The organism is Bordetella genomosp. 10 (assembly GCF_002261225.1).
GTDB lineage: Bacteria > Pseudomonadota > Gammaproteobacteria > Burkholderiales > Burkholderiaceae_B > Bordetella_C.
Genome location: NZ_NEVM01000002.1, coordinates 684,515 through 739,874, shown reverse-complemented (window position 1 = coordinate 739,874; position 55,360 = coordinate 684,515). Strand labels below are relative to the sequence as shown.

Here is a 55,360-nt window from a genome sequence, read left to right as displayed (position 1 = left end):
CTTGCGTCCCGCGCTTGCCGCGCGGGACGCCGTTCCTGCGCGTTCAGATCGCGTACAGCGCTTCCAGCGTGCGGAAACCCTTCACTTCGATCGGGTTGCCGAACGGGTCCATGAAGAACATGGTCCATTGCTCGCCGGGTTCGCCTTCGAAGCGGACCTGCGGCGCCAGCACGAAATCGACCTGGCCGCTGGCCTTCAGGCGCTCGGCCAGGGCCTGCCATTGCGGCAGCATCAGGGCCAGGCCGAAATGCGGCATGGGCACCAGCTTGTCGCCCACCTTGCCGGTGCGCGCGGTCTTCAGGGGCTCGCCCAGGTGCAGGGACAACTGGTGGCCGAAGAAATCGAAATCCACCCACGTCTCCGTGCTGCGGCCTTCCCGGCAACCCAGGGCGCCGCCATAAAAGCGGCGCGCTTCATCCAGGTCCAGCACGTTCAAGGCAAGGTGAAAGGCATTCGGCGGCGTGGCGACGGGCGTATCCATGATTTCCAAGGCTAGGTTCGGGAAGGCGTTCTGCGTGCCGGTAAAACCGGCAGCCCGTGATTCTGCGGGATAGCCGCCGCCGGAGCCAATGATTTTTTGCATACCACCCAGACGATTCAGACATACCCCCGCCTCCGGACCGCGGCTCATGGCCGTCAGCCTCCCTGGCTGGGACTTTTCCAAAAAATAAGCGAATAAATTAATTGATAGGATGCTAATAGTTAACTTATAATGCGCTTCATGAATACTCCCGCCGACACCCGCCTCATGGCCCTCACGGCCCATTTGATGGTGATCCATCGCGCCTACCGCGCCGCGGCCGACAAGGCCCTGGCCGATTACGGCCTGTCGCAGGCCACGGCGTGGCCCGTGATCACCGCCGGCCGCCTGGGCGACGGCGTGCGCCAGGGCGTGCTGGCCGAGGCCATGGGCGTGGAAGGCCCCTCCCTGGTCCGCGTGCTGGACCAGCTCGTCGCCGCCGGCCTGATCGAACGCCGCGAAGACCCGCTGGATCGCCGCGCCAAGACGGTGCACCTGACCGAAGCGGGCAACGAACTGCGCGAACGCGTCGAAACCATGCTGGTGCACCTGCGCCGCCGCCTGTTCGCCGGCTGCGACGAGAACGACCTCGAGGCCTGCATGCGCGTATTCGAAAGCCTGAAGTCCTCGCTGGCCCACCATCATTCCGAGCCGGGCACGGTCTACGAACCCCTGCCCCACGCGCCGGCGCCGGGCGGCTCATCGACGGAGCAGCAGCCATGAAGGCGCCCACCGGCGAGGAGATGCTGTTCTCGGTCAAGGCCTATATCGCGGCCATGGCGGCGCTGTACCTGTCCTTGATGATCGACCTGCCGCGCCCCTTCTGGTCGGTCACCACGGCCTACGTGGTGTCGCAGAACTGGGCCGGCGCGGTCCGCTCGAAGGCGGTGTTCCGTCTCGGGGGCACCTTCATCGGCTCCACGGCCATGGTGTTCGTGGTGCCGCGCCTGTCCATCTATCCGGTGCTGATGGTGGGCGCGCTGGCGCTCTGGGTAGGCATGTGCCTGTACATCGCCGTGCTGGACCGCACGCCGCGTTCCTACATGTTCATGCTCGCCGGCTATACCGCGGGCATGATCGCCCTGCCCAGCGTCACCAACGCCGGCACGGTGTTCGACACCGCCCTGGCGCGCGTGGAGGAAATCAGCCTCGGCATCCTCTGCGGCTCGCTGGTGCACAGCCTGATCCTGCCGCGCGGCATCGGCCCCGTCGTCATGGGCCGCCTGGAAGCCGCCGTGCGCGACGCGCGCCAGTGGATACAGGCGGTGCTGCGCGGCGACACCCAGGCCCGCACCGCGCGCGACCGCCGCGCCATCGCCAACGACATCACGCAACTGCGCCTGCTGTCCACCCACATCCCCTACGACACCGGCAACATCCGCTGGACGGCGCGCTCCATCGTCGCCATGCAGGACCGCGTGGCGGGGCTCACGCCCATCGTGTCGTCGATGGAGGATCGCCTGCGCACCCTGCGGGCCAGCGGCGCTCCCCTGCCGGCGGACCTGGAGCCGCTACTCGACGACATCGCCGCCTGGCTGGAAGCCGGGCGCTCCAGCGGCGACGACGCCAATCGCGCCACCGCCGCCGCGCTGCGCCGCCGCATCGCCGAACTGATGCCCGCCGTGGACGCCGGTTCCGACTGGAACACGATGTTGCTGGTCAGCCTGTGCACGCGCCTGCGCGAACTGGTGGACCACTTCCAGGAAGGGCTGGCGCTGCGGCGCGACATCCAGGCCGGCCTGAACGGCGCGCCGCCCCCCATGCCGCGCATGCCGATCACGTCCAATCGCGCCTTGCACCGCGACCACGGCATCGCCCTGCTGTCCTCGCTGGCGGCCGCCTTCGCGCTGATCATCTGCTGTACGTTCTGGATAGGCACCGCCTGGACCTACGGCGCCAACGCCGCGCTGTTCGCCGTCATCTTTAGCTGCTTCTTCGCGACGCAGGACAACCCGGTGCCGGGCATCATGGAGTTCCTGATCTACATCACGCTCTCCATTCCCATCTCGGCGGTCTACCTGCTGCTCATCCTGCCCGCCCTGCATTCCTTCGAGATGGTGGCGCTGACGATTTTCCCGACGGCGTTCATCCTGGGCATCTACATGGCGCGGCCGACCACCTTCGGCAAGGCCATGGCGATGCTGTTCGGCTGGACCGGCACGCTGGCCCTGCACGACACCAACACCGCCGACCTGGTGTCCTTCATCGACAGCACCCTGGCGCAGAACATCGGCGTGGCCGCGGCCGCCATCATCGCCGCGGTGTTCCGCAAGCTCAGCGCCGAGTACAGCGCGCGCCGCATCCAGCAGGCCAATTGGAAAGAACTAGCCAGCATGGCCAGCGCCGACGGCCCGCCCGCGCGCGCCAGTTTCACCGTGCGCATGCTGGACCGCATCGGCCTGCTGCACACGCGCCTGGCCGAGCGCAACAAGGACGGCGAGCCGGTGGAAGAAGACACGCTGCTGGACCTGCGCGTCGGCAACGAAATCGCGGAACTGCAACGCGCGCGCCGGGAACTACCTGTCGCCGACGCCGCGATACGCCCCGTGCTGGACGGCCTCGCGGCCTGCTTCCGCGACCGCGTCGCCGGCGTCGCCGAACAGCGCGAAGGCGTCCTGCAAAGAATCGACCTGGCCCTGGAACGCGTCAGCGGCGCCACGGCGGGCGTTCCGCGCCACCGCGCCATCGTCGCCCTGGTGGGCCTGCGCCGCTCGCTGTTTCCCCAGGCGCCGGCCTATCGGCCCGTGCTGGCCGCGGCGCCGTCCGCAACCCCTAACGTCCCGTCCGCATCATGATAGGCGAATTCAATATCTACGGCATTTACATGCCCTGGCTGCTGGTCCTGGCGTTTCTCACGCTGTTCGTGTCCTGGTTCGTGCGCCGCGTCCTGGCCCGCCTCGGCATGTATCGCGTGGTATGGCACCCGGCCCTGTTCGACCTTGCCCTGTATGTCGTGCTGCTGTACGGCGTCGTCCTGATTTCACCGCATATTTTTTCGAGATAGCACCATGAAGCTTCCTTCCGCATTGCGCCCCGCCGCCCTGGCCCGGTATGCCGTGACGACCATCGTGGTCGTCGCCGCGGCCTATGCCGGCTGGCAGTTGTGGGATCACTACGAAGTCGAACCCTGGACCCGCGACGGCCGCGTGCGCGCCTACGTCGTGCAGATCGCGCCGGACGTCTCCGGCCTGGTCACGGCCGTGCCGGTGGCGGACAACCAGAACGTCAAGAAGGGCGACGTGCTTTTCGAAATCGACCGCGCCCGCTATCAACTGGCCCTGGACCAGGCGCAGGCCTCGGTCGCCTCGCAGAGCGTGGCGCGCGACCAGGCCCAGCGCGACGCCCGCCGCAACCGCGAGCTGGGCCAACTGGTGTCCGCCGAAGCGCGCGAACAAAGCCAGACCAAGGTCGAACAGGCCGAGGCGGCCTTGGCGCAAGCCAAGGTCGCGCTGGACATCGCCAAGCTCAACCTGCAGCGCAGCCGCGTGGTGGCGCCCACCGACGGCCGCGTCACCAACCTGGACCTGCGCGTCGGCTCGTATGCCGCCGCCGGCCGCGGCGTCATGGCCCTGGTCGATTCGAACTCGTTCTACGTCGAAGGCTATTTCGAGGAAACCAAGCTGCCGCGCATCAAGGAAGGCGACCGGGTGTCGGTCCAACTGATGGGCGAGGCGCGCACTATCCAGGGCCACGTCGACAGCATCGCACTGGGCATCGCCGACCGCGACCGCAGCACCAGCGCCAACATGCTGCCCAACGTCAATCCCAACTTCAACTGGGTGCGACTGGCCCAGCGCATCCCCGTGCGCGTGCACATCGACGAAGTGCCCGCCGGCGTGCGCCTGGTGTCCGGCCAGACCGCGACGGTCGTGGTGCAGGACGACGCGGCGCGCGGCGACGCGACGCAATCCCCGGCGCCGCGTTCGTAATGCCGAGGCCCGTCATGCGCACCCTTCATCTTCCCAAGCTCGCGGCGCTCGCCGTGGCCGCGGCCCTGGCCGGTTGCGCCACGGTCGGCCCGGACTACAAGGTCCCGGCGGATGCCGCGGCGAATCGCCCCGAGGCGGCCGCGCCGTTCAACGGCGCCGCCAACGCCGCCTTCGCCCAGGCCGCCGTGCCCGGCAAATGGTGGCGGCTGTACGACGATCCGCAACTCGACGCGCTGATCGCCAAGGCGCTGGACGCCAATACGGACCTGCGGGTCGCCGCGGCCAACATGGAACGCGCGGCCGCCGCCACGCGCCAGGCGCAGGCGGCGACCCAGCCCTCCTTCAACGTCGACGCCAAGCCCTGGTTCGGCCATCCGTCCGGCTTCGACGAGTTGGCGCCCACCTACGAGCCGCCCAGCGAATGGTTCTACAGCATGGGCGCCGGCGTCTCGTACACGGTCGACCTGGTCGGCCAGATCCGCCGCGCCATCGAAGCCGCCAACGCCGACCAGGCGACGGCGCAGGCGGCCTACGACGCGATGCGCGCCAACGTCGCGGCGCAGACCGCCCTGGCCTACGCCACCGCCTGCACGGCCGGCATGCAACTGGCCTCCGCGCAGCATTCGGTGGACGTGCAGAGCGAGTCGGTCAAGGTCAACGAGAAGCTGCAGAACCTGGGCCGCGGCACGGCCCTGGACGTCACGCGCGCGCGCGGCCAACTGGAGCAGTTGCGCGCCGCCCTGCCGCCGCTGGAAGCCAGGCGGCGCGTGGCCCTGTACCGCCTCGCCACGCTGACGGGCGGCACGCCCAACGAATTCCCGCAAGCGCTGGCGCAATGCAGGACGCCGCCGGAGATCAAGCAGCCCATCCCGGTCGGCGACGGCGCGGCCCTGCTGCGCCGCCGCCCGGACATCCGCGAAGCGGAGCGCGCGCTGGCCGCCGCCACCGCCCGCATCGGCGTGGCCACGGGCGACCTGTACCCCAAGATCACGCTGGGCCTTTCGGCCAGTTCCGCCAACTTCCTCGACCGCTTCGGCAGCCAGGGCAGCTTCGGCTACAGCCTGGGCCCGCTGATCTCCTGGACCATACCCAACACCGGCGCCGTGCAGGCCCGCATCGCCGAGGCGCAAGCCGGCGCCAAGGCGGCCTATGCCCGCTTCGACGCGACCGTGCTCAACGCCTTGCGCGAAACCGAAAGCGCGCTGACGATGTACGCCCGCGAACTGGACCGCGACGACGCCCTGAAGGCCGCCCGCGACCAGAGCGCCGAAGCGGCCGGCCAGGCCCGCAAGCTGTACCAGTACGGCAAGACGGACTACCTGACCGTGCTCGACGCGGAGCGCACGCTGGCCAACAACGAAAGCGCGTTGTCCGCCTCCGAGGCCGAGATGGTGGAATACCAGATCAAGCTGTTCCTCGCGCTGGGCGGCGGCTGGGAAAAGGATGCGGTGAAGGATGCCGCGAGCCCGCCGGCGCAAGCGCAAGGCCGGCAGGCCGCGCCCGCCGAACCCGAGTCCCTGCCCGTCAGGCAGTAGGTTCCGGGGTCAATGGATGACCGAGCCGCTGGGCGGATGCGGGTTGTTCAGGCCCAGCGCGGCTTCCCAGCTACGCAGCGGCACGCAGGTCTGCAGGCGCACGATGGCGCGCTCGATCAGGGCCGGATGCAATTCGTGGCCGACGCGCGTGGCCACGTCTATGGTGGAATCCCCATGCAGTTCGTTCAGGCGCGCCTGCGCCTGTTCGGCGTGCGCGACCGGCATGACCGCATCGTCGGCGCCATGCAGCAGATGGATGGTGGTGTATTGCGGCGCCCACTGGGGCATGCGGGCATAGCGGCCGCTGAAGGCCAGCACGCGGCCGGCCAGCCCGTCGTGCGCGGCGACGGTTTCCAGCGCCATGACGGCGCCCTGCGAGAATCCCGCCAGCGCGGTGTCGCTCTGCAAGAGGTGGAAGCGCGCCTGGCTGGCGCGTATGTATTCGACCAGCGGCGGCAAGGCCTGCGCCACGCGCGCCGCCCGGTTGTCGTCGTCGATGCCGCGCAGCGCGAACCATTGGCGCCCCTCGTGGCCGCCGTCGAAGGCCTCGAAACCCGCGGGCGCCAGAATGGCCGCTTGGGGAAACGCGCGGCGCAAGGCCTCGGCCAAGGGCCGCACGTTCTCGGCGGCGCCCCCGGCGCCATGCAGCAGGATGAACAACTGCCGCGTGTCCCCTTCCAGGGGAAGCAGTTCTAGGGCGCCCGCGGGCGCGGAGGATACGGACATATACGGCTCCAGTCCAGATACGGTGGGTGGTCTCGCGTCCGGCCCCGCTCAAAACAGCGGCCGGACACCCCGATATCCCGAATCTTGCGCCTCGCGCGGTCAAAGCGCAAAAAATCGAGGGCTAACCCGCATTGAGCTTCCCTGCCCCCAGCGCCAAGAATGGCTTCAAGGTTTCCCTGCATGACAGGTCCGCCGGGGCGCGACGCCGCCCCGATACGAGGAGCGCCATTCATGTCCGAGATACCTGAACCGGGGACCGCCGCAGCCGCGTCCCCGCCCGCCGGCAATGGGCCGGTCAAGCCCGGCTACGACCCGGGCCTGGTCAACGAGGACCTGGCGCCGCTGAAGCGCCAGACCTGGACCAGCTACGACATCTTCGCCTTCTGGATGTCGGACGTGCACAGCGTGGGCGGCTACATCACCGCCGGCAGCCTGTTCGCGCTCGGCCTGAACGGATGGCAAGTGCTGACGGCGCTGCTGGCCGGCATCCTCATCGTGCAGGCCTGCTGCAATCTGGTGGCGCGACCCAGCCAGCTTACCGGCACGCCCTTCCCCGTCGTCTGCCGCCTGGCCTTCGGCGTGCATGGCGCCAACATCCCGGCCCTGGTGCGCGGGGCCATCGCCATGGCCTGGTACGGCATCCAGACCTACCTGGCCTCCGGCGCGCTGCTGATCGCGGCGCTCAAGCTCCAGCCGCAACTGGCGCCCTACGCCGACGTGGCCCGGCACGGCTTCGCCGGTCTTTCCACGCTGGGCTGGTGCGCCTATCTCGCGTTGTGGGCGGCGCAGGCGGCGGTGTTCTGGCGCGGCATGGAGTCGATCCGCCGCTTCATCGACTGGAGCGGCCCCGCCGTGTACGTGGTGATGGCGGTCCTCGCCGGCTGGCTGGTCCACAAGGCCGGCTGGTCGAACATCGGCCTTTCCCTGTCGGAAACCCGGCTGGAAGGCTGGCACGCCGTCTCCGCCACCGCGGGCGCCATCGCCCTTGTGGTCACCTATTTCTCCGGCCCCATGCTGAACTTCGGCGATTTCTCGCGTTATGCGCGCACGATGCGGGCGGTCAGGCGCGGCAACGCCTGGGGCCTGCCGGTGAATTTCCTGTTCTTTTCGCTGCTCACCGTGGTCACCATCGCCGCGACGCGGCCGGTGTTCGGCCGGTTCATCCACGACCCCGTGGAGACCATCGCGCGGATCGACAGCACCTTCGCCGTGCTGCTGGGCTCGCTCACCTTCGTGGTCGCCACCGTCGGCATCAACATCGTGGCCAACTTCGTCTCGCCGGCCTTCGACCTGTCCAACGCGGCGCCCCAGCGCATCAGTTGGCACACGGGCGGCATGATCGCGGCGATCGGCTCGGTGCTGCTGACGCCCTGGAACATCTTCGACAATCCGCTCATGATCCATTACACGCTGGACGTGCTGGGCGCTTTCGTCGGCCCGCTCTTCGGCATTCTCGTCGCCGACTATTACCTGGTGCGCAAGCGGCATATCGTGCTCGACGACCTGTTCACGCGCGACCCGGGCGGCGCCTACTGGTATCGCAAGGGCTACAACCCGGCCGCCATCAAGGCCCTGGTCCCGGCCGTGCTGGTCCCCATCGCCTGCGTGCTGGCGCCGGATCTGCGCGGCCTGGCGAACTACAGTTGGTTCATCGGCATGGGGATGGGAACGGCGCTGTACACGCTGTTCATGCGGCAGGCGGCCGCGCGGGCGGACGCGCCGGGGACCTGCCGCGCCGCGCCCGACGACGCGCCCGCGCCCGGGGCGGGCTGAGCCGGAGAAGCGGCCATGGGCGCATGGGCGCGCAGCGCCGGGACACGGCGCCAGTCAGCGTTCCAGGATCAGGTCCGCGGCCTTCTCCGCCACCATCATCACCGCGGCCTGCGTGTTGCCGGAGACCATCCTGGGCATGACCGACGCATCGACCACGCGCAGCCCTTGCACGCCGCGCACGCGCAGGCGCGGATCGGTGACCGCGGCCTCGTCCTCGCCCATGCGGCAGGTGCCGATGGGGTGATAGATGGTCTGCCCGTTGCGCCGCGCGAAGTCCAGCCATTCGTCGTAGCTGCGCACCGCCGCGCCCGGACTGGTCTCGGCGTCGATGTAGCGCGCCATCGCGGGCCGGCCGACGATGCGGCGCGCCGCTTCCATGCCGTGCACCAGGGCATCGCGGTCGGCCTGGGCGGCCAGGAAGTTGGGCCGGATGGCCGGCGCGTCGGCGGGATCGGGCGTGCGGGCGTGGATGCTGCCCACCGATTGCGGCCGCAACTGCGCCACCCCCAGCGTCATGCCCGGGTGCCGGTCGAGGATGCGTTCGGCCGCGTTGGCGTAGCTGGCGTGCACGAAGAAATACTGCACGTCGGGCTCCGCCATCTCCGGCCGCGACTTGACGAAGCCGTGCACCAGGCCGGTCCCCAGGGTGAGTATGCCGCGCCGGGCGGCATAGTAGAGCGCGACCTGGCGCGCCAGCCGCCAGCCGCGCGACATCTCGTTCAAGGTCACCGTCCCCTTGACCCGCCAGTTCATGCGCGTCGCGTAGTGATCGATGTAGTTCTCGCCCACCTGCGGCGCCGCGTGCACCAGCGAAACGCCCAGGGCCCGCAGGCGTTCCGGATCGCCGATCCCGGACAGCTCCAGCATCTGCGGCGACTGCACCGCGCCCATGCACAGCAGGACCTCGCGCGCGGCGCGCACGGTCACGTCCTGGCCGCGCTGGCGATAGACCACGCCCACGCAGCGCTTTCCCTCGAACACCAGGCGCAGCACCCGCGCCTCGGACTCCACGCGCAGGTTGGCGCGGCCGCGCGCCGGCTTCAGGTAACCGTCGGCGGCGCTCCAGCGGCGGCCGTCCTTCTGCAGCACCTGGTAATAGCCGAAGCCTTCCTGGCGTTCGCCGTTGTAGTCCTCGTTGATGCGCTGCCCGTCTTCGCGCGCCGCCGCCAAAAAGGCATCGGCCAGCGGATAGCGCTCGCGCACCTGGGTCAGGTACATGGGGCCGTCCTTGCCGCGCGACGGACCGCCCTGCGCATAGCGCTCCAGCCGGCGGAAATAGGGCTCGACCTCCGCGTAGCTCCAGCCCGCTGCGCCCGCCGCCGCCCAGCCGTCGTAGTCCTGCCGCTGGCCGCGCACGTAGATGCCGCCATTGATCAGCGTCGAACCGCCCAGGCCCTTGCCGCGCGGCACGGAAATCACGCGGCCGCGCGTGTTTTCCTCGGGCTCGGTGGCGAAGCACCAGTTGAAGCGCGGGTCCACCAGCAGCTTGCTGAAGCCGGCGGGGATGCCGACCCACATGCTGGCGGCATCCTCGCCCGCCTCGATCAGCAGCACGCGATGGCGGCCGTCGGCGGTCAGCCGGTTGGCCAGGATGCAGCCGGCGGTGCCGCCGCCGGCGATGATGAAATCGAAATCGGCCATGGCCCTTCCTCTGGCCTCAAGCCGCGGCCGCCGGCCCGGGCACGCCCAGGAACCGCGCCATCAGGGCGATCTGCGCCGCCAGCATGGGCGCGCCGTAGTGGACCGGGCAGCCCCGTTGCCGCGCCGCCCGCAACAGCGCCGTCTCGCGCGGCTGCATGATGATCTCGCACACCCGCTGGTCCGGCGTCAGCCGCGCCGCGTCCAGCGGCAGCGCATCGCCCTCGCGCAAGCCCAGCGAGGTGGCGTTGACCACCAGGTCGTGGCCCGAGGGATCGGGCGTGCCCACGACGACGTCGGCGGCGGCATCCAGCCGCGCCAGGCGCTGCTTCAAGTCCTCGGCCTTGGCGCGGGTGCGGTTGGCGATGGTCAGGCGCGACACGCCGGCCTGCACCAGCGCGAAGGCGATGGCGTTGGCGGCGCCGCCGGCGCCCGCCAGGTAGGCGCTGCGGCCGCGCGGCTCCACGCCGGCGTCGCGCAGGCCGCCGACGAATCCCTCGCCGTCGAGCATGTGGCCGACCATGCGGCCGTCGGCCTCGCGCCGCACCACGTTGGCGGCGCCGATCAGGCGCGCGCTGTCGCTGACCTCGTCGCACAGCCCGACGATGGCGGTCTTGTGCGGCACCGTCACGATGACGCCGCCCAGGTTGCGCAGGCCGCGCAGTCCCTGGATGACCTGCGCCAGCGTGTCCGCGCCCGCGTGCAGCGGCACCAGCACGCCGTCATGGCCCAGCGCGGCGAAATGCTCGTTCATCCGCTGCGGCGTCTGCACGTGATGGATGGGATCGGCCAGGATGCCGTAGATCCGGGTTTCGCCGGTAATGGTAATGGTCGCGTTCTTGGTGGTGGCCGTGTCGGTGGCCGTCGGCGTCTTCATCCTCGTTTCCCCTTGGCAAGTTGTTCGCGGGCCACCTGGGCCACGCCGTCGGCGTCCAGACGATAGTGGGCGTACAGCGTGGTCGGCGGCGCGATCAGGCTGTACTCGTCCTGGATGCCGTGACGGTACAGGCGCACGCCCAGGCCTTCGTCGGCCAGCACCTCGGCCACCGCCGACCCCAGCCCGCCCAGCACGTTGTGTTCTTCCACCGTGACCAGCAAACGGCAGCCGGCGGCCGCGCGCAGCACCGCCTCGCGGTCCAGCGGCTTGATGGTGGGCATGTCGACGACGCCCACGGAATGGCCCTCGGCGCGCAAGGCCTGGGCGGCGTCCAGCGCCGCCCGCACGCCGATGCCGCAGGCGATCAGCGTCAGGTCCGCGCCCTCGGCGTGCACGATGGCCTTGCCGAAGCTGAAGGGCTGCCCGTCCTGGTACACCTGCGGCTCGCGCCCGCGGCCGATGCGGAAATAGATGGGCTCCGGCCAGTCGACCGAGGCCTTGATCGCCGACGCCAGTTGCGGCCCGTCGGCGGGCGACACCACGGTCAAGCCCGCGATGGCGCGCATGGTGGAGATATCTTCCGTGGCGTGATGCGAGGTGCCGTAGAAACCCAGGCTGATGCCGGTATGGTGCCCGATCAGCCGCACCGGCAGCCGCGTATAGGCCACGTCCATGCGGATCTGTTCGCAGCACAGCAGTCCCAGGAAGGACGCGAAGGTGGCGACGAAAGGCATGTGCCCGGTCGTCGCCAGCCCGGCCGCCGCCGACACCATGTTCTGCTCCGAGATGCCGAATTGTACGTACCGCTCGGGATAGGCCTGGGCGTAGCGGTTCAGGCCGTTGGAATACTGCAGGTCGGCGGCGCCCGCCACGATGGGATGGCCCGCCTGCGTCAATTCAATCAAGGCATCCGACAAATAGGACAGCCCGGGATTGAGCGCGTTCAGCGCGCGGTACTGCCAGGAGTCCGGCGAGCGCGGCGCGGCCGCCTCGACGTGCGTGCCGGCGCCCACGGCGCCGCCGCGGTCCGCGTCATTCCGCGCATGCCCTTCGCCCTGCCCGTCCCTGGAATTCGCTTGCCGTGTCATCGTCAGATCTCCCGCGCCATGATTTCTTCGCGCGCGCGCCGCGCGTCTTCCGGGGCCAGATATCCCAGATGCCAGCCGGGCTCCTTCTCCATGTAGGACACGCCCTTGCCCTTGACGGTGCGCGCGATCACGCAGGCCGGTTGCGCGCGCGTCCGGTCCGCCTTGAGCCGGCGCAGCAGGGGCGCCAGCGCCGCCAGGTCGTGGCCGTCGACCTCGTGCACCTGCCAGCCGAAGCTGGACCATTTGTCCTTGAGCGATTCGACGCCCATGACGTCGTCGACCTTGCCGTCGAGCTGATAGCCGTTGCGGTCGACGATGGCCACCAGCCGGCCCAGGCGATGGTGGGCGGCGAACAGCGCGGCTTCCCACACCTGCCCTTCCTGCATCTCGCCGTCTCCCAGCATGACGAAGACATCGAAATCGCCGCCGGCCAGGCGGCCGCCCAGCGCCATGCCGGCGCCGTTGGACAAGGCATGGCCGATGGAGCCCGAACTGAAGTCGACGCCCGGCACCTTGGTCATGTCCGGATGGTCGCCCAGCGGGCTGCCCAGGCGCGTGTAGCCGTCCAGCAGCGACTTGTCGAAAAAGCCGTGGTCCGCCAGCACGGGAAACAGGCCCACCGCGGCATGGCCCTTGCCCATGAGGAAGCGGTCGCGGCCGGCCCAGCCCGGATCGCCGTCGCGCAGGCGCATGACGTCGTAATAGAGCGCGGCGAAGATCTCCGCGCAGGAAAACACCGAACTGTAGTGTCCCACCTTGGCGATCTCGATCAGCCGCAGCGTTTCCAGGCGGATGAAGCGGGCCTTCTCCCGCAAGCGCGCCAGTTGCTCGGGCGCCAGGGCCGCCGCCCCGCTTGCGGGATGCGCCTCGACGGGCGCGCCAGGCGCTTGGGCCATGGTCTGTCTCCTCGTTATCGTAAAAATATATGATATATAATATAGCGAATAAGCCGAAAAAAGCGCGGCGCAGGCTAAAATTTCCTCTCCCTTTTTTCGACGCGCAAGACATGGTCAACCTGAAGCCGGTCAAGAAAGAAAATCTCTCGGTCCGGGTCTACAACGAAATCCGCGAAGCCCTGATCAACGGCCAGTACGAGCCGGGGGAACGCCTGATCATCGGCGAGCTCGCGCAGGCCCTGGGCGTCTCCATCACGCCGGTGCGCGAAGCCATCTTCCGCCTGATCAGCGAGCAAGGCCTGGAAATGCAGGCGGCCACCGCCGTCTACGTGCCCTACGTCAATTCGGCCAAGCTCAGCGAAATCCAGCAGATCCGCTTCCACCTGGAAGGCATGGGCGCCGCGGAGGCCGCGCGCCAGATCACCCCCAAGCAGCTCGACAACCTGGTGGCCCTGCAGGCGCAGTTCATCGGCTGCACCTCCACCGACCCCAAGCGCGCCAGCTACCTGAACCGCAAGTTCCACTTCGCGATCCTCGAAGCCAGCCGCATGCCGGTGCTGCGCACCACGGTGGAATCGTTCTGGGTCATTACCGGCCCCATCCTGAAAGTCTTCCACGTCAAGACCGCCGGCCTGGATTATTCGCAGGGCCAGCACCGGCATGAAGCCGTGCTCGAGGCCTTGAAGGCGCGCGACGCCGAAGCCGCGCGCGCGGCCCTGCAAGCCGACATTTCCTGGGGCGGCAAGATCATGATCGACTGGCTGATCGAGAAGGAAAAGGAACAGGAAGCGCTGGAAGACGCCGTGCCGGCGAGGAAATGACGCCCGGCCGCGCGGCAGGCGGCCGTCGGAAGCATGGCCGCCGCATCCGCGGCGCGGCGAGCGCGGCGGCCCCGGCCGCAGGGCCCGCCGGACAAGACGACATAAGAACGAGGAGACATCGTGCTGAAAATATTCGGCGGCCCCAGCCGCTACATCCAGGGGCCGGACGCCGTCGCGCGTCTGGGCGAGGCGATGGCGCTGTTCGGCCCGCACGCCGCGCTGGTCATCGACAGCTACGTCCTCGACGTCCACGGCGCGCGGCTGCGCGGCCTGTGCGAGGCGAGCGGGGTCGCCACCCACGTCCTGCCGGTCGAAGGCGAAATGACGCCGGCCTCCATCCAGGCGCTGTGCCGGCGCGCCGCCGCCACGCCGGCCCGCGCGGTGGTGGCCGTGGGCGGCGGCAAGGCGCTGGACGCCGGCAAGGCCGTGGCCCGCGCCCTGCACGGCCACCTGGTCACCGTGCCGACGGTCGCCTCCAACGACGCGCCCACCAGCAAGAACTATGTGCTGTATGACGAGCATCACAACCTGGTGGCGGTCGAGCACATGCTGTTCAACCCGACGATGGTGATCGTCGATACGGCCCTGGTGGCGACCGCGCCCGCGCATTTCTTCCGCGCCGGCCTGGGCGATGCCATTTCCAAGAAATTCGAAGCGGCGCAGTGCCATGCGGCGGGCGGTCCCAATATGTACGGCGGCGCCTCCACGCTGACGGCGCAGTTGATCGCCGACGGTTGCTACCGCACGCTGATCGACGACGGCGCCGCGGCCTTGTCGGCGGCGGGCAGCGGCCAGCCCACCCCGGCATTCGAGCGCGCGGTCGAAGCCATGATCCTGATGAGCGGCCTGGGTTTCGAAAGCGGCGGCCTGTCCATCGCCCACGCCCTGACCCGCGGCTTGCCGCGCATCGCCGGCGTGGGCCGCGCCATGCACGGCTTGCAGGTGGCCCTGGGGCTGCTGGTTCAATTGGATCTGGAACGGCGCGACGACCGGGTGCTGGCAGGACTGGAGGACTGGTACGCCGCCACCGGCCTGCCCACCACGCTGAAGGCCCTGGGCGCGGGTGACATCGACGACGGGCAATTGCGCCTCGCCGCCGAACTCACGCTGAAGGCCCGCCATGCCGCCAACTTCGGCCATGCGCTCACCGTCGACGAACTGGCCGGCGCGCTGAAGCGGCGCGCCGGCTGAACGGCGCGGCGCCCGGGCGGGTGCCGTGGCCTAGAACGCCACGTTGTTTCCGCCCTTCAGGCCCAGCTTCTCGCGGGCCTCGTCGGGCGTGGCCACTTCCAGGTTGAGCGCTTCGATGATGGTGCGGATGCGCTCGACCTGCGACCGGTTGGACTGCGCCAGTTGCCCGGGCCCGATCCACAGCGAATCCTCCAGGCCGACGCGCACGTTCGAGCCCATCGCCGCGCCCATGGTCGCCAGCGGAATCTGCGCGCGGCCGGCGCCGAGGATGGACCACTCGTAGCCCCCCGTCCCGAACAGCCGGTCGGCCGTGCGCCGCATATGCATCAGGTCCTCGGGGTCCGGCCCGATGCCGCCCAGGATGCCGAACACCGACTGGATGAAGGGCGGCGACTTGATCAGGCCGCGATCCATGAAGTGCTTGAGGTTGTACAGGTGGCTGATGTCGTAGCACTCGAACTCGAAGCGCGTGCCGTTGGCATTGCCGATGGTCAGGATGTCCTCGATGTCCTGGTAGGTGTTGCGGAAGATCAGCGAACGGCTGTTCTCCAGGTGCTCGCGCTCCCAGTCGTGCTTGAATTCCTTGAAGCGGTTGAGCATCGGGAACAGGCCGAAATTCATCGACCCCATGTTCAGCGACGCCACTTCCGGCTTGAAGGTCGACGCCGGGCGCATGCGCTCGGCCACCGTCATGTGCGGGCTGCCGCCCGTGGTGATGTTGACGACGGCGTCGGTCTCGGCCTTGATGCGCTTGAGGAAGGGCTCGAACAGCGCCGGATCCTGCGACGGCTTGCCGGTCTCGGGATCGCGCGCGTGCAGGTGCAGGATGGCGGCGCCCGCGCGGGCCGCGCCGATGGCGGCCTCGGCGATCTCGTCGGCCGTCACCGGCAGGTACGGCGACATGCTGGGCGTATGGATGGCGCCGGTGACGGCGCAGGTGATCACGACTTTCTTCTTGGTGGCCATGTGTCTCTCTCCGTGGGGGTTCTTGCGTCTTGGGCGGACCCGATCAGGCCCCGCGCTCCTTGCATTCCTTGCGTTCCTCGCCTTCCTTGCGCTCGGCCTCCTGCTTGTGCCGCAGCAGTTGCATCAGGCGTTCGTCGCGCCAGAAGCGGCGCGCGTGCAGGTCGGCCGCCGGCAGGCGCTCGCGCCGCTGCGCCTCCAGGTCCTGCACGGCCGGCCCCTGCCACGCCGGCTCGCCGGTCTGGCTGGCGCCGATGGACCGGTACATGCCGTTATAGCGCGCGCAATAGTCGGCGATGCCGCCCGGCGCGTTCAGGTCTATGGTTTCGAACGGTCCCATGAAGGCCCAGCGCAGTCCCAGGCCATCCTTGACCGTGGCGTCGATGTCCTCGACGCTGGCATAGCCGGCTTCGGCCAGGCGCAGGGCTTCCTGCAGCAGCGCGCCCTGCAGGCGATTGAGGATGAAACCCTCGATCTCGCGCCGCACCACCACCGGCTTCTGCCCCACTTCGCGCATGATGGCGACGCAATGCGCGATCGTCTCCGGCGCGGTCCAGGGCGCGCCGCAGACCTCCACCACGGGCACCAGATACGGCGGGTTCACGGGATGGGCGACCAGGCAGCGCGCCTGGCCCGGCACCTCGCGCGAAAACAGGCTGGCGCGGATGCTGGACGTGGAACTGGCGAGGATGGCGGTGGCCGGCGCCAGCGCGTCCAGTTGCGCGAACAGGGCCTGCTTGACGGCCAGGTCCTCGGGCGAATTCTCCTGCACGTAGTCGACGCCCGCCAGGGCGGTCTCCAGCGTGTCGGCCAGCGCGACCCGCGCGAGGATGGCGTCGGGATCGCCGGACAGGCCATGGTCGCGCAAGGTGCGCAACTGCCGCGCCACCAGCATGCGCCCTTCCCCGGCCTTGGCCGGGTCGCTGTCGTACATGCGCACCGACCAGCCGGCGCGCGCGAAAACGATGGCCCAGCCCTGCCCGATCAGGCCGCAGCCGATGATGGCGGCTATCCCCATGTCGATGCCCTCCGCATCCAATCAATAGAGTTTCTGCGTCAGGCCGTCGATGACGATGGCCTGGCCCGTCACGCTGCGCGCCGCGTCGCTGGCGTTGAACAGCACCATATTGGCGATGTCGCGCGCGGTGACCATGCGTCCCAGCACGGCCTGGTTCTCGTACTGCGTGGCGATCTCCTCGACCGGCCGGCCCAGCGTCCTGGCCTTGGCGTCGATCACCGCGCGGATGCGCGGCCCCTCCACCGCGCCGGGCAGGATGGCGTTGACCCGCACGCCGTGCGGCCCCAGCTCGATCGCCAGCGACTTGGTGAAGCCCACCACCGCCCACTTGGAAGCCGAATAGGCCGACCGGCCCGCGAAGCCCAGATGGCCGGCGGCGGACGACAGGTTGATCATCACCCCCGCCGTCGACGTCTTCAGCAGCGGCACGGCCAGGCGCGCGCACAGGAACTGCCCGGTGATGTTCACCGCCAGCGTGCGGTCCCAATCGGCCTTGGACAGGTCCTCCACGAAACCCGTGGGCCCGGCCACGCCGGCGTTGTTGATCAGGATATCGAGGCCGCCGAGGCTCGCGCCGACCTGTTCGAACAAGCGGGCCACGCTCGCCTCGTCCGAGACGTCGGCCACGGTGGTGGCCACGCCGGGCAGGTCGCGCCGCAGGTCGTCCAGCCGCGCCGCGTTGATGTCGCACACCAGCAGGGATGCGCCGGCGGCATGGAACAGGCGCGTCATCTCCAATCCCAGGCCATCGGCGCCGGCGGTGATCAACACCTTGCGGCCACGCAAACTGCAATCCTCGAACATGCTTCGTCTCCTGTGTCGCCGGGCTCGCGGCGGGAGTCCGGATGACTCCGCGCCGTGGCCCGCGATCCGTTGCGCGGCGCCCGGCGTGTTGGGGAAATCCCCCATGCACGCGCCTGGGTCGCCCTCTAGAATAAATCACCTGCCGGTGGGTGTTTTTTAAAAATATATCATATATTATGTACCATCCAACGCCGCACCGAGGGCCCTTTCGAAGGCCCCGGGCAGGCCTGGGGCAGAGCCTGGAGCATTGCGTTCGACCGGACGCCCGACGCGTCCCCGCAGGGGCGGCGCGAGGGGCCGCGCAAGCGGCAAGGCACCGCGATCAGACCATCAACAAGGAGCGAGACATATGTTCAAGATCAGGAAAATCGCCTTGGCGCTGGGCGCCTGCGGCGTGCTGGCCAGCGCGGCCGCGCATGCCGACATCAAGGTCGGCGCGCTTTTCCCCTTCAGCGGCGCGCTGGCCCTGCTGGGCCAGGAAAGCTTCCGCGGCCTGGAGCTGGCGGTCAATGAAGTCAACGCCGCCGGCGGCATCAACGGCGAGAAGGTCGAGATCCTCAAGGCCGACGCCGTCGATCCCAACCAGGCCGTGTCGGAAACCAAGCGCCTGATCTCCTCCAACGTCGTCGGCGTGTTCGGCAGCTATGCCTCCGGCATCTCCTACGCCGCCTCGCCGGTCACCGAGCTGGCGGGCGTGCCCTACTTCGAACTGGGCGCCACGGCGCACAAGATCACCACGCGCGGCTACAAATACCTGTTCCGCACCAATCCCAACACCGCGCTGTACGGCGTCTCGGTGGTCAACGCCCTGCACGACATCGTCGCGCCGGGCATGGGCCTGAATCCCAAGGACATCAAGATCGGCATCATCCACGAGGACGGCCCCTACGGCACCGACGTGGCCGCCACCGAGAAGCAGCGCGCCGCGGAACTGGGCTATACCGTCGCCGAGGTGCTGCCCTACTCGGCCAAGACGGTGGACCTGTCCTCGCTCATCCTGCGCCTGAAGGGCGCCGGCGTGAACGTGGTGCTGCAGACCGCCTACCAGAACGACGCCATCCTTTACTTCAACCAGGCCAAGGCGGCGGGTTTCAAGCCCAAGGTCGTCATCGGCGCGGGCGGCGGCTATTCGCTGGCCGACACCGCCAAGGCCGTGGGCGCCGGCATGAACGGCGTGTTCGACCTCGACTTCCCGCAATCCTCCATCAATCCCGCCGGCGCGCCCGGCCTGGACAAGTTCCTGCAGGCCTACAAGGCCGCGTACAAGAGCGACCCGCAGTCCGGCCACAGCCTGACCAACTACGTCGGCGCCAAGGTCTTCCTGGAAGCCATCGCCAACGCCAAGTCGACCGACAAGGACAAGATCCGCGCGGCAGTGCTGGCCTACAAGAAGCCCGCCGGCCAGTCGGCCAACGGCTGGGGCTTCGATTTCGGCGAGGACGGCCAGAACAAGGCCTCGGACTTCTACATCATGCAGTGGCAGAACGGCCAACTGGTCACCATCGCCCCCAGCAATCTCGCCCTCGGCAAGCCCGTCTTCAATAAATAAACCCGGGCTGTGGGACCGCGGCGCGCCATGAAACGCGCCGGGCAACCCCGATACAAGTTGTCGGCAGGACGCGGCGCGGCAGCGCCGGCGCGCGCTTCGCGGGAGGCGCGCGCCACGTCCTCCATATGCGAGGCTGCTCAATGGATATCCTGATTCAACTCATCATCAACGGCCTGTTGCTGGGCGGCGCCTACGCCATCATCAGCCTGGGCCTGACGCTGATTTTCGGCGTCGTGCGCGTGGTGAACTTCGCGCACGGCGAATTCCTGATGATAGGCATGTACCTCGTGTACCTGGCCGCCAGCCATTTCGGCATCCACCCCTACGTGGGGCTGGTGCCGGTGGCCCTCATCCTGTTCGCGCTGGGCGCGGCGACCCAGCGGCTGGTGATACAGCCCCTGCTCAACGCCGACGAGCATATCCAGATCTTCGCCACGGTGGGCATCTCCACCATCCTGCTGAACCTGGCCCTGGTGGTGTTCGGCGCCAACGTGCTGCGCGCCCCCGTCGAACTGGGCACCGACTCGATCTCGGTCGGCAACTACGCCATGGTGACCGGCCAGTTGATCACCTTCCTGGCCGCGCTGGTCCTGGCCGTCCTGCTGCACCTGTTCATGCACCGCACCTACCTGGGCCGCGCGCTGCGCGCCGTGGCCCAGCACCGCTACGCCGCCATGCTCATGGGCGTGAACGTCAAGGCGGTGTACGTGCTGGCCTTCGGCCTGGGCACGGCCTTCGTCGGCATCGCGGCGGGCCTGCTGGCGCCGCAATACCCGGTCTTTCCGACCGTGGGCACCTATTTCGTGCTGACCGCCTTCGTCATCGTCGTGCTGGGCGGCATGGGCAGCCTCTACGGCGCCGTCGCCGGGTCGATGATCATCGGCGTGGTCGATACGCTGGCCGGCTACTACATCGCGCCCGACCTCAAGGAGGTGGTGTACTTCGGCATCTTCCTGCTGATCCTCGTCTTGCGCCCGACCGGCCTGTTCGGCGTCGGCACGGAATAAAAGGAGCGCGACATGTTTCCGGATTTTCGCAGCCCCAAGGCTTACGTCAGCCTGATCCTGTTGATCGCCATGTTCGTCGTGCCCGCGCTGCTGGACACGCCCTTCTGGATCAATCTCTTCGTGCTCCTGTTCGTGTTCTCGGCCATGTCCGTGGCCTGGAACATCGTCGGCGGCTATGCCGGCCAGTTGTCGCTGGGCCACGCCGTGTTCTACGGCATAGGGGGCTATACGGCGACCCTGCTGACGCAGAACTTCGGCATCACGCCGTGGATAGGCATGCTGGCCGGCGCGGTCATCTCCGCGCTGGTGGCGGTGGTGATCAGCTACCCCACCCTGCGCCTGAAAGGCCCCTTCTTCGCGCTGGCCACCATCGCCATCCTGGAAGTGGTGCGGCTGCTGGTCATCCACGAGGAAAGCTGGACCGGCGGCTCCAGCGGCATCAGCCTGCCGCTGAACATCGGCTGGACCTGGATGGTGTTCCGCGAGAAGCTGAACTACCTGATCATCGCCTACGGCCTGTTCCTCGTGGTGCTGTGGGTCTCGTGGAAGATCCGCAAATCGCGCATGGGCCATTACCTGATCGCCATCCGCGAACGCGAGGACGCGGCGCGCGCGGTCGGCATCAATACCGTCAACATGAAGATCCTGGCGGCGGTGATCTCGGCCGCGTTGACCAGCATCGTCGGCACCTTCCACATCACCTATCTCACCTTCGTCGATCCGGGCTCGGCGTTCTCGCTGGACCTGTCGGTCCAGGTCGCCATGTTCGCCCTCATCGGCGGCCTGGGCACGGTCGCCGGGCCCATCGCCGGCACCTTCCTGGTGCTGCCCATCGCCGAACTGGCGCGCGGCTGGCTGAGCGGCGCGGGCAACGGCATGCACGGGCTGGTCTACGGCCTGATCCTGGTCGGCGTGGTGCTGACCATCCCGCGCGGGCTGGCCGGCGCCCTGGGCCCCATGGTGGAGCGCATGCTGGATCGCCTGCCCTATCTGGGCGCCCGGCGCGCCGCGGCGGTCCGGGCGGCGGCGGCGCCCGCCGCCGCCAACGACGGACAGGCCACGCCGGTGCTCAAGGCCGAGAACCTGTTCAAGAACTTCGGCGGGCTGCGCGCCACCAACGACGTCTCGCTGGAACTCGGCCGCAACGAAATCCTCGGCGTCATCGGCCCCAACGGCGCGGGCAAGACGACGGTGTTCAATCTGCTGTCGGGCTTCCTGTCGCCGGACCAGGGCCGGGTCTCGCTGCGCGACGCCGGCGGCGCCTGGGTGCAATGCGCCACGCCCAGCCAGTTCGCGCGCAAGGGCCTGGGCCGCACCTTCCAGATCGCCAAGCCTTTCACCGGCCTGTCGGTCCTGGAAAACATCATGCTGGGCGCCTTCATCAATACCGCCGACCGCGACGAGGCCGAGCGGATCGCCCGCGAAGTGGCCGAGCGCACGCACCTGACCAGATTCCTGCACACCGAGGCGCGCAATCTCACCGTGGGCGGCATGAAGCGGCTGGAGATCGCCCGCGCCCTGGCGACGCGGCCGCGCATCCTGCTGCTCGACGAAGTCATGGCGGGGCTCAATCCGACCGACATCGAGGAAGCCATCCGCATGATCCGCGGCATCCGCGACAGCGGCGTGTCCGTGCTGCTCATCGAGCACATGATGCAGGCCACCATGGCCCTGTCCGACCGCATCATCGTCATCAACGAAGGCAGCGTGCTGGTCAGCGGCAAGCCGCGCGACGTGGTGGAACATCCCGCCGTGATCGAGGCCTACCTGGGCAAGGACTACCAAGATGCTTAAAGTCTCCAAACTCCGCTCCGGCTACGGCAAGACGCAGGTGCTCGACGGCCTGGACTTCGAGGTGCACGCCGGGGAGATCGTCACGCTGATCGGCGCCAACGGCGCCGGCAAGACCACCACGCTGAAGACCCTGTGCGGCGCCATGGCCAGCACCGGCGGCAAGGTGGAATTCATGGGCCGGGACCTGACCAACCGCGCGCCCTACGACATCGTCGACGCGGGCATCACCATGATCCCCGAGGGGCGCCAGTTGTTTCCGCACTTCACCGTGCGCGACAACCTGCTGATGGGCTCGTTCAAGCGCGCCGCGCGGGCCGGCGCCCAGCGCAAGATGGCCGAGGTGCTGGACATTTTCCCGCGGGTGCGCGAACGGCTGGGCCAGTTGGCGGGGTCGCTCTCGGGCGGCGAGCAGCAGATGGTGGCCATCGCGCGGGGCATGATGGCGGATCCCAAATTGTTGATGTTCGACGAGCCTTCCCTGGGACTTTCCCCCCTGCTGGTCCAGCAGATGTTCGACGTCATCCGCCAGGTCACGGCCGTCGGCGTCACCGTGCTGCTGGTGGAACAGAACGTGTTCCGGACGCTGCGGCTGGCGGATCGCGGCTATGTGCTGGAAAATGGCGCCATCGTGCGCAGCGGCACCGGTCCGGAGCTGCTCAATGATCCGCACGTGAAGAAAGCCTATCTCGGACACTGAAACCGGAACTCATCATGTCTAAATTCAAGTACATCGATCACGGCCAGGGCGGCGCGCCCGACTGCATGGTGCTCGCCGAGCGCGAATGGGAACAGCCCGGCGGACGCCAGGTGCTGATCGAAGTGGCGTATGCGGGCGTCAACCGCCCGGACTGCCTGCAGCGCGCCGGCGCCTATCCCCCGCCGCCGGGGGCGTCCCCCTACCTAGGCCTGGAAGTCTCCGGGCGCGTCGTCGCCGTCGGACCGGACGTGCGGGAACGCAAGGTGGGCGACACCGTGTGCGCGCTGACGCCCGGCGGCGGCTACGCGGAATACGCCCTGGCCGACGAACGGCATTGCCTGCCCGTGCCCAAGGGCATGGATCTGCTGGCCGCGGCCTGCGTGCCGGAAAACTACTTCACCGTCTGGACCAATGTGTTCGAGCGGGCGCACCTGGCCAAGGGCGAGAAATTCCTGGTCCACGGCGGGTCGAGCGGCATCGGCCTGACGGCCATCCAGCTCGCGCACGCGTTCGGCGCCGAGGTCTGGACCACCGTCGGCAACGAGGAAAAGGCGGAAGCCTGCCGCAAGGCCGGGGCCGACCACGTCATCCTGTACAAGGAACAGGACTTCGAAAGCGCCATCAAGGACGGCACCGGCAAGCGCGGCGTCGACGTGATCCTGGATATGGTGGGTGGGGAATACATCAACAAGAACCTCCGCTGCCTGGCGGTGGAGGGGCGCGTGGTGCAGATCGCCTTCCTGGAAGGCGCCAAGGCGCAGATCGACGCCACGCCCATCATGGTCAAGCGCCTGACCTTCACCGGCTCGACCCTGCGGCCCCGCAGCGACGACGACAAGGCGCTCATCGCCCGGGCCCTGGCGGAGAGGGTGGTGCCGCTGATGGAACAGGGGAAATGCCTGCCGGTGATCCACAAGGTGTTTCCCCTGGCCGAGGCCGCGCAGGCGCATGCGCTGATGGAAAGCAGCCGGCACATCGGCAAGATCGCGTTCAAGGTGCAGGCGTGAACATGGCCGGCGGAGGTGTCGTGAGTGGCGGCGCAAACGGGAATGGTGAAAACGGGGGCGGCGCCATAGGGGGCGGCGCGCCGGGCGCGCGTTTCGCCGGCCAGACGGCCTACGTCACGGGCGCGGTCGGCGGCATCGGTTCGGCCATCGCGCGCGCGCTGGCCGCCGAGGGCGCCGCCGTCGGCCTCATCGACCGCGATCCGGAAGGCGGGGCGCGGCTGCAGGCCGAACTCGAGGCCGCCGGCCATCGCGCGCGCTACGCCAACGCGGACGTGCAGGACTTCGCCGCCTGCCAGGCGGCCTGCGACCAACTGGGCGCGGCGCTGGGCGGCGCCGACATCCTGGTCAACAACGTCGGCATCTCGCCCAAGACCGATGGCCGTGCCCTCAAGGTCTGGGAAATGCCCCCCAAGGAATGGGAGACCGTCATGGCGGTCAACCTGAACAGCGTGTACTACATGGCGCACCTGACCACGCCGCATATGGTGCGGCGGCGCCAGGGGCGGATCATCAACATGTCCTCCGTCGCCGGCAAGGCCTATTGCGACATCGTCGCCGGGCATTACGCGGCGACCAAGGCGGCCTTGATCGGCCTGACGCGGCATTGGGCGGGGGAATTGGGCGAGTACGGCATCACCGTCAACGGCGTGGCGCCGGGACGCATCGCCACGCCCCTGCTCAAGAGCGTGCCGCGGGAGATCAACGACGCGGTGGCGGAGATCACCGCCTTGCGGCGGCTGGGGACGCCCGAGGAAGTGGCCGACGCCTGCCTGTTCCTGGCGTCGGACCAGGCGCGCTTCATCACCGGCCAGGTGGTGGACGTGGCGGGCGGGTGGTTGATGACCTGAGGTGATCGATGACCTGATGCCGTGCCGAGGGGCGCGACATCAGGCCGCCGCAGCGCGGGCCAGGCTTGCTCCTGCCGGCGGTGGGACTAGGCGCCGCCGTCCTGCCGGTACAAGGCCAGCCGCGCGGCCGCGTTGTTCAGGTGGGCGGCGGCGGCTTCGCTGGCCGCATCGGCGTCGCCCGCCTCTATCGCGCGCAGGATGGCCTCGTGCTCCTGCTGCACCTGCCAGACCCATTGCGCCGAGCGCGTGCGCGTATTCTTGCGCGCCAGCCGGATCATGCGCCGGACGCGCGCGTCCAGGAAATCCGAGAAAGCCATGAAATACCGGTTGCCGCTGGCGTGGACGATGGCGCGGTGGAATTCGCCGTCCTCGTCGGCGCCGTCCCCCGCTTCGCGCGTCACGTCGTAGAGCCGGGCGTAGGCCTGCCGGATGGCCTGCAATGCCCGCGCGTCGCGGCGTTCGGCCGCCAGCCGCGTGGCGGGCACCTCCACCGACAGCAGGAATTCGAACAACTCGCGCAGGTCTTCGCCGCTTTCGACGTTGGGCTCCAGGCGGAAGACATTGCTGCCGGCCGGATTGACGAACTGGCCGCGGCCCTGGTGCGCGATCACCAGGCCGTCCGCCTTGAGCAGGGACATGGCCTCGCGGATGACCGGACGGCTGACGCCATAGGCCTGGGCGAGCTCCGCCTCGGTCGGCAGCTTGTTGTCGGGATCGACGATATCGCGCCGCGCGATGGCGCCGCGCAGGCGTTCGGCCACCTCCGCGGGCAGCGTGGCGGCGCGCGCGATGGGCGGCTCGCCGCGCAGCGCGGCGAAGGCGGGGGATTTCTTCGCGGCGTCGATCATGGTCGTCGTTGATTCCTCGTCCGGGCCTGTAGATGGCGGGGCGGACATGCGTTCATGGCCCGGCGCTAGCCCGGCACATACAGGCCGCCGTTCACGTGCAGCACCTGCGCGGTAATGAAACTGGCGTCGTCGCTGCACAGGAAGGCGATGGCCGTGGCGACCTCGTGGGCCTGCCCCAGCCGCTTGAGCATGGACTGGGACACCGATTCGTCCGCCCGCGTCTTGAGCAGTTCCGCCACCATGGGGGTCTCGATGATACCCGGAGAAACCGCGTTGACCCGGGTGGCGGGGCCGAGTTCGCGGGCGATGCTGCGGGTAAAGCTGAGCAAGGCCCCCTTGGAAGCGCTGTAGTGCGCATTGCGGAATGCGCCCCGGTGGGCCGCCAGCGAACTGATGTTGACGATGGCGCTGCCGGGACGCAGCAGGGGCACGAGGCGCTGCGTCAGGTAGAACACGCCGTCGAGGTTGATGGCCAGCGTCTTGCGCCACTGCTCGTCGCTCATGTCGGCGAGCGGGTCGGCGGGATAGATGCCCGCGGCCGGCACGAGGAAATCGACGCCGCCCCACGCCGCGCGGAGGCGGGCCGCGGCGGCGTCGGCGTCGCGCGGCGAGGAAACGTCCATCGCGTGGGTGAGTAGGCGCGCGGCGGCGGCATCGTGGGCCTGGGCGGAATTCCTGGCCGAGGCGCCCTCCTTCTCCGGGACGTTCCCGGCCGTCGCGGCGGCCGCCCGTTCCGGGTCCGCGCCCAGCTCGCGCGCCAGCGCCGCGAGGGCGGCCGCGTCGCGGTCGATCAGGTACAGGCGCGCGCCGCTGTCGTGGAACAGCCGCGCCACCGCCCGGCCGATGCCGCCCGTGGCGCCCGTCAGCACCAGGATGCGGTCTTTGAAGTCATGCTTGGCCATGGTGAATCTTCCGTTGTCGCTGTCTTCGTTGCCGATGTCTTCGTTATTGCCGTCTTCGCTATCCGGGGGCATCACACCAGCATCGTCGCCGGATGCTCCATATAGCGCTGGAAACGCGCCAGCCATCGGGCCGCCAGGGCGCCGTCGATCGCGCGGTGGTCCACCGACAAGGTGTATTCCATCACCACGCCGGCGCCCAGTTGGCCGTCCGCCTCGACCACCGGGACGCGGTTGCTAGCGCCCACGGCCAGGATGGCCGATTGCGGCGGGTTGATGATGGCGGCGAATTCCGTCACGCCGTACATGCCCAGGTTGCTGATGGCGAAGGTCCCGCCCTGGTATTCATGGGGCAGCAGGCGCGATTCGCGGGCCCGGGCGGCCAGTTCGGCCATCGTCGCGTTGAGACGGGACAGCGGCATCGCTTCCACCGCATGCAGGACCGGCGTGATCAGGCCGCCCGGCGTCGCCACCGCCACGGCGATATCGACCTGCCGGTAACGCTGCATGGCGCTGTCGGTCCAGATCACGTTCATCTCGGGCAGGTCCCGCAACGCGCACGCGGCGGCCTTGATCACGAAGTCGTTGACGGAGAACCTGCGCTTGGCGGGCGCCTCGCCGGCCGCATGCCGGCCGGGGTCCGCGTGGGACGAGCCGTACGCGTGCGCGCCTTCCCGTCCGCTCCGTTCCGCGTGGTTGAGTTGCTCGCGCAAGGCTTGCAGCGCCTCCATGCGGCACTTTCCACGCAGGTAGAAATGGGGGATGTGCTGCTTGCTCTCGGTCAGCCGCCGCGCGATGGTGGCGCGCATGGGCGTATGCGGGATGCGCTCGAACGCGGCTTCGGCCGCGGTCTCCCCGGCCGCCGGCGCCGTGGCCTGCGCAACGGCCGCCCGGGCAGCCTGCGCCCGTTCTATATCCCGCTTGACCACCCTGCCCGCCGGGCCGCTGCCCTGCAGCTCCTCCAACGGGATGCCCGCTTGCCGCGCCAGCTTGCGAGCCAATGGACTGGCGAAATAGCGTTCGGAGGCGGGACGAGCAGCCGGCGCAGCGGCCTGCGGCATTGCGGATGTGGAAGCAGGACCGGTTGTGGAAGCCGAGGCAGAGGCGGCAGCGGCAGCGCTGGCGGCGACCGCCTTGCCATTCCCCGCCTGCTGCGACAACAAGGCTTCGATCGCCTCAGCCGATTCCCCTTGCGCCAGCACCACCGCGAGAGGGGCGCCTACCGCCACCTGGTCCCCGGCCCGCGCCAGCCGGCGCGCCAGGGTCCCCGCCGTCCCGGCATTCAGGTCCACCACGGCCTTGTCCGTCTCGATGCTGGCGACGACGTCGTCGGCCGCCACCGTGGCGCCTTCCTCCACCAGCCATTCGACCAACTGGGCCGCCGCGGCGTTGGCCGAGATCTCCGGCATGCGTATCAACGTAGGCATCACGCCGCTCCCTGGTTGGCCATGACTTCGCGCAGCGCCGCTTCCACTTCATCGGTGCGCGCGGCCGCAGCCCGTTCCAACACCTTGGAAATGCTCGGCGCCGCCAGCCCGCCCGTCACCCGCTGCACCGGCTGGTCCAGCCAATCGAAGAAACGGCGCTGGATCTCGTCCGCCAGCCAGCCGCCATAGGACGTTCCGCGCGCGCCCTGCTCCACGATCAGCACGTTGTTGGTCTTGCGAATGCTGGCGCCCAGCGTCTCCCAGTCCAGGCTGGCGCGATCCAGCCAGCGCAGGTCCACCAGGTCGCCGCGCACGCCGCAGCGGTCCATCGCCTCGGCCGCGTGCCCCACCATCGACAGGTAGGCGATCACCGTCACGTCGGGGCCGCTGCGCCGTAACGCCGCCTTGCCCACCGGCAGGTGGTAGTCGTAGTCGTCGACCGGTCCCGGCCCCTTGCTGTTGTAGAGGTCGACGTGCTCGATGACCAGGACGGGATCGCGGCACTGCAGCGCCGAGTTCATCAATCCCACATAATCGTAGGGATTGGACGGCGCCACGATGCGCCATCCGGGACATGTCGCAAAAATCCCCGCCGGGTCCATCGAATGCTGGGACCCGTATCCCGTGCCCATCGCCACCTTGGTGCGCAACACCAGCGGCACTTCGTCGCGCCCGCCGAACATGTGGCGGACCTTGCCGATCTGGTTGAACACCTGGTCCGCCGCCACCCACACGAAGTCCGGGTACATGAATTCCACGACCGGCCGGTAGCGGCCGTCCAGCGCCATGCCGCCGGCCAGGCCCACGAAGGCGTTCTCGCTGATGGGCGTTCCCAGGCAACGGTCCGGGTAGCGTTGGCTGAGTCCGCGCGTGGCGCCGTTGGTGCCGCCCTTCAGGCGATGCACGTCCTCGCCCATCACCACGACGCCGGGATCGCGCGCCATGCGCCGGTCCATCACGTCGGCCACGACGTCGATGAATGCCCGTTCGGCCTGCGCCACCTCGCCGCTGTCGTGCTCCGCGTAGCGCAAGCCCTGCATCTCCGACAGGTCGCCCAGGATGCCGACGTCGCGGAAATCGGGCGACGGCCACAAGGCGGGCCGAATGCGGCGCTTGCCTTCCCCCGCCGCGGCGTCGGCTTCGGTCAAGGCCGCCACCGCCTGGCGCATCGCCTCCCGCACGCGCTCGCGCAAGGCCTGCACGCCGGCCTCGTCGATCAGGCCGCGCGCCTGCATGCGCGCCGCCATCAAGGCCAGCGGGTCGCGCGCGCGCCAGGCCTGTTCCTCTTCCTTGCTGCGATAGCCGAAGGCGCTGCCCGCATAGGGACCGTTCTGGTGGAAGAACCGGTAGACGTCGGCCTCGATCACCGTCGGCCCGTTGCCGGCGCGCATATGGGCCAGCGCCGCCTGCATCGCCAGGTGGACCGCCAGCGGATCCATTCCGTCGACCTGCCAACTGGGAATGTTGAAGCCCAGGCCGCGCGCCGACAGGCGCGGCTCGGCGGTGCTTTCCTCGACGTGGGTCGACACCGCATAGCGGTTGTTCTCGATGAAGAAGCACAGGGGCAGCTTCCACGCGGCCGCCAGGTTCATCGTCTCCAGCACCGAGCCGATATTCACCGCGCCGTCGCCGAAATAGCTGACCATCACCGCATCGGTGCCCGCATGGCGATGCGCCCAGGCCTGCCCCGCCGCCATGGGCACGCCGCCGCCGACGATGGCATTGGTGCCCAGCGCGCCCGCTTCGGTCCAGCGCAAATGCATGGAGCCGCCGCGGCCGTTGCAGAAGCCTTGCGCCAGGCCCAGGATTTCGGCCAGGGTGCGTTGCAGCAGGTCCCGCACCGCGGGCGCCAGTTCGGCGCGCGGATCGATGCCGTCCGGGCACAGATACGCCAGCGACTTGGACAGGAACTGATGATGGCCCCGATGCGAACCGTTGACGCCGTCCCGCGCGCGCAGCGTCACGATGGAGCCGGCCGCGCCGCCCTCCTGCCCGATGCTCGAATGCGCCGGCCCATGCACCAGGCCTTGCGCGGCCAGGTCCAGGACGGCCTCCTCGAAACCGCGGATCAAATGGCAATGGGCCAGCAAGGTGCCCAGCAAGGCGGGATCCGCGTTCTCCCAATCCTCATCGGTGGCGGTCAGCGCGGTCCACGAGGAGCGCGGCGTCAATGGCGTAAGTCTGGGCATGGCGATTCCTACAGGTATCCATTGGCGGTCCACCCGCCGTCGGCCAGCATGGCGTGGCCCGTCACGAAGGCGGCCTCGTCGGAGGCCAGGAAGCAGGCCACGGCGGCCACGTCCTCGGGCGTGCCGAGGCGCCCCAGCGGCGTGCGCGCGGCGATGCGCTCCGCGTCCAGGGCGCCGCGCCCGATCAGCGCGTCCACCAGGGCGGTGCGGATATAGCCCGGGCACAGCGCGTTGACGCGGATGCCCAGCCCGGCCCACTCCACGGCCAGCGACTTGCTCAGCGCCACCACGCCGGCCTTGGCCGCGCAATAGGCGGCCCGCTCGGGCGCGGCCACCACGCCATACATCGAGGCCGTATTCAGGATGACGCCGCCGCCGGACGGCTGCATCAGCCGCGCGGCTTGCTGGCAGCAATAGAACACCCCGGAAAGATCGATATCGATCGCGCGCCGCCAATCGGCCGGCGCCAGTTCCAGCGACGGCCGGTTCATCGAAATGCCGGCGTTGTTCAGCAGCACGTCCAACCGTCCGTAATGGGCGCGCACCGTTTCGAAAGCCTGCGCCACCTGGACGTCGTCGGCCACCGAGGCGGCGACGCACAAGGTTTGGATGCCGGGATAGTCTTCCTGAAGTTGCGCCTGCGCGGCGAACAGCCCCTCGCCGTCGATGTCCAGCAACGCCAGCCGCGCCCCTCGGGCGGCAAAAGCGTCGAGCATGGCGCGTCCTATTCCTTGTGCCGCGCCGGTACACAGTACGACCCGGCCCGCATGCGCGCCGGCCGCCTCCCTGGAAATCGCCATGACCTTGTCTCGTTATCTGGGAATTATTTATTGGAGATGAAGTCCGTGCGCAGCGCGTGCGTCACAGCTCATCATGGCGCACAGCTTATCCGTATATCAGGTCATCTTACAATTAAGGGTTTACCCTTTAAATAGAAGCCATGCCGCTGTTTTAGAACGGGGTATCCAGAACTTGGAACCGGCGCGATTCGGGCCCGGAAAGACGCGCATGGGCGCGGAACCGCCCGGCGATGCCGCTAGCGCCGCGGCCAGAGGCGGCAATACGTCTGGCTGCTTTCCAGGTTCGGGCCCATGCTGCCATCGGCCTGGATCACCTTGATCCAGCCGTCGGGATCCGACTTGGTCGGCGTATCGCCGCAATTGTTGTGGACCCAATGGATGCCGCCGTCGAAGGGAATGCCGCAGACCTCCAGCCGGTCGCCCACCGCGATCGTGTCCAGCGGCGCCGGCACGGCTTTCGAATGGGGCCGATACCCCGACGCGAAGACATTGTCGATGGCGACGTCATACGTCGCGCCGTCCCGGTCCTTCAAGGTCAGATGGGTATGCGACAGCTCGACGCCCTTCTTGTACATGCCGTGCCGGAACTTGGGCGGGGAGACCACCTGCCCCACCAGCAGCTTGCCGCCGGCCGCCCTGCATTCGCCGACGTCGCTGGCGTAGGCGTTCGCGGACTGTAGAGCCAGGGCCAGCAAGGCCCCGATAAAGACATGCGTTCGCGCTCGAACGAGGCGGCTTTGACGCGCGCACAAAGACGACATGGACATCCTCCAGCGATTCCCGGCCAGCAAGGCGGCAGGGCCAATCGAAAATTCCGGACGCCACGATACCGAAATCTCGCGCTCCCTGCTGTATCGCCCCGCTGTACTGCCTATCCCGCGGCTACCCGCCGCGGCGGCCGCGGGACAATGCGCGTCCCGCAGTCACGCCCGCGGGACGGCGCCGTCGATCAGGTCCAGTCGTCGTCGGACCCGCCGCCGCTATCCCAGGAATCCCCGCCGTCGCCGGAAGCATCGCTATTGCTCCAGGGATAGTCGATATTCCAGGTCTGGCCATTGCCGTCGTCGTTGTTCTTCAACTTGCGGGTCGGGTCGTCATCGTCCCAGGAACCGGCGTCGCGCAGGCCGAAATCCTTGCCCCCCATGTCGTAGCCGGCTTCCGTGGAATCCGCCGAGGCATCGCGCGTCGCGCCGGTATCGACGGCATTGCCCGTCGCCGGCGCGCCGCCGTGCAGCACCCGGTTCACCAGCGCCTCGCCGGCGGCCACGCCCGCGCCCACCGCGGCGCCGGTCGCCAGGCCGCCCAGGATGCCGGAGCCCAGGCCGCCGCCGGCCTGGCCCGGCGCGGGTCCGCCCGGATAGCCGCCTGGATAGCCGTATCCGCCTTGCGGACCGGCGGGAGGCGGCCCGCCATAAGGCGTGGTGCGCGTGACGCCGCCATAGCCATAAGGACCAGGCCCGGAAGCGGCCGACGCATAAGCGGCGCGCCGGCGGGCCTGCATGACCAGCGCGATGACGATCACCAGCGCCGCGATGCCCAGCATCATCCCCCAGGGAATGCCGCCGGCGGCGCCGCGCGCGTGCGCGGCGCTGCCCGAGGCGATCAGCGTGCGCAATTCGTCCACCGAACCGGGTCTGGCGAAACGCTGGTCGGGATCCAGGCGCAGCGCGGTATTCAGCTCCGCCTGTGCCTGTTGCAGCTTGCCCTGCTTGCCCAGCAGTTCGGCCTCGACGAAATGCGCCTTGGCGCTGTTCGGATGATCGCGCAGGATCTGGTCCATCATTTCCTGGGCCTGGCGGTAGTTGCCGGCCTGCGCGGCCTGGTACACCTGGTCCGGCGTGGCCTCGGCGGCCAGCACGCTGCCGCTGGCGAACAGGCAGGCGGCCAGCAATAGCGATCCGGCGAAGGATTTGGAGCGTGCGGCGTGCATAGTGAGTCCTCCCATGATCCCCGTAAGATAAGGGCGGACGCGGGAAGTTCAATGCGCGGCGGGCTTACGCCTGCCTTTCCTTCATCGCATCGGTGAACTTTCGCAACAAGAGCGGAAACGCCTCCTGCTCTGCCGTGGGCCAGGCGGCAATCAACTCGCCTAGCAATTGACGGCGCGCCTTGACGATGGCGTCGACCGCGCGCGCCCCGGCCTTCGTAATCGCGGCCGCCCTCACCCGCATGTCTTCGCCGGCGGCGGGCCGCTTGACCAGTCCAAGCCGTTCCAGCTTGGCGATCTGGCGGCTGACCGTGGAGGGATCGCGGCCCGCCCTCTCCGCGAGCTGCGCAACGCTCAGCGCCGGCGCCGCGCTCAGGCGCACCAGCAAGGGGAACAGCGCCCGGTCCAGCGACACGCCCGCCGCGCGCAGCAGCACTTCGTCCTGACGGGGGCTGTTCAGCATCCCGGTCAGTTCGATGAGCGCCGCCGCGATGGCATCCACATTACGTGTATCGTACATGCTTTACACCTGCCCATGGGATCGTCATAATACATGTATCGTACATGCTTTTGAAGGCGCCGCCATGGACGCAAGGAAAACCGTGCTGCTGATCATGGGCAGCACGCGAGCGGGCAGGAAGTGCCCTCAGATCGCCGCATGGGTGCAATCTCTCGCCCAGCGGGCCGGCCCGGACTTCCTGTATGAAGTCGTCGACCTCGCGCAATGGCGGCTGCCGATGGACGACGAGCCAGGACATACCCGCCCTGGGGCGCTACACGCAGGCCCACACCCTCGCGTGGAGCGAGAAAATCCAGGGCGCCGCCGCCGTCGCCTTCATTACGCCGCAATTCAACTGGGGCTATCCCGCCGTACTCAAGAACGCCATCGATCACCTGTACCGGGAATGGCGGGAAAAACCCACGATGATCGTGACCTATGGCGGGCACGGCGGCACCCGCTGCGACCGGCAGCTTCGACGCGTGGCGGCCGCGGTCGGAATGAGCGTGGTTCCCACCACGCCCACGCTTCGACTACCCGACCCGGTGATCCGCGAGGGCGCCATGCTGGACCCCGACCGGCATTTTCAGGACGCCATTCCCAAAGTCACGCGCGCATTCATGGAATTGAAAGACCGGATCGACGATCATGAAAACGCGCTTACGAAGAGCAGACGGAAATGGAAGGCTTTTATCGCCAGGATTTCATAAGCGTTTGAATAAAAAGAACGTGGAGACACCCGCTCTTGTTTCATTTTTTATCACTCTTTCACCCGTATTCCGCCAAAATGCGCAGCACGCAAAGGCGACTCGACGATGTCGAGCGCGCCAGGGAAGCCATATAGTCGAAACATCGACCATTCGCCGCACGGAAAGAAGATGCGAGAAGCAACAGCGCTGAAGAATTACCAGATAAACCGGGCGTCGATGCCCGCCGGCAAGCCGGCAAGCAGCCCCGCTCCAGCCTCCGGCAAACGGGTCACGTTGTATGTCCTCGCGGCCGCGGTCATGAGCTTGAGCTGTTCAGCCTGCAGCTCGCTGTATTCGGAAGGCGCGCAAGCGGGCGCCGGTATCGGCGGCGCCGCCCTGGCCTCGAAGGTGACGAACAACGCCGCGGTGGCGACCGGCATCGGCCTGGGCGCCGTCGCGCTGGCCAAGGCCGGGGTCCAGTACACCGAACGGGTGGTCCACAACAATACCCAGAACAGCATCGCGAAGGCGGCCGGCCCGCTGGCCGTGGGCGGCGTGGCGCCCTGGTCGATCGATCACTCCTTCCCCATCGAGGACGACGCGCACGGCCGCGTGACCGTCAGCCGCACCATAAGCACCGGCGGACTCGACTGCAAGGAGATCGTTTTCTCGGTCGACCAGCCCGCGACCAAGGACACCGCGGCCTCCAGCGCGTTCTACGTCGCGTCCGTGTGCCGCGATGGAAAGACGTGGAAATGGGCCTCGGCGGAGCCGGCGACGGACCGGTGGGGCTCGCTTCAATGAGCACGAGCCTCGTTCCAGGGAAGGTCCCTCGCTCGCGCAACCAGCCGTCCTCCCCGCCGCATGAGCGCCGCGCGCGCCGATGGGGCGTGCCGGCGGCGCTGGCCGTGCTCGGCGGCTGCATTGCGCTCATGACCAGCGGCTGCTCGTCCATCGGCGCGGCAAGCGGCGCCGCGGCGGCGATGGCTTCCGGCGTGGTCACCGCGAATCCGGCCGTTGGCATCGGCATAGGCATCACCGTGCAGGCCGTCACCGACGAGGCCGTCAACCGCTACATGAAGAACATGCACGCGGACCAGCAGATACTCATTGCGCAGACGGCCGGCCAGTTGCCCGTGGACGGCACCGGCACTTGGCGCGTCAAGCACTTCCTGCCGGTCGAGAACGGCCACGGCAAGGTGCGCGTGACCCGCGAGTTTTCGTCGGCGCTGGCGGATTGCAAGGAATTCGCCTTTTCCGTGCAGGACGGCGATACCGCCGATGCGCCGGAACAATGGTTCACCGCCACGGCTTGCCGGGACCAGGCCAATTGGAAGTGGGCGACCGCCGAAGCGGCGGTGGAGCGCTGGGGCACGCTGCAGTAGGACTGCGCGGCGCGTCAGGCGCTGCGTCCGTCCACCGCCGTCGGGTTCAGGGCGCGGGCGTCCACCCCTTCCAGGCAATTGAGATTGACGGCGGCGATCCTGTCGCCGTTTTTCGTCTCGCCATAGGCGAAGCCCTGGACGCCGCAGGTGCGGCAGAACAAATGCTGGATCTGGTGGGTATTGAAACGATACTCCGTCAGGTTCTCGGCGCCGGAGATGAGCTTGAACTTGTCGCGCGGCGCGAACGCGAGCACGAAACCCATCGGTTTGCAGCGCGAGCAATTGCAGACCACCGCGCCGCCGATATCCACCTCGACCTCGTACTTGACCGCGCCGCATTGGCAGCCGCCCCGATAACGATTCTCTGGCATGATCTTCTCCTTGCATGGCAGGAAGGGAAGAATCTATAGGACGCCGGGAGGCCCGTCTTGGAAAAACACGACAGTTCGCCTTCGCCTGAACAAACGCGCCTGCCCAAGGCCGTGCTCGACCCGACGCGGGCGCAGGCGCGCTTTCGCCTGGACCGGTACCCGCCCTCCGCGCCGCTCGTCCCTTTCGTCGACTACCACTGGGTGGTGCAATGGGACCTCGCGGACCGCTCGCCGGAAATCCAGCGCGTGCTGCCCTACCCCAATGCCCACCTGGTCTTCGACCCCGGCAAGACGGCGCTGTTCGGCGTCATGCGAGGCGTGTTCGACCGCGAGATAAAGGGCTGCGGCCGCGCCATCGGCGTCAGGTTCCGCTGCGGCGGCCTCCGGCCCTTCCTGCGCGAGCCCGTCGCCGCGATAACGGATCGCGTGGTCTCCACGCGCATGATCCTGGACCAGGCGCCACTGGAAGCCGAGGAAATCGTGTTGCGCGGCGCCACGGATCGGGAAATGGTCCAGGCCGCGGAAGCCCTGCTTCTTCCCAGGCTTCCGGAACCCGATCCCATGGTCGACCGGATAGCAGGCATGATGGCGATCGCGGCGCGGGAAGGCGGCCCGACCAGCGTCGAGCAATTCGTGCGCGAGGTGGATTGCAGCCTGCGCGGCCTGCAACGTCTCTTTCACGACTACGTCGGCGTGCCTCCCAAATGGGTGGTCCAACGATTCAGGATCCAGGAGGCGGCATGGCGGCTGTCGGAGGGATACCCGGGCGCGCTTTCCGATCTGGCGACCGAGCTCGGCTATTTCGACCAGGCGCATCTCGCCCTGGATTTCGCCAGGTTCGTGGGATGCTCCCCGTCCGAGTATCGCCAGCGGCAACGAAAGCCCTAGCCGAAGGGTTCAATAAAAACGGCTCAATGATCGAAATGCAGCAGCAAATACCTTTCCTCGCCCCGCGCGCCGTTCGCCACGCGATCCGCCCAATGCCGCACCAGCGTATTCGACACCCGCGCCACGGCCGCCTCGATGGCGGCGTCGAAGCCCTTGTCGTCGAGGTCGTCGACCGGCGGGCACGGCAGCGTGGCCCCCTGCTTGCCGGGTAGCGTCAGCGCCGGCCCGTCGTACAGCAGCTCGATGTCGAAATTGAACTCATCGAACATGCCGCGCACGCCGCGCAGGTGACGCCGGCCATCCTGCTGCAGCACGTCCACGGCTTCCAGCGCCGCCATGGCGGCGCGCTGCACGACGTCGCGCCGCGCGCCCCAGGCCCCGCCCTGGCGTTCGACGAAGGCGATCGTCTGCTCGCCGATCGGCGCGCCGTCCGGCTCGAAAGCCCGTTGCACCTGGCGCGCGGTGCCCAGGCGGAAAAACAGGTTCAGCGCGATGGCCGCGACGCCGGCCACGATAAAGCCGCTGCCCACCAGCAATTGCATGGAGGCCGGCGCCTGCCTGGGCATGGCGGGAATGAACATGACCGCCAGCCCCGCGCACAGGGACAGGCCCACCGTGAAAATGCCGCGGCTGTCCACCGCCCGCGAAGCGATCAGCTCGATGCCCGATACGATGAGGAAGGCCGCCGCGTACAACTCCACCGCGCCGAGCACGGCGGTGGGGATCAGGGTCAAGGCCAGCGTCACCTGCGGCAGGAAGGCGATGGCCGCCATGAACGCCGCGGCCAGCAGGCCGATGCGGCGCGCGGTCGAGCGCGTGGCGTGGCATAGCGCGATGTTGGCCGAGGAAATGGCCGTGGGATAGCCGCCCAGCAGGCTTCCCAGCAGATCGCCCAGCCCGTTGGCCTGCACGCCGCGTCCGATGCCGCGCATGTCCGCGCGCCGCCATTCGGCATCCTCGATTTTCTCCATCATGATGACGCTGCCCACGGTGTCCAGTTGCGACAGCACGGCGATCAGCCCCACCGCGATCAGGAGATCCGAGGTCACCGAAAAATCAGGCGGATGGATGAGCGGCAGCGCCATCCACGGCGCCCGCGACAAGGCCTCGCCCCCATGGATCTGCCCCAGCATCGCCGCCATGGCCGCGCCCGCGCCTATCCCGATCAACAAGGCCAGCAGGCGGACGCCGCGCGTTCCCCATACCGAGCACAGGACGATGGCGCCCAGGGTGACGCCGGCGATGGCCAGGCTGGTGCCGTCTATCGCCCCTTGCGCGTCCAGCCCCAGGGCATGGCGCACCGACACGCCGATCAGCGAGATGCCCACGAAGCACACCACCACGCCGGCCACGGTGGGCGGAAAGACGGCCCGCAGCCGCCGCATCAGCGGACTGATCGCCAGCGCCACCACGCCGCCGACGAAGGTCAGCGTGGCCATGCCGCCCATGCCGTGGCGCTGCATGGCGATGGCGGCGAAGGTGATCATGAAGGGATTGGGCATGTGCACCAGCAGGCGGCCCGCGCCCATCCGGCCGCCCCATGCCTGCATGGCCGTGGCCAGCGCCATGCCGATGAGCGTGACCGACAGCAGCGACTGGGTGTCCGCGGTGTCGAGTTGCGCGCTGCGCGCGGCGGCCAGCAGATAGGCGACCAGGGCCAGCGCGGTGGCCAGATGCTGCACGGCGAGCAGGCCCAGGGTGGCGGGCGGGAGACGATCGTCCGCGCCATAGATCAGGTCGGCGGGACGCCGGCGCGGCGGCGGAACGACGGGCGGCAGTATGGTCGTGGGCATATCGCTCCCTGGCTGGGCCGTCAAAAAAGGCGATTCTATTACCGGCCTCGTCCACGAACCGCAATCGGCATGATTCAGGTTTTGCCTCGTTTTTTACGCTATCCGGGACATGTAGGATCATCGCCTGTGCATCGCCGCGTGTTCGCCGAGCGCTGATATGCCTGCTTCTTTTAAACGCGGGTTTTTTGCATGACAGAAGCCCGCGGATACGCCGTGCCCCGCGGCAATACGCGATGCAGACGGCGCGACTGATTCATTAAGGATGGCAGGTGTATGAACAGATGGATCGTCGGGCAGATCAACATTCAGGATTCAGGAAAAACGCTGCGGGCATCCTACAATGCCCCATCCCAACCTTTGTCCCGTTCCCGACATGGCCACCTACGCGTTCCGCCTTCTCAATGTCTTCGCCGAATCGACGTTCGGCGGCAATCCGTTGTGCGTGTTCGAGGACGCGCGCGGACTGGACGACGCGACCATGCAGGCGCTGACCCTGCAATTCAATCTGTCGGAAACCACTTTCATCCTGCCCTCGGACCAGGCCGACGCGCGCGTGCGCATTTTCACGCCCGGCTACGAGATGCGCTTCGCCGGGCATCCGACGCTGGGCACCTCGCAGGTCGTGCGCGAGCTGCGCGGGACCGGGCCCGTGCTGAAGCTGGAATTCCTGGCCGGCGTCGTGCCGGTGTGGTCGCGGGACGACGTATGGACCTTCACCGCGCCGCAATCCGGCCCTCTCAAGCATCGCGCCGAACCCATGCCGCCCGCGCGATTGGCCGCCATGCTGGGCCTGCGCGAAGACGACCTGCTGGACGCCCCGCGCTGGATCGACACCGGCGCCGACCAGTTGCTGGTGCCCGTGCGCAGCGCCGACGCCGTGCGCCGCGCCGCCCTGGACAGCGGCGGCTTCGAGGCGTGGCCGGCCAGCAGCCTGGGCCGCAAGACGGCCTATGTCTTCGCCTTCGAGAAGGCGCCCGGCGGCGGCCAGCCCGGCCGGGTGCTGGCGCGCTATTTCTTCAGCAAGGGCGGCGCGGTGGTGGAAGATCCCGGCACCGGCTCGGCCTGCGCCAACCTGGGAGGCTGGCTGCTGCAACAGGGACGCGACCTGCCGGCGAGCTATCTCGTCAGCCAGGGCGAGGCGGTCGGCCGGCCCTGCACCTTGCGCCTGCACGTGACCGAGGACGGGCAGGTGCAGGTGGGCGGGCGCGTCATCGAGATCGGCCGCGGGACGGTGACGATCTAGCGCCGTGCCGCGGGGGTTCAGGCCCGAAATGGAAAATCGATGGATGCATGCGCAGGGCAAGGCGCGAACTGCCGGGACGCGGCATTACTGTCCCTTCGCGCCGTCCCCACGCAACGTCATCACCGCGCTGGCGATCGTCGCCACCGGCTTGCCGTCCTCCCGCAGGATGTCGCAGACATAGTGGCTGACGGTGCGGCCGCCGTGCGCCGCGCGGGCGTGGGCGCGCAGGCGCTCCTTCCACACGGGCCGCAGGAAGGTCGCCTTCAGGTCGATGCTGGCGAAGGACTCGCCTTCCTGCATCAGCGTCGAATGCGCCGTCCCGATGGCGGCGTCCGCCAGCTCGCACAACATCCCCCCATGCACGGTGCCCTGCTGATTGCCATGGCGCGCGGCATCCGCGTCCAGTTCGACGACCGCCATGGCCTGTCCCACGTCGATCAGGCGGAAGTCCAGCAATTGGGAAATGGCGGTGGGGTAGCGCATGAACGTGCGCGCGCCGGCCGGCAGGCCGCCGTCGATCTGGCGGCGCAGGAATTCGAGAATGGGCAGACGCGCGGACGTATCCATGGGCTTAGGATCTCCATGTCGATGTGAAAGGATGTCCGCAGCGTACCGGCGTAGACTATGACAATCAAAAAATTGTCCCAGGTACGCATCATGGCCCATCGAACGAAGGCGCCCGCCGCGCTGTCCGGCAACGGCAAGAACGCCGGCGCGGCCGCCCTCGCCGCGCGCCTGGCGGACGACATCCGCGCCGGCCGGCTGGCGCCGGGCGCGCGCCTGCCCACCCATCGCGCCCTGGCCGCGCGGCACGGCATCGCCGTGGCCACCGCCACGGGCGTCTACGCTCGGCTCAAGGCCATGGGCCTGGCCGTCGGCGAAACCGGCCGCGGCACCTTCGTGCGCGACCGCCCGTCCGGGGACGAATGGGATCCCGCCGACGAAGCGCGCGCCAGCACTGCCACCGCGGACCTGTCCTTCAACCATCCCGTCTGGCCGGGCCAGGGCGAGATGCTGCGCGACGCCCTGCGCCAGCTTGCCGCGGGCGGCGACCTGGCGGCGCTGCTGCATCAGCAGCCTCCCGGCGGCCGGCGCCATGACCGCGCCGCCCTGCGCGGCTTCCTGGCGCACGCGCGCGGCATCGACGCCGACGTCGAAAACCTCTTCCTGGTCAACGGCGCGCAACACGGCCTGGATTGCGTGATGGGCGCCCTGCTCGCGCCCGGCGACGCCGTCGCCGCCGACGCCCTGACCTACCCCGGCTTCAAAATGGCGGCGCAGGCGCACGGCCTGGCGCTGCACCCCATTCCCGCGCTGGCTGAAGGGCCCGACCTGGACGCGCTCGACGCCCTCTGCCGCCGGCATCGCATCCGCGCCCTCTACGCCATGCCCACCTTGCACAACCCCTTGGGCTGGATCCTGAACGAGGCGCAGCGCCGGCGGCTCGTCGCGCTGGCGCGCCGCCACGACCTGCTGATCATCGAGGACGGCGTCTACGCGCACCTCGCGGCGAACGCGCCCGCGCCCCTGGCGGCGCAGGCGCCGGAGCGCACGGCCTATGTCTCCAGCCTCTCCAAGAGCCTGGCCAGCGGGCTGCGCTATGGCTATGTCTGCGTGCCGCCGGCCGTGGCCGGACGCGTGAGGGCCCATATCCGCGCCAGCCATTGGAGCCTGCCCACGCTGGTCACGGCCTTGGGCACGCGCTGGATCGCCGACGGCACGCTGGCGCGCCTGGAACAACGCCAGCGCCGCGAGGCGCGGCAACGCCAGCACTGCGCGCGGCGCGTATTCCAGGGCATGGACCCGACCCCGATCGCGCATCCGGCGTCCCTGTTCCTGTGGCTGCCGCTGCCGCCGGAGCTACGCATGGACCGCATCGCCCGGGCGCTCGCCCAGCGCGACATCGCGGTGTCGAAAGGAGAGGCCTACGCCACCACCCGGCATGCGCCGCACGCGCTGCGATTAGGGCTGAGTTCCGTCCCGCTGGAGGACTTGCCGGACGTGCTGCGGACCGTGCGGGAAACGATAGCGGGATTTCCGCCTTGACGGCCGGGCCGCGCGGCGGCGCGCCTCAACCGTAGGTCACCGCCCGGTCGTCATGCGGCGGCGGGCGCCGGGCCCGGCCGAAGGCGATGGACAGTCCCTCGTCCAGGCTGGCCACCGCATAGTGGGCGATGCCGAAGGCCTTGCTCACGCCCCGCCCTCGCTGCACGGCCGCTTCCCGGCGCCGCGCATCGGGCTCGACGCTTATCAGCGCGGCGCACAGCCGCGCCAAGGCCTCGCGATGGCGCTTCAGCCAGATGCCGCGGCGCTTGTAGTCCTCGTGGGATTCCTCGGCGGGCATTTCCGGATAGAGCACTGCGAACGGCTCGCCGTGCCGCAGCAGCGCCTCCATTTCCACCTCCCACTGCGCCGCGTAACCCGGCAGGACGGCGGCGGGGCGCACCATGACCGCCGGAAAGCGGGTCGTATCGTGCACGGTAAAAAAGGCGTGATCCAACGGTTTCATCAGGAATCTCCATGAAGGTTAGCGGCGGCGACGGGCAGGTCGGCCTCCCAGCCGCCACCCAGCGCCTTGAACAGGCGCACCAAGGCCAGGTCGATGCCGGCATCGTTGCGCGCCAGGTCTTGCTGCGTGGCCAGCAGGTCTTTCTGCAAGGCCAGCACGTCGAGAAAATCCACGGCGCCGGCAAGGTACTGACGGCGCGCCTGCGCCAGCGTGGTCTCGTTCCGGGCCACGGCCTCGGCGAGTTTTTCGCGCTGCCGCCGCAAGGCGCCGTAATCGCCCAATGCGTCGTCGACCTCGTGCCAGGCGCGCAGGACGGTGCGTTGATAGTCGATCATGGCCTCCTGCTGGCGCGCCTGGCTCAAGGCCAGTTGGCCGCGCAGCCGGCCGCCGTCGAACAAGGGCACGCGCAGCACGGGGCCGATGCCGAATATCCGCGCGCCCCAGTCGCCGAGTTCGTTCAATTGCAGGGCCTGCAAGCCGAAATCGCCGGACAGGGTGATGCGCGGATAGAAATCCGCCACGGCGACGCCGATGCCCGCGGTCGCCTCGTGCAAGCGCGCCTCGGCGGCTCGGATGTCCGGCCGGCGCCGCGCCAGCTCGGCGGGCAGGCCCACGCGCGCGAGCGCCGGCGGCGCCGGGATGGGCGCGGCGGCGCGCAACTCGCCGGCCAGCGCGGCGGGCGGCAAGGCGAGCAGCCGGCTCAGCGCGTTGATCTGGCGGTCCGCGCGATTGTCCAGCGCCGGCAGGCGCGCCTCGATGGTGCTGACTTGCGCCGCGGCTTCGGCCACGTCGACGCCGGTCGCCACGCCGTCGTCATAACGGCGTTGGGTCAAGGCCTGGCTGTGGCGCGCGATGGCCAGGTTCCGCGCCACGATCTCCCGCTCGGCCTGCACGCCGCGCAGGGACACATAGTCCTGGGCGGTGGCCGCCAGGGCGGCCAGCAGGACGTCGCGTTGCAGTTCGGCGCTGGCCTCGACGGCGGCGCCGGCCATTTCGGACTGGCGCCGGACGCGGCCCCACAGGTCGATTTCCCAGGCCGCGTCCGCGCCGCCCTGCCACAAGTCGTAGTCCGCCTCGCCGGCGCGATTGGACACGTCGGCCAGGCCATGAGCGCTGGACCGCGCATGGCGATAGGACGCGTCCGCGTTCACGCCGGGCAGGCGACCAGCATCGGCCACGCCCAGCGCCGCGCGCGCCTGCATCAGGCGCGCGGCGGCGGCCTGGACGTCGAGGTTGGCGCGCGCGACGCGGGCCAACAGCCCATTCAACACAGGGTCGTTGAAGGCCTTCCACCAGGCGACGTCGGGCGTCTCGTCCGCATCGGCTATCGCGACCGTGTCCGCATGCCCCCACCGCGCGGGCAAGGCCGCTCGCGGCGCCTGGAAATCCGGGCCCACCGCGCAACCCGTCAGGCCCGCCAGCAACAGGCCTACCAGCAGCGCCAATTCCGACCGGCGTCTCATCGCGCCCCTCCTGTGTCGTCCGTGCGCAAGGTCGCCTCCACCGACATGCCGACGCGCAGTTGCTCCAACCCCGGCTGTCCCGGGTCCAGCCGTATCTTCACCGGCAGCCGCTGGACCACCTTGGTGAAGTTGCCCGTCGCGTTGTCCGGCGCCAATGCCGCGAAGGTGACGCCGGTGGCCGGCGCCACGCTGTCCACCGCGCCGCGCAGCACCGTGTCGGGGAAGGTGTCCACGCGGACATCCGCCCGCTGCCCGGCCCGCACGCCGGCCAACTGGGTTTCCTGGAAATTGGCGACGACATAGGCCTGCTTCAGCGGGACCACCGCCAGCAGCGGCGTCCCCGGCGTGACGTAGGCGCCGACACGCACCGAGCGCTGGCCCACCGTGCCGTCGACGGGGGCCACGATGCGCGTCCACGACAGGCTCAAGACGGCGCTTTCCAGGGCGGCATGCGCGCGCGCCAGCGCCGCCGCCGCATGCTCGCGTTGCGCCTGCAGCAGGTTCACCTGCTGGCGCGCGGCCTGCAATGCGGCCGCCTGGCGCTCGACCTCGGCCGACGCGGTGTCGATGCGCGCGCGGGCCTGCTGCGCGTTCTGGGTGCTGCCCGCGCCATGCCTGGCCAGGTCCGCATAGCGCTCGTAGTCCGCGCGGGCGAAGACGCGGGCGGCGCGCGCCGCGGACAAGGCCGCCTGGGCCTGGGCGATGACGGATTGCTGCTGCGCCAGCGCGGCGTCGGCGCCGGCCACGGCCGCCTGCGCCACCGCCACGTCCGCGCGCGCCGCGTCGGCCGCCGCGGCATAGTCGCGGTCGTCGATGCGCGCCAGCAGTTGCCCCGCGTGCACTTCCTCGTTGTCGTCGACCAGCAGCGCGCTGACCTGCCCGGCGACGCGCGGCGCCAGCACGGTGTAGTCGGCGGCGACGTAGGCGTCGTCGGTGCGCTGCACGCCGGCCGCCTCCATGCGATAGGCGCCCAGCAAGCCGCAAAGCGCCAGCGGCGCGCCCAGCGCCAGGACTATCTTCAATTTCCTCTTCGTAAGGGACATAGCCATAAGACCTTCGATAAAACTTTCGAACAAGGCTTTCGAATAAAGCCTTTGAATAAAACCTTCGAACAAAGCTTGAGATCGACCATGCGGCCCCGGACGCGCCGCCGGCCGCGCGATCGCGCCGACAGGCAGGCCCGCGCATCCATGGCCGCGCGCGCCGCTCACGCTTTCGGCGGCTCGATCCGCGTCGGCACGAACGGAATCGACAGCATCAGCAGGACGGCCAGCGCCGCCATGATCCGCAGCACGTCGGCCGAGGCCAGGATCGACGCCTGCGCGCGGATGCGTTCATCCACCAGCGCCAGCGCCGCCTGCGCATCGATGCCCAGGCGCGCGGTCATGTCGTGCAACATCAGGGTCCAGGCCTGCGGACGATTGCCCATCTGGTCCACCAGCGCATGCGAGTGCAGGTGTTCGCGCCAGACACCGAGCCCCTCGGTCACGCCCGCGCCCAGCACGCCGGCGTATCCCTTGACCGTGTTGAACCAGGCCGAGGCGAAGGGTCCCTCCTGCGGCGCCATGCCGTGGGTCGACAACATCAGCAGGGGAATCACCGCCATGGGCTGGCCCAGCACCTGGAGCGCTTGCAGCAGGTAGAAGTTGTCGCGGATCCAGTCGCGCGTCATGAAGCTTGCGCCGAGGCAGCTCGAGGCTATCAAGGCCAGTCCCGCCGCCAGCACCCAGCGGCAGTCGACGCGCCGGATATTGCACAGCGCGGCCACGGCGGGCAGCGCGATCAACTGGGGCAAGGCCACGGCCAGGCCCAGGGGCGCGGTCTGCAACGGGCGATAGCCGTGCGTCTCGGCGAGGTAGGCGGCCGGCACGGTCGCCCAGGCCACCAGCACCACCAGCACGCCGCCCAGGATCGCCAGGGAGTACGTCAGGTTGCGCCGCGCCAAGAACTGGATCTTGAAGAACGGCAGCGGATGCGACCATTCGTTGATGGCGAACAGGATCAGCAGGACCGCCGCGCCGCCGAACATCAGCGCGATGAACGGCGAGTCCAGCCAGCCGAGCCGCGTGCCCTGTTCCAGCGCCACCACCAGCATGGCCATGCCCGGCGCGCCCAGGAGCACGCCGCGCCAGTCGAACTGCTTCAGGCGTTCATGGCGCGGCGCATCCTGCGGCAAGCCCCAGGCCACCAGCGCGCCGGCCAGCACGGCCATGGGCACGATCTGCCAGAACAGCCAGCGCCAGCCGGCGTACTCGCCCCACAGGGCCGCCAGGGGCATGCCCAGGTTCGGCGCGAAGGTGGCGGTCAGGGCATAGGCGCCGAGGCCGTAGAGCTTGATGCCCGCCGGCAGGAAACGCAGCGCCACGGTCATCAGCATGGGCGGCAGGCAGCCGCCCGCCAGGCCTTGCAGCCCGCGCAGCAGGTAAAGCCAGCCCAGGCCGGACGCGAACGGCATGCACAGGCCCAGCGCGGCGAAGGCCGCCAGCGCCGCCAGGGTGAAGCGGCGCAGCGTGAAGGTGGCGGCGCACCAGGGCGCATACATGGCCGCGATGACCTGCGTGGCTTGATAGACGGTGGTCAGCCAGGCGCCGTCGTCATGGCTGACGCCGAAGATGCCGCGCAAATCGGGCAGCGCGATCTCGGTGACGTGGTCGTTGACCTGGGCGCAGGCGACGGCCAGCAACACGCCGGCGAAACCCGCGGCGATGCGCCTGCCGCCATGGGCGGGCCCCGCCGCCGCCATGGTCCTGCCCGGGGCCGTGGCGGTGGCATGCGCTGGCGCCGAAGCGGCAGGCGCCGGGCGCGCGCGGTCGAGGCGGGAGGCCGGGATGCGCGCGCCGGCGCTCGTCGAGGTGTCCACTGCAAACCTTCCTGGATGCGAGAAGGTCCCAGCTTAAGCAGCGGCCAGCGGTTTGAAAATTGACGAGTTTGCAGTCCAGGCGTGCGCCGGACGCAACGATGGGGCGCGCCGCATCGCGATGCGGGGCACGCCGTCCGGCGCCTGGCGTTCAGGTCCCCTGCCGGCAGATGTCGCGCACGATCCTCCGCAGCCAACGATGCGCGGCGTCGTTCTGGTAGCGCGGATGCCAGCCCTGCATGACGACCAGCGTTTCCAGCGGCAGCGGCAGGTCGAAGGCCCGCACCCTCAAGCCCTGGCGCCGCGCGGCCGCGGCCATGTGGTCGGGCGTGGCGACGATCAGGTCCGTGCCGCCCAGCATGAAGATGCCGGCGAGGAAATTCGGCACGACCACCGAGACCCGGCGCGACAGGGCCAGCGCGGCCAGGGCGGCATCGATGGGGCCGCTGGCCTTGCCCAGACGCGACACGCTGATGTGGTCGAAGCCGGCCACGCGCGCGGGCGTGATCTCTCCCGAAAAAATGGGATGATCCTCGCGCGCCACGCCGACGATGCGCGTGGTGAACATGGTCTGCAGGTGCATGTCCGGGCCCAGCGGGCGCAGGGAGCTGATGAAGAGGTCCACCGTTCCATCGCGCAGCACGGGCTCCGTGCTGTCGTTCTCCGGCGAGAAACGCAGGCGCACGCGGGGCGCCTCGGCCTGCACCCGCTCGATCAGGGCCTGTCCGAAAGCGCCGGTATAGATATCGTTGGCGCGCACGTTGAAACCGCGCTCCAGCGTGGACAGGTCGAGGGGCGTTTCGGGACGCAGCAGCCGGCGCGACTGCTCCACGGCGGCGCGCACCTCCTCGCGCAGGGCCAGCGCGCGGGGCGTCGGCGTCAGACCCCGCCCCGCCTTCACCAGTATGGGATCCCCCACCGTTTCGCGGATGCGCGCGAGCGTGCGGCTCATGGCCGGCGCGCTCAGGTTCATGCGGCGCGCGGCGGCGGCCACCGAGCCCTCCTCCAGGAGGACGTCGAGCGCGTAGAGGAGATTCAGGTCCGGGAATTGCATGAAGCGCAGTTTAGCGACTTCATCCTCGGTCCGGCGTCATGTGCCGGAAGTTGGCATTCGGGACACGGCGCGAAAGGTCGTGTCCCGCGCGCGGCGCTACGCCCAGCCGCTGAACCGCGGCCAGTTGGCTTGCACTTCCGTGCCGCCGGCCACCACCGTGTACGCGCCGAACTGCGCCGCCGTCGCGCAGGCATGATTGGGCACGATGCGCAGCAGCGTGCCGACGGGAAGCATGGGCGTCAGGGCGGGATCGCCGCGGTGACGCACGATGCCGTGCTCCTGGTTGGCGTCGGCCATGATCAGGTCCGGGATGAGGCGGCCCGCTTCGTCGCAGACCAGGCCATAGCCCTGGTCCACCGGCTGCCTGGCCGTGCCGCGGTCGCGCGACATCGCCATCCAGCCGGCGTCGGTGATCAGCCAGCCTTTTTCGCGCTGGTGGCCGATCACCGTGCACAGCACCGACAGCGCGATGTCCTCGACCGCGCATACGCCCACGCCATGCATCACCAGGTCGAAGAACACGTAGACGCCCGCGCGCACCTCGGTCACGCCCTCCAGCGAGCGGGCGAAATGCGCGGTCGGCGTGCTGCCGACGCTGACCACCGGCGCGGCGTGGCCGTCCGCGCGCAGGCGTTCGGCGGCGCGCACGGCGCCCGCGCGCTCCTGTTCCGCGCATGCCTCGATGGCCTCGTGCGAGCGGCAGTTGTAGGACTCGCCCGAATGCGTCAGCACGCCCGCCAGCCACGCCCCCTGCCCCGGCGCGCCGCGCAGGCGCGCGCCGATGCGCAGCAGCGCCTCGTCCTCCGGCCGCACGCCGGAGCGATGGCCGTCGGTGTCGATCTCGATCAGCACCGGCAGGTCCAGCCCGCGCGCGCCGGCGAACGCCGCCACGGCCTCGGCCGTTTCCTCGTTGTCGAGGATGATGGTCAGCCGCGCGCCGCGCCGGATCAAGCGCTCGGCATGCGGCAGTTTCGAGGGCGCCATGCCGACGGCGTACAGGATGTCGCGCCAGCCATGGTCGAGGAAGTATTCGGCCTCCTTCAGCGTCGACACGGTGAGCGGCGTATCCGTGCCGCCTAGCCGCCGCGTCACGTCCGCCGACTTGTTGGTCTTGACGTGCGGCCGCAGGCTCACGCCGAACGGCGCCAGCCGCGTGCGCAGGCGCTCGATATTGCGGTCGAGGCGTTCACGGTCGAGGATCAGTTGCGGGGTTTCCAGGTCGGCGAGTTGCATGGCGGATAGGCGGGGAATGTTGTCGAAAGAAAAGACGGCCGCGATGGGCGATGCGAGGAAGGCCCGGCGGCGCCTCCCCGAACCGCGGCGGCGCCCGGCGGGAATGGATTCGAGTGTAGGCGCGTGGGCGCGCTCCGGGGTTAATCGAATCTCATGTTTGAATTAACCTATAGGTTAATAGTCTGCCCGGAAGGCCTTGAATGGAAGGCCTCGGATGGAAGACCTCACATGGAAGGCCCGCCCCAGAAAGCCTCGCAGGCATCCGCATACCGCAACGCGCCCCTTTCCCATGAAACTCGACATCGACGACCTTCGTTTCATCCTCTCCCTGGAGCGGCTCGGCAGCCTGGCCGCGCTGGCGCGCGCGGAGAACGTCACGCCGCCGGCCATCACCAAGCGCCTGAACCAGTTGGAAGCGCGGCTCGGCGCGCGCCTGGCCCTGCGCACCACGCGCCAACTGCAACTGACCCACGAAGGCCATCTGATCGCGCGGCGCGCCACCGAGGTCCTGGACCGCATGCAGGCGATCGAGGACGCCCTGCAGGAACGCAGCCAGGTGATCGCGGGCAAGCTCAAGGTCCATGCGCCGTTCGGCTTCGGCCGGCGCTACGTGGCGCCGCTGCTCGCGCGCTTCCACGACGAACACCCCAACGTCGAGGTCCAGTTGTCGCTCTCCGACAGCCTGCTGCCGCCGTCGCCGGCGCATGGCCGGGACGCCTTCGACGTGGTCGTCAGCATCGGCGAACTGCCCGACATCCGCTGGGTGTCGCATCCGGTCGCGCCCAACCGGCGCCTGCTTTGCGCGGCGCCCGCCTACCTGGCGCGCGCGCCGGCGCTGGAAACGCCGGAGGACCTGGCGCATCACGCCTGCCTGGTGCTGCGCGAGAACGACGAGGACGTCACCCTGTGGCGCTTCGCCGACCGGAAAGCGTCCCGGGCCGCGGGCGGCGCCAGGACGGCATCCACGCGCCGCGGAAGAAACCAGGACCCCGCCGCGCTCGCCGAACCGGCCATCCCGCCGGCCACGCAGGGCCAAACGCAGCCGTCGCGCACCGTCCGCGTCCACCCCGCCCTGGAGAGCAACGACGGCGACGTCATCCACCAGTGGTGCCTGGCCGGCCAGGGCGTCATGATCCGTTCCGAATGGGACGTCGCGGCCGGTCTCACGGACGGCAAGCTGGTCGCGCTGCTGCCCGGCTACCGCCTGCCCGATGCCGACGTCGTCGCCCTGGTGCCGGCCGCCCACGTCGAGTCGGCGCGCACGCGGCGCTTCATCGACCTGCTGCGCAAGGCCTTCCAGCCGCGGCCGCCGTGGCGGACGGCGGACGCCTCGCAGGGGCAGGCGCGCAACACCGCCGCGGCGAAAAAGCGCCCGTCCTGAGCCTCCAATCAAATCAATAATGCAAATAATTCTTATTAAATATAGAATCCGCTCACGACATCCGCATTGAATCGATAGAAAGAGGGACGCTCCATGTCCGCCGAACTTGCCCTGCAACGGGAAGTGCAGGACCTGTATCGCGAGCATCATGGCTGGCTGTATGGCTGGCTGCGCCGCCGCCTGGATCACGCCGGCGATGCCGCCGACCTGGCGCATGACACCTACGTGCGCGTGCTGACCGTCGGCCGCGCGCCCCGGCCCGACGAATCGCGCCGCTATCTCACGCAGATCGCCAAGGGCCTGGCCATCGACCTGTACCGCCGCCGCCACATCGAGCAGGCCTATCTCGATACCGTCGCGGTGCTGGCGCCGTCGCAGGCGCCCTCCGAGGAAACGCGCGCCATCGTCATCCAGACCCTCATGGAGCTGGACGAATTGCTGAACCGCCTGCCCGCCAAGGCCAGGCAAGCCTTCCTGCTATGCAAGCTCGACGGCCTGAGCTATCGGGAGATCGCCGCCCTGCTCAAGGTATCCGTCTCCTCCGTCGAGAAATACATCGCCGCCGCCCTGGCCGCCTGTTACGCCGTCCGCTATCCGGACGAGACGCAAGGCTGACGCGGCGGCCCCGGCATGATGAACACTTCCGCGCGCGACGACGCCCCCATCGACCCCGGCATCGTGCAACGCGCCAGCCTCTGGATGGCGCGCCTCTGGTCCGGCGAGGCCAGCGCCGAGGACCGCGCCGCCTGTGCCGCCTGGCGCGCCGCCCATGCCGACCACGAGCGCGCATGGCAGCGCCTGCGCGCCCTGGAGGAACAGCTCGTCGGCCTGCCCCGGCGCGCCGCCCGCCGCGTCCTGCTGGAAGCGCCGCCCTCGCGCGCGCCGCGCCGGGCCGTCCTGCGCGCCGGCGTGCTGGCGCTGCTGGCCGGCGGCACGGCCTACACCGTGCGGCGCAGCGACGCCTGGCAATTGGCCACGGCCGACTACGCCACCGGCACCGGCGAAATCCGCGACGTCGTGCTGCCCGACCGGACCCGCCTGGTCCTGGACACGCGCAGCGCCGTCGACGTCCGCTACAGCCAGGCCGAGCGCGCCGTGCTGCTGCGCGCCGGCCGCGTGCATGCCGCCACCGCCGCGGACCCGACGCCCTGGCGCCGCCCTTTCCTCATCGAATGCGCGGCCGGCGCCGTGCGCACGGAGGACGCCCACTACAGCGTGCGGGGCGACGGCGGCGGCGGGCTGGCCGAGGTCGCCGTCTATCGCGGCGAGGTCGAGATCGTCCCCCGGCACGCGCCGGCACAGCGCCTGGGCGCGGGCTTGCGCGCGTGCTTCTCGGACACCGCCATCGAGGCCGCCCAGCCCTTGCCCGACGCCACGGAGTCCTGGACCCGCGGCACGCTGGTGGCCGAGCACATGCGCGTGATCGATTTCATCGCCGAGCTGTCGCGCTATCGCAGCGGCCTGCTGCGCGCCGACCCCGCGCTCGGCGATCTGCGGGTGACCGGCGTATTTCCGCTGGGCGACACCGATCGCGCCCTGGCCAACCTGGCCCAGGGGGTGAACGTGGACGTGCGCTACCGCACCCGCTACTGGGTCACCGTCGCGCCCCGCGCGGGGCGTGCATGACGCCCAGGGCGCGGGGCCGGCGCGAACGCGGCGCCGGAGAAAAATGCCGCATGGATGCGGATGGACGCCGTCCGGGCGAATGCGGGACTGCCCGCCGGCAACCAGGCTGAAAAATTTTCGCTCGTCGATTGAGGGTTTGCGGTTTTCGTTCGGAAGACAAGGTGACAGACCTCCAATGCTTCCGATCCCAGGACACCCGCATGCCCTTCCGCCCGCAACCCGCCGCCACCGAAATCGCACCGCCGCAACGGCCCCGCCGCGCTCATGAATCCCACGCCGCCGGGACGCCCACCGCCGCCCGACGCACCGCCTTCGCCCTGCGGCCGGCCGCGCTTGCCTTGCGCGCCGCCTTGCTGGCCGGCGGAACGCTGCTTGCCGCCGGCCTGGCCGCCCAGCCCGCCGCCGCGCAATCGCCAGCCGCCGCGGCGGCCGCGCGCAGCTACCGCATCGCGCCCGGCACGCTGGACCAGGTGCTCAACCGCTACGCCGCCGCCGCGGGCGTCGAGCTCTCCGTCGACGCCGCCCTGACGAAGGGCAAGACCAGTCCCGGCCTGAACGGCCGCTACACCGTGGACGAAGGCTTCGACCGGCTGACGCAGGGCCAGGGCCTGCGGGTCCTGCGCGGCGAACGCGGCGTCTACACCCTGCGCGCGGCCCCGCCCCAAGGCGCTGCGACCACCCTGCCCGCCGTCGAGGTGCGCGGAACCGCGGTGGAAAATCCCTGGGGACCGGTCGACGGCTACGTCGCCACCCGCAGCGCCACGGCCAGCAAGACCGACGCCTCGCTGCTGGAAACGCCCCAGTCGGTGTCCGTCATCACCAAGGAACAGGTGCGCGACCAGGGCGCCAAGACCATAGGCGCGGCCCTGCGCTACACGCCGGGCGTCGTCGCCGAGGAATACGGCGGCGGCGAAATACGCGTCGACCAGTACATGCTGCGCGGCTTCTCCGGCAGCATGCCCTACCTCGACGGCCTGAGCACCGCCGGCCTCTACACCCTGCTGTCGAACAGCGTCGAACCCTACGGCCTGGAACGCATCGAAGTCCTGCGCGGGCCGTCCTCGGTGATGTACGGCCAGAACATCCCGGGCGGCCTGCTCTCGCTGGTCAGCAAGCGCCCCACCGAAACCCCGCTGCACGAACTGGAAGTCCAGGGCGGCAACTGGGACCGCCGCCAGGTCGCGGGCGACTTCAGCGGCCCGCTCAACGACAGCGGCACCCTGCTCTATCGCGTGACGGGGCTGTTCCGCGACGGCGGCACCCAGGTCCACGACGTTGACAGCCAGCGCACCTACATCGCGCCCTCGCTGACCTGGAAGCCGGACGCCGACACCAGCTTCACGCTGCTGACCCACTACCAGCACGACAAGGAAGGCTTCGGCGGCCAATACCTGCCGGCCGAGGGCACGCTCTACGGCAGCCCCATCTATGGCCGCCTGTCCTCGCGCCTGTTCATCGGCGAGCCGGACCTGAACCGCTTCGAGCGCGAGGAATACAGCGTCGGCTATGCCTTCGAGCACCGCTTCAACTCGACCTGGACCGTGCGCCAGAACCTGCGCTACAGCCACGCCAACGTCAACCAGGCGCAGACGGTGGGCGCCGGCGTGGAAGAAGGCACCGCGCTGCTGGACCGCATGGCCTCGCAGTCCCACGCCTGGATCGACAACGTCACCGTGGACTCGCAGATCCAGGCGGATTTCGCCACGGGCGCGCTGCGCCATACGGCGCTGGCCGGCCTGGAGTATTCGAATTCCCACGACCGCTGGTACGAAAAGGACGGCGAAGCCTCCCCGCTCGACCTGCTGAACCCGGTCTACGGCCAGCCCTACACCATGCCGCCGGTCGACTTCGCCACCGACGACAAGGTGCGCCAACTGGGCCTGTACGCGCAGGACCAGCTCCGCTGGGGCCGCTGGACGTTGACGGGCGGCGTGCGCCACGACTGGGCCGACACCTCCTCGAAGGACCTGCTGTCGGGCACGGCCACGCCGCAGCACGACGAGAAGACCACCGCCAAGGGCGGCCTGGTCTATCGCTTCGACAACGGCGTGGCGCCCTACCTCAGCTACTCCGAGTCCTTCCTGCCCAACGTGGGCGCGAATTTCAGCAACACGCCCTACAAGCCCTCCACCGGCAAGCAGTACGAAGTCGGCGTGAAGTACCAGCCGGCCGGCTACAACAGCTTCATGATGGTGTCCGCCTACGACCTGACCCAGCGCAACATGCTGACCACCGATCCGGACCATCCCAATTTCTCGGTGCAGACCGGCGAAGTCCGCGTCAAGGGCATCGAGCTGTCGGGCACGGCCGACCTCACGCAGGGCTGGAAGGTGGTGGGCGCCTACACCTATATGTCGCCCAAGATCACGCGCAACAACGACGGGACGGTGGGCAACCAGCCGCAGGATGTGCCGCGCCACATGGCCAGCCTGTGGCTGGACAAGACGCTGCAGGAAGGCCCGCTGCAAGGCGTGGGGCTCGGCGTCGGCGTGCGCTACATCGGCTCGCGCTACGGCGACAACCAGAACTCGCTGGCGATTCCGGCCGTCACGCTGACCGACGCCGCCTTGCACTACGAGCGCCGCAACTGGCGCTTCGCCATCAACGCCACCAACCTGTTCGACAAGGAATACGTCGGCTCGTGCGAGGGATCGGCCGACGCCTGCCTGTACGGGTTCCGGCGTTCCGTGATGGCGACGGTCGCCTACAAGTGGTGACGGTCCGGCAATAGCGCCGCGCTCAGCGCATAACGCACCAGGTCCCCCGCCGAGGGGGACCGCACGAAGGTCATGGCCGGGGCGTGCGTCAATTCGAACACGACGGCGCCCAGCATTTCCGCGTCGGCGCCGCGGCCCGGCGCGTAGGCGGCCAGGCGCTCGCCCAGGCGCCGCCAATGGAAGCGGAAGACCGCCTCCTGGGTCTTTTCGAAACGCTTGCCCGGCTTGGCGTAGCGTTGGTGCTCCAGCACCAGCAGCGACCAGTTCCCCGTCCGCGCCGTGGCGTCGGCCCATGCGGCCACGGCCTCGATCGCCGCCTTCGCATCGCCGGCGCCGTCCAGGGCGCTCAACAGCGCGCCCAGGCTGGCATCGCCGTGGGCTTCCAGTATCTCCAGGAAGATCTGTTCCTTGCTCTCGAAGTTCGAGTAGAACGCGCCCTTGCTGAAGCCCGCCGCGGCCGCGATGCGGTCCACCGAGGCCGCGGCATAGCCGTCGCGCGCGAACAGCTTGCTGGCCGCGGCCAGCAGCTTACATCGGGTCGCCGCCTGGCTCTCCTCCCGTGACATGCGTTTCGTCATGACGTGGCTTTCTCCATTGCGGCAAGCGGCGCGGCCGAAGCGCCCCGCGATGCCCGGCCACGCATTTTAGATGCCTTTTATTCGGATACCTGCTATTCAGGCATATTTCAAATACCGAATGGTATTCGAATACTGTATAGTATCCCAAATGCTCCATTCCGGAGCTGCCCCGCCATCAAGGAGATGCTACGTGGATCATCCCACCCAACGCGTCCGTTTCGAATTGAAGAGCCGCCGGGTCGTCGTGCAGCGCACCGAGCGGCTCACTCCCCATATGCAGCGCATCGTCCTTGCCGGCCCGGA

The 55,360-nt window shown here is 69.1% G+C and carries 52 protein-coding genes (1 of these 52 only partly in view); 25 read left to right on the top strand and 27 right to left on the bottom strand.

Annotation, left to right across the window (positions count from 1 at the left end):
- Positions 1 to 43: 43 nt before the first annotated feature.
- A complete protein-coding gene (locus CAL29_RS12705) occupies positions 44 to 481 on the bottom strand; it encodes a VOC family protein (protein ID WP_094854055.1) in 438 nt (145 codons plus the stop codon).
- Positions 482 to 721: 240 nt separating this feature from the next.
- Between CAL29_RS12705 and CAL29_RS12700 the strand changes: the two genes are divergently transcribed.
- The 5 genes from CAL29_RS12700 to CAL29_RS12680 are packed head-to-tail and all read left to right on the top strand — an operon-like array spanning position 722 to position 5,984.
- On the top strand, positions 722 to 1,243 hold the full coding sequence (locus CAL29_RS12700) for a MarR family winged helix-turn-helix transcriptional regulator (protein WP_094854054.1): 522 nt from the start codon (positions 722 to 724) through the stop codon (positions 1,241 to 1,243).
- A complete protein-coding gene (locus CAL29_RS12695; protein WP_094853374.1) occupies positions 1,240 to 3,315 on the top strand; it encodes an FUSC family protein in 2,076 nt (691 codons plus the stop codon). The genes CAL29_RS12700 and CAL29_RS12695 overlap by 4 nt, the downstream gene beginning before the upstream one ends.
- Positions 3,312 to 3,524 carry a DUF1656 domain-containing protein gene (locus tag CAL29_RS12690; RefSeq protein ID WP_094853373.1) on the top strand — a complete coding sequence of 71 codons (213 nt, stop codon included), beginning with the start codon at positions 3,312 to 3,314 and terminating at the stop codon, positions 3,522 to 3,524. Before CAL29_RS12695 ends, CAL29_RS12690 begins: the two co-directional genes overlap by 4 nt.
- A 4-nt stretch (positions 3,525 to 3,528) precedes the next feature.
- Positions 3,529 to 4,449: an efflux RND transporter periplasmic adaptor subunit gene (locus CAL29_RS12685; RefSeq protein WP_094853372.1), complete on the top strand. Its 921-nt coding sequence runs from the start codon at positions 3,529 to 3,531 to the stop codon at positions 4,447 to 4,449.
- Positions 4,450 to 4,463: 14 nt separating this feature from the next.
- The gene (locus tag CAL29_RS12680; RefSeq protein ID WP_094853371.1) at positions 4,464 to 5,984 is read left to right on the top strand and encodes a TolC family protein; all 1,521 of its coding nucleotides are present in this window, start codon (positions 4,464 to 4,466) and stop codon (positions 5,982 to 5,984) included.
- A gap of 9 nt (positions 5,985 to 5,993) precedes the next feature.
- On the opposite strand, the gene ypfH is transcribed toward CAL29_RS12680, so the two are convergent.
- A complete protein-coding gene (gene ypfH / locus CAL29_RS12675; protein ID WP_094853370.1) occupies positions 5,994 to 6,710 on the bottom strand; it encodes an esterase in 717 nt (238 codons plus the stop codon).
- Positions 6,711 to 6,941: 231 nt separating this feature from the next.
- On the opposite strand from ypfH, the gene CAL29_RS12670 reads away from it, so the two are divergent.
- Positions 6,942 to 8,483 (top strand): NCS1 family nucleobase:cation symporter-1, encoded by a 1,542-nt coding sequence (locus CAL29_RS12670; protein ID WP_094853369.1) that lies wholly within the window; start codon positions 6,942 to 6,944, stop codon positions 8,481 to 8,483.
- Positions 8,484 to 8,537: 54 nt separating this feature from the next.
- On the opposite strand, the gene CAL29_RS12665 is transcribed toward CAL29_RS12670, so the two are convergent.
- Genes CAL29_RS12665 through CAL29_RS12650 form a run of 4 tightly spaced genes read right to left on the bottom strand, consistent with a single transcriptional unit; the run spans position 8,538 to position 12,982 of the window.
- Positions 8,538 to 10,124, bottom strand: coding sequence for a GMC family oxidoreductase (locus CAL29_RS12665; protein WP_094853368.1), 1,587 nt, complete (start codon positions 10,122 to 10,124; stop codon positions 8,538 to 8,540).
- A 16-nt stretch (positions 10,125 to 10,140) separates the two neighbouring features.
- Positions 10,141 to 10,998 carry a shikimate dehydrogenase family protein gene (locus CAL29_RS12660; RefSeq protein ID WP_094853367.1) on the bottom strand — a complete coding sequence of 286 codons (858 nt, stop codon included), beginning with the start codon at positions 10,996 to 10,998 and terminating at the stop codon, positions 10,141 to 10,143.
- Positions 10,995 to 12,086 carry a transketolase family protein gene (locus CAL29_RS12655; RefSeq protein WP_094853366.1) on the bottom strand — a complete coding sequence of 364 codons (1,092 nt, stop codon included), beginning with the start codon at positions 12,084 to 12,086 and terminating at the stop codon, positions 10,995 to 10,997. The genes CAL29_RS12660 and CAL29_RS12655 overlap by 4 nt, the downstream gene beginning before the upstream one ends.
- Before the next feature lie 2 nt (positions 12,087 to 12,088).
- Positions 12,089 to 12,982 carry a transketolase gene (locus tag CAL29_RS12650; RefSeq protein ID WP_094853365.1) on the bottom strand — a complete coding sequence of 298 codons (894 nt, stop codon included), beginning with the start codon at positions 12,980 to 12,982 and terminating at the stop codon, positions 12,089 to 12,091.
- Between the two features lie 110 nt (positions 12,983 to 13,092).
- On the opposite strand from CAL29_RS12650, the gene CAL29_RS12645 reads away from it, so the two are divergent.
- Together CAL29_RS12645 and CAL29_RS12640 are read left to right on the top strand one after the other, a co-directional pair.
- A complete protein-coding gene (locus tag CAL29_RS12645) occupies positions 13,093 to 13,803 on the top strand; it encodes a GntR family transcriptional regulator (protein WP_094853364.1) in 711 nt (236 codons plus the stop codon).
- Between the two features lie 120 nt (positions 13,804 to 13,923).
- Positions 13,924 to 14,994 carry a glycerol dehydrogenase gene (locus tag CAL29_RS12640; protein ID WP_094853363.1) on the top strand — a complete coding sequence of 357 codons (1,071 nt, stop codon included), beginning with the start codon at positions 13,924 to 13,926 and terminating at the stop codon, positions 14,992 to 14,994.
- 30 nt (positions 14,995 to 15,024) lie between these two features.
- Here the strand turns inward: CAL29_RS12640 and CAL29_RS12635 are convergent, their stop codons facing one another.
- Genes CAL29_RS12635 through CAL29_RS12625 form a run of 3 tightly spaced genes read right to left on the bottom strand, consistent with a single transcriptional unit; the run spans position 15,025 to position 17,779 of the window.
- Positions 15,025 to 15,960, bottom strand: a complete 936-nt coding sequence (locus CAL29_RS12635; RefSeq protein ID WP_094853362.1) for a 3-keto-5-aminohexanoate cleavage protein — start codon at positions 15,958 to 15,960, stop codon at positions 15,025 to 15,027.
- A 43-nt stretch (positions 15,961 to 16,003) separates the two neighbouring features.
- Positions 16,004 to 16,975, bottom strand: coding sequence for a 3-hydroxyacyl-CoA dehydrogenase (locus tag CAL29_RS12630; RefSeq protein ID WP_094854053.1), 972 nt, complete (start codon positions 16,973 to 16,975; stop codon positions 16,004 to 16,006).
- Positions 16,976 to 16,996: 21 nt separating this feature from the next.
- Positions 16,997 to 17,779, bottom strand: a complete 783-nt coding sequence (locus tag CAL29_RS12625) for an SDR family oxidoreductase (protein ID WP_094853361.1) — start codon at positions 17,777 to 17,779, stop codon at positions 16,997 to 16,999.
- A gap of 349 nt (positions 17,780 to 18,128) precedes the next feature.
- Here CAL29_RS12625 and CAL29_RS12620 point away from each other — a divergent pair, with 349 nt between their 5' ends.
- From CAL29_RS12620 to CAL29_RS12595, 6 genes are all read left to right on the top strand, one after another.
- Complete coding sequence (locus CAL29_RS12620) at positions 18,129 to 19,328, top strand: ABC transporter substrate-binding protein (protein WP_094853360.1); 1,200 nt, start codon at positions 18,129 to 18,131, stop codon at positions 19,326 to 19,328.
- A gap of 140 nt (positions 19,329 to 19,468) precedes the next feature.
- Entirely contained in the window at positions 19,469 to 20,335 is an 867-nt protein-coding gene (locus CAL29_RS12615; RefSeq protein ID WP_094853359.1) for a branched-chain amino acid ABC transporter permease, read from the top strand.
- Between the two features lie 12 nt (positions 20,336 to 20,347).
- Positions 20,348 to 22,129, top strand: a complete 1,782-nt coding sequence (locus CAL29_RS12610) for a branched-chain amino acid ABC transporter ATP-binding protein/permease (protein ID WP_094853358.1) — start codon at positions 20,348 to 20,350, stop codon at positions 22,127 to 22,129.
- Positions 22,122 to 22,826, top strand: a complete 705-nt coding sequence (locus CAL29_RS12605) for an ABC transporter ATP-binding protein (RefSeq protein WP_094853357.1) — start codon at positions 22,122 to 22,124, stop codon at positions 22,824 to 22,826. The genes CAL29_RS12610 and CAL29_RS12605 overlap by 8 nt, the downstream gene beginning before the upstream one ends.
- A gap of 14 nt (positions 22,827 to 22,840) precedes the next feature.
- Positions 22,841 to 23,833 carry an NAD(P)H-quinone oxidoreductase gene (locus CAL29_RS12600; protein WP_094853356.1) on the top strand — a complete coding sequence of 331 codons (993 nt, stop codon included), beginning with the start codon at positions 22,841 to 22,843 and terminating at the stop codon, positions 23,831 to 23,833.
- A gap of 65 nt (positions 23,834 to 23,898) precedes the next feature.
- Positions 23,899 to 24,681, top strand: coding sequence for an SDR family oxidoreductase (locus CAL29_RS12595; protein ID WP_256977501.1), 783 nt, complete (start codon positions 23,899 to 23,901; stop codon positions 24,679 to 24,681).
- Positions 24,682 to 24,767: 86 nt separating this feature from the next.
- On the opposite strand, the gene CAL29_RS12590 is transcribed toward CAL29_RS12595, so the two are convergent.
- The 8 genes from CAL29_RS12590 to CAL29_RS12555 form a co-directional block, all read right to left on the bottom strand.
- On the bottom strand, positions 24,768 to 25,529 hold the full coding sequence (locus CAL29_RS12590; RefSeq protein ID WP_179284000.1) for a FadR/GntR family transcriptional regulator: 762 nt from the start codon (positions 25,527 to 25,529) through the stop codon (positions 24,768 to 24,770).
- 65 nt (positions 25,530 to 25,594) lie between these two features.
- Positions 25,595 to 26,503, bottom strand: coding sequence for an SDR family NAD(P)-dependent oxidoreductase (locus tag CAL29_RS12585; RefSeq protein WP_256977422.1), 909 nt, complete (start codon positions 26,501 to 26,503; stop codon positions 25,595 to 25,597).
- Positions 26,503 to 27,855, bottom strand: coding sequence for a dihydrolipoamide acetyltransferase family protein (locus CAL29_RS12580; RefSeq protein ID WP_094853353.1), 1,353 nt, complete (start codon positions 27,853 to 27,855; stop codon positions 26,503 to 26,505). The genes CAL29_RS12585 and CAL29_RS12580 overlap by 1 nt, the downstream gene beginning before the upstream one ends.
- Entirely contained in the window at positions 27,855 to 30,044 is a 2,190-nt protein-coding gene (locus tag CAL29_RS12575; protein WP_094853352.1) for an alpha-ketoacid dehydrogenase subunit alpha/beta, read from the bottom strand. Before CAL29_RS12575 ends, CAL29_RS12580 begins: the two co-directional genes overlap by 1 nt.
- Before the next feature lie 8 nt (positions 30,045 to 30,052).
- Positions 30,053 to 30,844: an SDR family NAD(P)-dependent oxidoreductase gene (locus CAL29_RS12570; RefSeq protein WP_094853351.1), complete on the bottom strand. Its 792-nt coding sequence runs from the start codon at positions 30,842 to 30,844 to the stop codon at positions 30,053 to 30,055.
- A 236-nt stretch (positions 30,845 to 31,080) separates the two neighbouring features.
- Positions 31,081 to 31,605 (bottom strand): hypothetical protein, encoded by a 525-nt coding sequence (locus CAL29_RS12565; RefSeq protein ID WP_256977420.1) that lies wholly within the window; start codon positions 31,603 to 31,605, stop codon positions 31,081 to 31,083.
- A 188-nt stretch (positions 31,606 to 31,793) separates the two neighbouring features.
- Entirely contained in the window at positions 31,794 to 32,774 is a 981-nt protein-coding gene (locus tag CAL29_RS12560; protein ID WP_094853350.1) for a tetratricopeptide repeat protein, read from the bottom strand.
- A gap of 64 nt (positions 32,775 to 32,838) precedes the next feature.
- On the bottom strand, positions 32,839 to 33,291 hold the full coding sequence (locus CAL29_RS12555) for a MarR family winged helix-turn-helix transcriptional regulator (RefSeq protein ID WP_094853349.1): 453 nt from the start codon (positions 33,289 to 33,291) through the stop codon (positions 32,839 to 32,841).
- 182 nt (positions 33,292 to 33,473) lie between these two features.
- Between CAL29_RS12555 and CAL29_RS12550 the strand changes: the two genes are divergently transcribed.
- From CAL29_RS12550 to CAL29_RS12540, 3 genes are all read left to right on the top strand, one after another.
- A complete protein-coding gene (locus CAL29_RS12550) occupies positions 33,474 to 33,980 on the top strand; it encodes an NADPH-dependent FMN reductase (protein WP_218831846.1) in 507 nt (168 codons plus the stop codon).
- Positions 33,981 to 34,277: 297 nt separating this feature from the next.
- Positions 34,278 to 34,763: a hypothetical protein gene (locus CAL29_RS12545; protein WP_256977500.1), complete on the top strand. Its 486-nt coding sequence runs from the start codon at positions 34,278 to 34,280 to the stop codon at positions 34,761 to 34,763.
- A gap of 128 nt (positions 34,764 to 34,891) precedes the next feature.
- Positions 34,892 to 35,344 carry a hypothetical protein gene (locus tag CAL29_RS12540; RefSeq protein WP_094854050.1) on the top strand — a complete coding sequence of 151 codons (453 nt, stop codon included), beginning with the start codon at positions 34,892 to 34,894 and terminating at the stop codon, positions 35,342 to 35,344.
- 14 nt (positions 35,345 to 35,358) lie between these two features.
- On the opposite strand, the gene CAL29_RS12535 is transcribed toward CAL29_RS12540, so the two are convergent.
- On the bottom strand, positions 35,359 to 35,715 hold the full coding sequence (locus CAL29_RS12535; RefSeq protein ID WP_094853347.1) for a GFA family protein: 357 nt from the start codon (positions 35,713 to 35,715) through the stop codon (positions 35,359 to 35,361).
- Between the two features lie 57 nt (positions 35,716 to 35,772).
- Between CAL29_RS12535 and CAL29_RS12530 the strand changes: the two genes are divergently transcribed.
- Positions 35,773 to 36,603: a helix-turn-helix domain-containing protein gene (locus CAL29_RS12530; RefSeq protein ID WP_094853346.1), complete on the top strand. Its 831-nt coding sequence runs from the start codon at positions 35,773 to 35,775 to the stop codon at positions 36,601 to 36,603.
- 23 nt (positions 36,604 to 36,626) lie between these two features.
- Here CAL29_RS12530 and CAL29_RS12525 read toward each other — a convergent pair whose 3' ends face one another.
- Complete coding sequence (locus tag CAL29_RS12525; RefSeq protein WP_094853345.1) at positions 36,627 to 38,396, bottom strand: solute carrier family 23 protein; 1,770 nt, start codon at positions 38,394 to 38,396, stop codon at positions 36,627 to 36,629.
- A gap of 373 nt (positions 38,397 to 38,769) precedes the next feature.
- Between CAL29_RS12525 and CAL29_RS12520 the strand changes: the two genes are divergently transcribed.
- Entirely contained in the window at positions 38,770 to 39,639 is an 870-nt protein-coding gene (locus tag CAL29_RS12520) for a PhzF family phenazine biosynthesis protein (RefSeq protein WP_094854049.1), read from the top strand.
- A gap of 84 nt (positions 39,640 to 39,723) precedes the next feature.
- Here the strand turns inward: CAL29_RS12520 and CAL29_RS12515 are convergent, their stop codons facing one another.
- Positions 39,724 to 40,206: a PaaI family thioesterase gene (locus CAL29_RS12515; RefSeq protein WP_094853344.1), complete on the bottom strand. Its 483-nt coding sequence runs from the start codon at positions 40,204 to 40,206 to the stop codon at positions 39,724 to 39,726.
- Positions 40,207 to 40,296: 90 nt separating this feature from the next.
- Between CAL29_RS12515 and CAL29_RS12510 the strand changes: the two genes are divergently transcribed.
- Positions 40,297 to 41,685: an aminotransferase-like domain-containing protein gene (locus tag CAL29_RS12510; RefSeq protein WP_094854048.1), complete on the top strand. Its 1,389-nt coding sequence runs from the start codon at positions 40,297 to 40,299 to the stop codon at positions 41,683 to 41,685.
- A gap of 25 nt (positions 41,686 to 41,710) precedes the next feature.
- On the opposite strand, the gene CAL29_RS12505 is transcribed toward CAL29_RS12510, so the two are convergent.
- The 6 genes from CAL29_RS12505 to CAL29_RS12480 all read right to left on the bottom strand — a co-directional run bounded on the left by CAL29_RS12505 (position 41,711) and on the right by CAL29_RS12480 (position 48,755).
- Positions 41,711 to 42,148, bottom strand: coding sequence for a hypothetical protein (locus CAL29_RS12505; protein WP_094853343.1), 438 nt, complete (start codon positions 42,146 to 42,148; stop codon positions 41,711 to 41,713).
- A complete protein-coding gene (locus CAL29_RS12500) occupies positions 42,148 to 43,611 on the bottom strand; it encodes an efflux transporter outer membrane subunit (protein WP_094853342.1) in 1,464 nt (487 codons plus the stop codon). The genes CAL29_RS12505 and CAL29_RS12500 overlap by 1 nt, the downstream gene beginning before the upstream one ends.
- On the bottom strand, positions 43,608 to 44,633 hold the full coding sequence (locus CAL29_RS12495; protein WP_256977419.1) for an HlyD family secretion protein: 1,026 nt from the start codon (positions 44,631 to 44,633) through the stop codon (positions 43,608 to 43,610). The genes CAL29_RS12500 and CAL29_RS12495 overlap by 4 nt, the downstream gene beginning before the upstream one ends.
- 185 nt (positions 44,634 to 44,818) lie before the next feature.
- Positions 44,819 to 46,471 carry an MFS transporter gene (locus CAL29_RS12490; RefSeq protein ID WP_256977418.1) on the bottom strand — a complete coding sequence of 551 codons (1,653 nt, stop codon included), beginning with the start codon at positions 46,469 to 46,471 and terminating at the stop codon, positions 44,819 to 44,821.
- Between the two features lie 148 nt (positions 46,472 to 46,619).
- On the bottom strand, positions 46,620 to 47,522 hold the full coding sequence (locus tag CAL29_RS12485; RefSeq protein WP_094853340.1) for a LysR family transcriptional regulator: 903 nt from the start codon (positions 47,520 to 47,522) through the stop codon (positions 46,620 to 46,622).
- 96 nt (positions 47,523 to 47,618) lie between these two features.
- Positions 47,619 to 48,755 carry an alanine racemase gene (locus CAL29_RS12480; protein ID WP_094853339.1) on the bottom strand — a complete coding sequence of 379 codons (1,137 nt, stop codon included), beginning with the start codon at positions 48,753 to 48,755 and terminating at the stop codon, positions 47,619 to 47,621.
- A gap of 289 nt (positions 48,756 to 49,044) precedes the next feature.
- Between CAL29_RS12480 and CAL29_RS12475 the strand changes: the two genes are divergently transcribed.
- From CAL29_RS12475 to CAL29_RS12460, 4 genes are all read left to right on the top strand, one after another.
- Positions 49,045 to 50,136, top strand: coding sequence for a LysR substrate-binding domain-containing protein (locus CAL29_RS12475; RefSeq protein WP_094853338.1), 1,092 nt, complete (start codon positions 49,045 to 49,047; stop codon positions 50,134 to 50,136).
- A 93-nt stretch (positions 50,137 to 50,229) separates the two neighbouring features.
- The gene (locus CAL29_RS12470; RefSeq protein WP_094853337.1) at positions 50,230 to 50,751 is read left to right on the top strand and encodes a sigma-70 family RNA polymerase sigma factor; all 522 of its coding nucleotides are present in this window, start codon (positions 50,230 to 50,232) and stop codon (positions 50,749 to 50,751) included.
- 15 nt (positions 50,752 to 50,766) lie between these two features.
- The gene (locus tag CAL29_RS12465; RefSeq protein WP_256977415.1) at positions 50,767 to 51,762 is read left to right on the top strand and encodes a FecR domain-containing protein; all 996 of its coding nucleotides are present in this window, start codon (positions 50,767 to 50,769) and stop codon (positions 51,760 to 51,762) included.
- Positions 51,763 to 51,962: 200 nt separating this feature from the next.
- Positions 51,963 to 54,479 carry a TonB-dependent siderophore receptor gene (locus CAL29_RS12460; protein WP_094853336.1) on the top strand — a complete coding sequence of 839 codons (2,517 nt, stop codon included), beginning with the start codon at positions 51,963 to 51,965 and terminating at the stop codon, positions 54,477 to 54,479.
- Here the strand turns inward: CAL29_RS12460 and CAL29_RS12455 are convergent.
- A complete protein-coding gene (locus CAL29_RS12455; protein ID WP_094853335.1) occupies positions 54,467 to 55,057 on the bottom strand; it encodes a TetR/AcrR family transcriptional regulator in 591 nt (196 codons plus the stop codon). The genes CAL29_RS12460 and CAL29_RS12455 overlap by 13 nt on opposite strands.
- A gap of 190 nt (positions 55,058 to 55,247) precedes the next feature.
- Here CAL29_RS12455 and CAL29_RS12450 point away from each other — a divergent pair, with 190 nt between their 5' ends.
- A protein-coding gene (locus CAL29_RS12450) for a siderophore-interacting protein (protein ID WP_256977413.1) crosses the window boundary here: on the top strand, positions 55,248 to 55,360 show its 5' end (the start). The gene runs 631 nt beyond the window's last position; 113 of the gene's 744 nt are visible here — the first part of the coding sequence; its start codon is at positions 55,248 to 55,250; the stop codon falls past the right edge of the window.

Excerpts from the sequence above, each read along its gene's own strand:
- CAL29_RS12690 (WP_094853373.1), top strand. The coding sequence starts at position 3,312 with ATGATAGGCGAATTCAATATCTACGGCATTTACATGCCCTGGCTGCTG.
- CAL29_RS12485 (WP_094853340.1), bottom strand. The coding sequence starts at position 47,522 with ATGCAATTCCCGGACCTGAATCTCCTCTACGCGCTCGACGTCCTCCTG.
- CAL29_RS12505 (WP_094853343.1), bottom strand. The coding sequence starts at position 42,148 with ATGAAACCGTTGGATCACGCCTTTTTTACCGTGCACGATACGACCCGC.
- CAL29_RS12600 (WP_094853356.1), top strand. The coding sequence starts at position 22,841 with ATGTCTAAATTCAAGTACATCGATCACGGCCAGGGCGGCGCGCCCGAC.
- CAL29_RS12620 (WP_094853360.1), top strand. The coding sequence starts at position 18,129 with ATGTTCAAGATCAGGAAAATCGCCTTGGCGCTGGGCGCCTGCGGCGTG.
- CAL29_RS12590 (WP_179284000.1), bottom strand. The coding sequence starts at position 25,529 with ATGATCGACGCCGCGAAGAAATCCCCCGCCTTCGCCGCGCTGCGCGGC.
- CAL29_RS12645 (WP_094853364.1), top strand. The coding sequence starts at position 13,093 with ATGGTCAACCTGAAGCCGGTCAAGAAAGAAAATCTCTCGGTCCGGGTC.
- CAL29_RS12635 (WP_094853362.1), bottom strand. The coding sequence starts at position 15,960 with ATGGCCACCAAGAAGAAAGTCGTGATCACCTGCGCCGTCACCGGCGCC.
- CAL29_RS12560 (WP_094853350.1), bottom strand. The coding sequence starts at position 32,774 with ATGCACGCCGCACGCTCCAAATCCTTCGCCGGATCGCTATTGCTGGCC.
- CAL29_RS12565 (WP_256977420.1), bottom strand. The coding sequence starts at position 31,605 with ATGTCGTCTTTGTGCGCGCGTCAAAGCCGCCTCGTTCGAGCGCGAACG.
- CAL29_RS12470 (WP_094853337.1), top strand. The coding sequence starts at position 50,230 with ATGTCCGCCGAACTTGCCCTGCAACGGGAAGTGCAGGACCTGTATCGC.
- CAL29_RS12625 (WP_094853361.1), bottom strand. The coding sequence starts at position 17,779 with ATGTTCGAGGATTGCAGTTTGCGTGGCCGCAAGGTGTTGATCACCGCC.
- CAL29_RS12665 (WP_094853368.1), bottom strand. The coding sequence starts at position 10,124 with ATGGCCGATTTCGATTTCATCATCGCCGGCGGCGGCACCGCCGGCTGC.
- CAL29_RS12550 (WP_218831846.1), top strand. The coding sequence starts at position 33,474 with ATGAAGTCGTCGACCTCGCGCAATGGCGGCTGCCGATGGACGACGAGC.
- ypfH (WP_094853370.1), bottom strand. The coding sequence starts at position 6,710 with ATGTCCGTATCCTCCGCGCCCGCGGGCGCCCTAGAACTGCTTCCCCTG.
- CAL29_RS12460 (WP_094853336.1), top strand. The coding sequence starts at position 51,963 with ATGCCCTTCCGCCCGCAACCCGCCGCCACCGAAATCGCACCGCCGCAA.
- CAL29_RS12685 (WP_094853372.1), top strand. The coding sequence starts at position 3,529 with ATGAAGCTTCCTTCCGCATTGCGCCCCGCCGCCCTGGCCCGGTATGCC.
- CAL29_RS12580 (WP_094853353.1), bottom strand. The coding sequence starts at position 27,855 with ATGCCTACGTTGATACGCATGCCGGAGATCTCGGCCAACGCCGCGGCG.
- CAL29_RS12555 (WP_094853349.1), bottom strand. The coding sequence starts at position 33,291 with ATGTACGATACACGTAATGTGGATGCCATCGCGGCGGCGCTCATCGAA.
- CAL29_RS12610 (WP_094853358.1), top strand. The coding sequence starts at position 20,348 with ATGTTTCCGGATTTTCGCAGCCCCAAGGCTTACGTCAGCCTGATCCTG.
- CAL29_RS12535 (WP_094853347.1), bottom strand. The coding sequence starts at position 35,715 with ATGCCAGAGAATCGTTATCGGGGCGGCTGCCAATGCGGCGCGGTCAAG.
- CAL29_RS12480 (WP_094853339.1), bottom strand. The coding sequence starts at position 48,755 with ATGCAACTCGCCGACCTGGAAACCCCGCAACTGATCCTCGACCGTGAA.
- CAL29_RS12650 (WP_094853365.1), bottom strand. The coding sequence starts at position 12,982 with ATGGCCCAAGCGCCTGGCGCGCCCGTCGAGGCGCATCCCGCAAGCGGG.
- CAL29_RS12575 (WP_094853352.1), bottom strand. The coding sequence starts at position 30,044 with ATGCCCAGACTTACGCCATTGACGCCGCGCTCCTCGTGGACCGCGCTG.
- CAL29_RS12605 (WP_094853357.1), top strand. The coding sequence starts at position 22,122 with ATGCTTAAAGTCTCCAAACTCCGCTCCGGCTACGGCAAGACGCAGGTG.
- CAL29_RS12570 (WP_094853351.1), bottom strand. The coding sequence starts at position 30,844 with ATGGCGATTTCCAGGGAGGCGGCCGGCGCGCATGCGGGCCGGGTCGTA.
- CAL29_RS12695 (WP_094853374.1), top strand. The coding sequence starts at position 1,240 with ATGAAGGCGCCCACCGGCGAGGAGATGCTGTTCTCGGTCAAGGCCTAT.
- CAL29_RS12515 (WP_094853344.1), bottom strand. The coding sequence starts at position 40,206 with ATGGATACGTCCGCGCGTCTGCCCATTCTCGAATTCCTGCGCCGCCAG.
- CAL29_RS12670 (WP_094853369.1), top strand. The coding sequence starts at position 6,942 with ATGTCCGAGATACCTGAACCGGGGACCGCCGCAGCCGCGTCCCCGCCC.
- CAL29_RS12465 (WP_256977415.1), top strand. The coding sequence starts at position 50,767 with ATGATGAACACTTCCGCGCGCGACGACGCCCCCATCGACCCCGGCATC.
- CAL29_RS12615 (WP_094853359.1), top strand. The coding sequence starts at position 19,469 with ATGGATATCCTGATTCAACTCATCATCAACGGCCTGTTGCTGGGCGGC.
- CAL29_RS12705 (WP_094854055.1), bottom strand. The coding sequence starts at position 481 with ATGGATACGCCCGTCGCCACGCCGCCGAATGCCTTTCACCTTGCCTTG.
- CAL29_RS12500 (WP_094853342.1), bottom strand. The coding sequence starts at position 43,611 with ATGAGACGCCGGTCGGAATTGGCGCTGCTGGTAGGCCTGTTGCTGGCG.
- CAL29_RS12525 (WP_094853345.1), bottom strand. The coding sequence starts at position 38,396 with ATGCCCACGACCATACTGCCGCCCGTCGTTCCGCCGCCGCGCCGGCGT.
- CAL29_RS12540 (WP_094854050.1), top strand. The coding sequence starts at position 34,892 with ATGACCAGCGGCTGCTCGTCCATCGGCGCGGCAAGCGGCGCCGCGGCG.
- CAL29_RS12585 (WP_256977422.1), bottom strand. The coding sequence starts at position 26,503 with ATGCCCCCGGATAGCGAAGACGGCAATAACGAAGACATCGGCAACGAA.
- CAL29_RS12630 (WP_094854053.1), bottom strand. The coding sequence starts at position 16,975 with ATGGGGATAGCCGCCATCATCGGCTGCGGCCTGATCGGGCAGGGCTGG.
- CAL29_RS12545 (WP_256977500.1), top strand. The coding sequence starts at position 34,278 with ATGAGCTTGAGCTGTTCAGCCTGCAGCTCGCTGTATTCGGAAGGCGCG.
- CAL29_RS12520 (WP_094854049.1), top strand. The coding sequence starts at position 38,770 with ATGGCCACCTACGCGTTCCGCCTTCTCAATGTCTTCGCCGAATCGACG.
- CAL29_RS12510 (WP_094854048.1), top strand. The coding sequence starts at position 40,297 with ATGGCCCATCGAACGAAGGCGCCCGCCGCGCTGTCCGGCAACGGCAAG.
- CAL29_RS12455 (WP_094853335.1), bottom strand. The coding sequence starts at position 55,057 with ATGACGAAACGCATGTCACGGGAGGAGAGCCAGGCGGCGACCCGATGT.
- CAL29_RS12660 (WP_094853367.1), bottom strand. The coding sequence starts at position 10,998 with ATGAAGACGCCGACGGCCACCGACACGGCCACCACCAAGAACGCGACC.
- CAL29_RS12680 (WP_094853371.1), top strand. The coding sequence starts at position 4,464 with ATGCGCACCCTTCATCTTCCCAAGCTCGCGGCGCTCGCCGTGGCCGCG.
- CAL29_RS12475 (WP_094853338.1), top strand. The coding sequence starts at position 49,045 with ATGAAACTCGACATCGACGACCTTCGTTTCATCCTCTCCCTGGAGCGG.
- CAL29_RS12655 (WP_094853366.1), bottom strand. The coding sequence starts at position 12,086 with ATGACACGGCAAGCGAATTCCAGGGACGGGCAGGGCGAAGGGCATGCG.
- CAL29_RS12700 (WP_094854054.1), top strand. The coding sequence starts at position 722 with ATGAATACTCCCGCCGACACCCGCCTCATGGCCCTCACGGCCCATTTG.